Below are 55,093 nucleotides of genomic sequence, written 5' to 3' on the forward strand. Positions count from 1 at the left end.
CATCACCGGCTGGAAAATCGACGGAAGGTGCGCGAGGTGATTCATGGACCTGCCGGAGGCGCGCAACCCTGCCGCCGATGCCCGGCCAGAAGGAGACACGTCAATGAGCCTGCGCACCTTGCCAAGCGTGCGATCGAGCGGCCCCGGCCTGTGTCGGCAACCGGCATCCAAAGCGCTGGAACGGTGGACGCCGCTCGGCCGAGGGCGACGAGACGCCCACGATCTCGATTTATGACGTGATCGGTCAGGACTGGTGGACCGGCGAGGGCGTGACGGCCAAACGGATGCGGGCGCGCTGCGGCAGATCGGCCCGGTCGACGTGACCGTGAATCGGCAGCCCCGGCGGCGACATGTTCGAGGGCGTCAGCATCTACAACCTACTCGCCGAGCATCCGGCGGGGTGACCGTGCGGGTGATGGGGCTCGCGGCCTCGCGGCCTCGATCATCGCCAGCATGGCGGGTGACACGGTGCAGATGGGGCTCGGCTCATTCCTGATGATCCACAACAGCTGGGGTTCAGTTGTCGGCGGTGAAGCAGATTTTGCCAGCGCTGCTGAGGCGTTCGGGAGTTCGATAAGGCGATGGCCGGGATCTACGCCGCCCGCACGGGCCGTGAACAAGTCGAGATTCGCGCAATGATGAAGGAGACGACTTGGCTCTCTGCAGGGAGTGCCATCGAGCTGGCCTTTGCCGACGAGACATTCACCGCGCCGGACCTCAGTCCGACGACGGACACGCAGAAAGCCGCACGCTCGCGGCTCGACATGAAGCTTGCCAAGGCGGGGGTGCCGCGTTCCGAGCGGCGCGCCCTGATGCGGCAGGCCTTCCCCGGCACGCCTGGCGCTGCCGCTGAGACCATGCCCGGCGCTGGTCTGGACGTTGGCGCCGTACAGCGCCTGATTGCCACCCTGAAAAAGTGAGACAGAAAAGATGACTATTCATACCAGCGCCGCCGGACAGCGCGGCATCCTGTTCGCTCGCGCGCAGGGCAATGGCCCTGATGCGGTTCTGGCCCAGCTGGGTCAGGCGTTTGAGGAGTTCAAAAAGACGCACGCCGAGGAATTGGCTGGCATCAAGGCGCAGTATGCCGACGTGGTGACGGCCGAGAAGCTGGAGCGCATCAACGCTCAGGTCGGCGAGCTGCAAGCGGCGCTCGATCAGCAGGCGATCCGAGCGGCTGCCCGGGATCACGGGCCGGGCGCACCGGCGGTGATGACTGAGGCAGACCGGGCCTACGCGCAGACGTTTGATGCGTTTGTGCGAGGGCGCGTCGACGAGAATGCGGTCAAGGCGGCGATGCGCGTGCAGGGGGTTTCGGCGGCCTATTCGGTCGGCTCTGACTCGGACGGTGGCTACACCGCGCCGGTCGAGTGGGATCGGACGATCACTGACAAGCTGGTGCTGATCTCTCCCATGCGCCAGTTCGCTGCTGTGCAGACCGTCACCGGACGCGGCTTCAAACGGCTTTACAACATCGGCGGGACGTCCTCGGGCTGGGTGGGGGAAACGGCTACCCGGCCTGAAACGAACAGCAGCCAGCTGGCAGAGTACGGTTTTGCGTTTGGCGAGATCTACGCTCAGCCGGCCGCGACCAACCAGATCCTCGAGGACAGCGAGATCAACATCGCGGCATGGCTTGCCAGCGAGGTTAACACCGAGTTTGCCCGGCAGGAGGGCGTCGCCTTCATCTCCGGCGACGGCGTCAACAAGCCGACCGGCTTGCTCAACTCCTATGCAGCTGCCGAGTCGGCGCGTCCGGCGGCGCAGCGCCATCCACTCGGGCGGTCGAGGAGATCAAGACCGGTGCGGCTGCGGCACTCACCTCCGATGGTCTGATCGACCTCACGACCAGCCTGTAAGCGGAGCGGCGTGCCGGTGCAGCCCTGTATGCCAACCGGCTGACGTATCGCGCGATCCGCAAGCTGAAGGACGGTGATGGCAACTATCTCTGGCAGCCGTCCTATCAGGCGGGTCAGCCGGCCACGCTCAACGGCGAGCCCGTGCGCGAGCTGTCCGGTCTGCCGAATGTCGCCGCCAATGCGATCCCGATTGTCTACGGCAATATGGCGGAGGCGTACCGGATTTTCGACCGGACCGGGGTCTCGGTGCTGCGCGATGCCTACACGCGTAAGCCATACGTGCTGTTCTACACGACCAGGCGCGTCGGCGGCGGGCTCTGGAATCCGGAGTGGATGCGCTATCACCGCGTGGCGGCCTGACGTTGATCCCGGCGGGCGCGGTGTGCGCCCGCCGCCTTTCCAAGGAGATGAGCGATGCCGATTGTGACGAAGCCGTTCGAGGGCGTCAGGGCCGGGGAAATCTATCCGGTGGTGATCGAGGCTGGCGGCGAATGCCCGCCCGAGCTGCTGGCAGCAGCCATTGCGCTTGGCTGTGTCGATGTAGCGGATGACCCGAATGCTGGTGGTGGGGATGACACGGATCAGAGCGAGCCGGACCAGGTCAGCGCTAACGACGCGCAGAACGACGAGGCTGCCGCGTCATCGCCCAAGCGGGCAGGCAAGACGGGTGTGTGATGCCGGCGGTCCGGATCGAGGCTCCTGCGGGGCCGGTCGTCAGCGTGGCCGAGTTGCGCGAGCATCTGCGGTATGAGCCAGGCGACAATGACGCAACGCTGGCGGCGCTCGAGGCGTCGGTTGTCTCCGAGCTTGAAGGGCCGGGCGGGGCGCTCGGCCGGGTGATCCTGCCGCAGCGCTGGCGGGAGGAGTTTGCCGAGGCTGGCCTGCAGCGTCTGGCGTTGCCTGACGTGACCGAGGTCAGCCTGCGCGTGATCGAAGGGGCAACCGCAACGCTGGTGGCTGGTCCTGCCTGGGGCCGTGACGCGCGCGGCGCCTGGGTCGATCTGCCGAGCCTTGCGGCGTATCAGCCCGGGGCGCTGTGGCGCGTCGACTATCTCTGTGCCCTGCCGGAGGAGCGGCTGCCGGCGGCGCGGTTGCTGGTCAAGTTGCGGGTGGGTGCGCTCGACATGCTGCGCGAGGGCGTTGTAGTGGGCGCGTCGCCGCTGGAAATGCCGGGCGGTGCGTCGGCGCTGATCCGCCAGCTGCGTTGGAGGAGCCTCTGATGCGCGCGGGGCAGATGGATCAGCGCGTGGTGATCAGTCGCCTCGACCGGGTGCCGGATGGGCTCGGCGGTGCGACCGAGGTGCCGGTGCAGATCAGCGCCTGTGCAGCCCATGTGGTTTTCGAGACCACGCGGGAGCGGCGCGAGGCGGGCCGGATCACCGATCCGGTGCGCGGCGAGGTGCGTGTGCGGCGCAGTGCCAGCACGCGGCAGGCGGCAGTCAATGACCGCGTCGTGATCGCGGGAGCGTCCTACCGCGTCATATCGGTGACGGATCGGGGACGGGCGGTTGCCGAAATTTCCCTCGGTGTGGAGCGTGTGACCACATGACCAAGTCGCAGATCAAGGGCGTTGGCCGGGTGCGGGCGGCGGTCAAGGGGATGCCGGGGCGGGTGCGGGTGGCGGTGGCGCGGGAGATCGAGGCCGGGGCGCAGGACGTGCTCGACACGATGCGCGGGCTGGTACCGGTGCGCACGGGTGATCTGGCGGCGGCGCTGAGTGCGCAGGTTGATGGCGACGGCTTACGGGCGCGGATCGGGCTGCTGTCGCGGACAGCCGCGCGTGAGCGGTTCTACTGGCAATTCATCGAGTTCGGGACCAAAGGCTCTGCGGAGCGCAACATCCCGCCGATGCCGGCGAGCCCGTTCATGGGGCCGGCGCTGGATCTCAACGCGCCGGGCATCGCGGCACGGATCGGCCGGGCGACCGGCGGCGTGCTGTCCGCCGGGGCGGCGCTCAAATCGCGGACCAGAAAATGACAACCGAGGTCAATCGCTGGGTCTACCAGCGGCTCACGGCAGCGCTCTCCGCGGTGCCGCCGCTGCCGGCTGTGCCGGTGTACGATGTGGCGCGGCCCGGCCAGGCGCTGCCCTATGTGCAGATCAGCCGGGTGGTCGCGGCCAAACAAGACCGGCTGACGGATCTCAAACGGCGCTGGCTGGTGACGCTGTCGGTCTGGTCGGCCTACAGCGGACAGGCCGAGTGCCTGCGCATCATGGGCCGCATCCGTGGCGGGCTGCACCGGCGGCGCGGCGACCTCACCGACGACAGCGGTAACGTCTCGGGCCGGGTGGTGCTGTGCACGGTACTGACCGAGGCGACGAGCCCGGAGCCGGATGGGCTGACCTTCATGGGGCAGATGAGCCTCGAAATCCTGACCGAGCAACTCTGACATACGCGGCGCCTGCCGCCGATCAATCCTCCAGATGGAGGTTTCTGCCGCCCGCGAGGCGGCTTTTTCGTGTCCACAGGAGACAACGACAATGGCAGTACAGACTGGCGCAGGGGCGCGCATTTCCATCGGCCCGACCACGGCCGCGACCACACCGACCGCGTACGCGGCGCTGACGCCCTGGACCGAGATCGGCGAGGTCGAGGATATCGGCGAGTTCGGCGACAATGTCGGCCTTGCCAATTTCACGGCGCTGAACAATCGGCGCGTCCGCAAGTTCAAGACGAGTTTTGATGCGGGCGATCTGCAGCTGACGCTGGGGCGTGATCCTGCGGATGCTGGCCAGGTGGCGCTGGCTGCAGCGGTTGCGGCTGATGCCGACTACGCGATCCGGATCGAGCTGGACGACAAGCCGACTCCGACCGGGAAAAACACCATTTTCTATTTTCACGCGGCGGTGACGAAACTGACGACGCAGGTCGGCAATGCCGACGCCATCGTCAAGGGCTCGGTCACCATGGCCATCAACACGACGGTTCTGATCGTCCCGGCTGCCGCCTGACGGTCGGCAGCCAACTGGCCGGCGGCGAGTGTGCCGCCGGTCCTTTTCCTTGAGCCACATAACAGGAGCAAATCCAATGACCGACCGTCTCAGTTCGGGCGAGGTGACCATCACGCTCGGTGGGCGCGAGCGCGTGCTGCGCCCGACGCTCGATGCAGCGCGGAAGATCAATTCCAAGTTCGGCGGCTTTACCCAGGTCTACCAGCAGTTCGTGCAACAGGACTTCGCGGCGCTGACCTATGTCCTGGCGGCCGGGCTCAACGCAAAGCGGCTGCAGGAGACGATTGACGAGATCGAGCCGCAGGTGTTCGCCGGTGGTCTGTTCACCGGGTATGGCGAGGCCGCCATCAAGTTCTTGCGCAACCTGACCGCAGGCGGGCGCGATGCGGATGCGGCTGCCGAAACCGACGCGCCGGATGACGGAGACGCAGACCCGGAGTGAGGGCGGCCGCCGTCTCCGAGTATCTGGACCGGTTGTTCGACCTCGGCACCGGGCACCTCGGCTGGACGGCGGCTCAAACGCTCGACACCAATCTCGACCACATCCGCCGGGCTGCTGACGCCCGGCATGAGCTGATCTCGTCGGTGCTGCGCGCGGTGTTCCCGCCAGCGCCGACGCCGCCCGGCGGCGACGGGGTGGCTGGCAAGCTCATGCGGTTTGCCAGCTCGCATAACGGCATGATCGCGGCGCGGGCCGCATCGGAGACGACATGACCGGTGATTCTGATCGTTCGATGGAAGTTGTGCTCGCGGCGGATATTGCCGGGTTTGAGCGCGAGCTGCGCCGGGCGGATGCCGAGATTAGCGCGTTCTCGCGAAAGGCGGAGCGTGGGCTTGCCCAGGTCGACCGGGCAACGGGCGATTTCAATCGCTCGTCGGCCCAGTCGGCCCGGGTCTGGGCTGCGAACATGCGCGCGATGCAGCAGCAGCAGCAGGCGCTGGCGGGGCTGAAGGGAGCGTTTCTCGGCGTCTCTGCGGCGATGGCGGCGCTCGGCTCGACGCAACTGATCAACGGGGTCGTGCAGACCTCGGCGTCGTTTGAAAAACTGCGGGCCTCGCTCAAGACTGTGACCGGATCGGCGGCGGCCGGCGCGGCGGCATTTGAGGAGATCAAGCGATTTGCCGGGACGACGCCGTTCTCGGTTGCGCAGGCGACCGAGGCGTTCATCAAGCTGAAGGCTCTCGGGCTCGATCCGTCGATGGTGGCGATGGAGAGCTACGGCAACACGGCCTCGGCCATGGGCAAGGACCTTATGCAGTGGGTCGAGGCCATTGCGGATGCCACAACTGGTGAGTTCGAGCGGCTCAAGGAATTTGGCGTCAAGGCCAGCAAGTCTGGCGATGATGTTGCGTTTACGTTCCAGGGCGTCACGACGACGGTGCGCAACAGCGCCGACGAGGTCGAGCGCTATCTGCGGCGAATCGGTACGGATACGTTTGCCGGGGCCATGCGCGAGCAGATGCAGGGGCTCAACGGGGCGCTGTCTGCGCTCGATGACCAGATCCAGCTGACGGCGGATGCCATCGGGCGGGGTGGGTTGTCGGACGCGATTTCGCGGCTTGCGAATGATGCGGCGTCGGCGCTCGAGGAGAGCCGGGCGTCGTTTGAGGGGTTTGGCGGAGCGCTGGGATCGGCGCTCGAGGGCGCGGCGGGTGCGATGGTGCCGCTTGCCCGCAATGCGGATATGGCCGCAATCGCGCTGGCTGCGGTGTTCGCCGGGCGGACCATCGGCGCGGTGACGGACTATGTCCAGGGCACGATGCAGGCGGTCGCGGCGTCGCGGGCCAATGCTGCGGCGGCGCTCGAGGATGCGCGGGCGCAGGGCGTCAATGCGGTGGCAACGCTGAGGGCGGCGCAGGCGCGGCGAGACCTTGCGGTCGCAAACGGGGCGGCGGCGGGTACGCTCGCCCGGCTGAACAGGGATGTGGGCACCGCCGAGCGCGCGGTCGACGGGGCGACGGCCAGCATGGCGCGCTGGTCGGACGAGCTGGCGCAGAGCACGGTGCGGGCGCGGGCGGCTAATGCGACGATGTCGGCGCTGCGCGGCACGCTGGCGTTTTTTGGCGGACCGATCGGTCTCGGCATTACCGCCATCACGGCTGGGGTGGCGATCTGGGCGACGCGGACGAGCGAGACCGAAACCGCGACGCAGAGCCTCGAGGCGGCGGTGCGCCGGCTGCGGGAGGCCTATGGCCAGACCGGTGCCGAGGTCGAAAAACTGTCGCAGGCCTCGCGCGACATGGCGGCATTCGAGGTCGGTGAGGCTCTCAAGGAACAGCGCAGCCAGCTGGAGTCGGCACGCGCGGAGCTGAATGCGGCGCTCGATGTCTGGCGCACGGCAATGGGCCGCCGGGCGGACCGGCGGGTGCAGCTCGGGATCGACGATCCGCTCAACGAATTTCTTAAACAGGGCGGCGCGCTGCGTCAGCTCGCCGATGATTTTGACCAGGGCCGGATCGGGATTGACCAGTTCCGCGACGCACTGGCGCGGCTCGGCTCGGAGAACAGCGGCAATGCGGCGCTGGTCGCGCTGGTCGAGCAGGCGCTGCGCACGACGACGCAGGTTGCCGATCTGGAGCGCAGTGTCCGCGATGGCGAGGCGGCGCTCAATTTGGTGCAGGGCGCGGCGGGCGGCGCTGGCGGGGCCATTGCCGGGGCGGGCAATGCGGCGGCGGGTGCGGCGGGGCAGTTCGCCGGGGCGGCTGCGGCGGTTGACGCCTATGCAGCCTCGATGCGGGCGCCGTCGGCGGCGCTGCCCGGGACGCAGGCGGCCATTGGTGCGCAGGAAAAGCTGGCGAAGGCGCGCGAAGAGCTGAACAAGGGGCTTGAGGCGGCGGCGTTCATGCCGGACGCGCTCGGTGCCAGCCAGGCCTTGATGGATCGCTTCGAAGAGCAGAAGCGCGAGATTACCGGCGTGGCCGGGGCCTATCGCGAACTCATGCGGCATCGAGAAAGACACACTGATCGACAAGATGCTGAAGCCAAGGAGCGGGCGGCGGCGCAGATCCGGCGGCAGTTCGAGGAGCGGGCGGAAGGCATCCGGGCGCTGGTTAAATCGGGCGCACAACAGGCCGAGATTGACGATCTGCTGGCGAAGAACAGCCGGGCGCTGGAAAAGGCGCTCGGCAACAGTGCGGCAGCGTTCGAAGACAAGGGCCGCAAGGCGGGCGGAGCGGGGAAAAAGGTCAAGGACGCGGTCAAGTCGGTTGACGACTATCGGCGGCTTGTGGAGCGCACGGCGCAGCAGGAGATGCCCTGGCTGCGCGCGGCGGAAGAGGCGCAGGAGCTGCGCGAGGCGTTGGCAGCGCTGATTGCCACGGGCGAGGATCTGCCGCCCGAATATGTGATCGCCGTGCGGGCGCGGATCGACGAGCTGGAACAGGGCGGTGTGCTCTCAGGGCTTGGCGCTGACATGGGCCGGGATTTCGGCGACGCGTTTTCGTCCGGGTTCGGGGATGTGTTCCGCGACCTGATGGAGGGCGGGTTCGACTCCTTCGACGAGTTGCTCGACAAGGTGACGAGCAAGTTTGCCGATATCGGTTATCAGAACATCGACCGGCTGTTCTCGGGCGAGGCGTTCAAGGATATGGGCTCGGCGCTGAAGGGCTCGCCGGGGGCGGCGCTGACCGATGCCGTCGAGGCCGGGGCGATGCGTGGCACGCGCACGGGCGCGGCGACGGGTATTTTCGGGGCGCTGGCGCAGGGCGGGGCTGGCGGGCTGATGTCGGCTGGTGGCCAGGCGCTTGGCGGGGCGCTTGGCGCGTTCAGCATGGGCTATCAGTCCGGCTCGCCGCTCATGGGCGGGCTGGGCGGTGCGCTGTCCGGGCTGTCTGCAGGTCTTGCCTTCGGGCCGGTGGGCGGGGCGATTGGTGCGCTGGTCGGCGGCGGGCTTGGGCTGTTCGGCGGCATTCTCGGCGGCAATGCGCAGGCCAAGCAAAAACGGCTGCAGGCGCAGCGCGAGCTGGCGACGTCGATGGGCGCCATCAACCAGTTCAAGCAGATGAGCGCTGGCCGGGGTATCGGCGAGTTCCGCGACGGGCATACGGAATACACGGACCAGTCGGTCAAGTACCAGATCATGGCGCGCGATGCGGGCAACAAGGGGCTGCAGCGCGAGCTGGAGCAGCTGCACAGCCAGTATTTCGCGCTGCTGGAAAAGACGTTCCGCAAGGAGCGCGATGTTGCGCTCGGCAATCTCAACCTGGGCTTCGGGTTTGATACCGCGTTCTTCGATGCCGTCGACAACATGGAGCAGGCGCGCGACCAGCTGACCGGCTGGGTCGACGATGCACGCTACATGTTCGACCGGCTGCGGGACTATGGCAACGATCTCGATCCGGATGCGGTCAACACCTACATCTCCGAAATGGAGCATGCGGCGCAGCGCTACGCGATCTCGCTGGTGACCGGCGTCGAGCCGATGAGCGATGTCGCCGAGCGGATCAACGAGATCAAGGGCTCGGCGGTCGGCCTCGAGGAGACACTGATCAGGCTGGCGATGTCGGCGGACGAGGCCGCGGCCTCGGTGGACCATGCGGTCAAAACGGCGATGGACAAGCTCCGCGGCGAGTTCGCTGACGAGATCCGGCGCTCGATCAATGACCTCACCGACCAAGGCTACATCAACCAGCTCAATGATGCGGTCAAGACGCTCGGCGAGCGGCTGGCGGATACAAAGCTTCTCGGCCTCGACAGCGCGCTTGCGCTCGAGGAGTTCGACGCGGCCATCGCCTCGATCACCAAGGGGGCGGCGGACAGCCTGCCGGCGGCGGAGCGGGCCGAGGTCTATCGCAATGCGCTCAAGGCCGTCTCCTCGGCGAGCGGCGAGGCGGCCGGAGTTGTGGACGGGCTGCTCAAACGCGCTCTGGAAAGCCTGACGGAAGCGGCGGCAGAGGCCGCGACGCAACTGGGCGAGGGCGCGCGCGGGCTCTATGCCGGCATCCGGGGCAGCATCTCCGGCGCCATGGGGATCGGCTATTACAGCGAGATCGAGGAGGCGCTGACGCTCTATAACGAGCGGCTGAAAACGGCGGCGGATCTGGGGTTTGAGGCGACCGGGGCGCTGCGGGCGCTGGAGCTGTCGCTCGGCCAGATCTCGGCGACCTCGGGTCTCACGGAAGCGCAGCTCGAGGCGCTGGCCGAGGTGTTCCCGGCGGTTTCCGACACGCTGCGCGGGCTGATAGGGGCGGGTGGGTCGAACCAGGTGGCGGATGCGCGCTCGGCGGCGGATCAGGCGCGGGCGGCGCTGCGGGCGGCGTATGAGGCCGAGCGCTCGGAGCTGGAACAGACGATTGCGACGCTGGGCGGTTTTGCCGAGCAGATCAAGGCGTTCCGGACGCAGTTGCGGCTGGACGCGCAGCTCTCGCCGCTGTCGCCCTTGGAAAAACTGCAGGCGGCGGCAGCGGCCTATCAGGACACGCTGGCCAAGGTCGGGCAGGGCGACAAGGATGCGCTCGGCAGGCTGGAGCAGGTCAGCCGCGATTACCTCAACGAGGCGCGAGCTTACTATGGCTCGACCGAGGCTTACACCACAATCTGGCAATCGGTTGACCAGCAACTGGCAGCGGCGCTGGCGAGTGCGGAAACGCAGGTCTCGGCGGCAGAGCAGCAGCTTGCGACCCTGAAGACGCAGGTTGGCGCGCTGATCGACATCAATGACAGCGTGCTATCGGTCGGCGCGGCGATCACCGGGCTCAATGCGGCGATGGCGGCGCTGGCGAGTGCCGAGGGTGCGCAGGCGGCGGCGATCCGCGAGCTGGCGGCGATGCAGGCCGCGCAGAACACGGCCACGATCCAGGCGCTGTATCAATCCCTGCTCGGGCGGCAGGCGGATGCGGGCGGGCTGGTAGAGCTGGCAGCAGCATCTTGCCGGGGGCGGCTCGATCAAGGACGTGGCGTCGGGCATCGCCAACTCGCGCGAGGCGGCGATCCGCAATCTCTATCTGTCGGTGCTGGGGCGCGAGCCGGACGCTGCGGGCCTTGCGGGCTGGCTCGATTACCTCGGCAAAGGGGGCGATATGGCCGGTGTGCAGGCGGGTATCGTCAACTCGCCGGAAGCGGCGCGGTTGCGGTTGCCGGGCATGGCGGCGGGCGGGCTGGTCAGTGGCGGGGTTGCCGGTGTTGACAGCGTGCCGCGCATGCTGATGCCGGGCGAGTTCGTGATGCCGGTGCTGGCGACGCGCAACTATGCCAGCGAGCTGGCGCAGATGCGGGCCGGGACATTCCAGGCCAATGACAACTCGGGCGCGGTGGCGGCCGAGATCCGTGGGCTGCGGCAGGACGTGGACCGGCTGGCCGGGGTCGTGGCGGCCGGGGCCAAGGCCAATGTTGACGCAACGCTCGAAACCACGCGAGCGGTGCAGGATCAGCGGCGGCTGGTCGGCATGGGCAGGGCGGCTCGATGAGCGAGTATCTGATCACGCTGGACGCCTGGTCTGATGCCGGGTCGGGTGGCTCTGTTGTCACCCGCTATCTGTCGACGCATGGCCGGGCGAGCGGTCCTGCCGAGGTGCCGGCCAACACGCTCTATGAGCCACGGATCTCCGATCCCGGCTTTATCGAGGCGAGCCTGTTCGGGGCGGGGCGGACGTTCGGCGCGGGGTCGGTGACGGCGGGCGAGGTGGTGCTCTCCAATGCGGACGGCGCGTTGGACGGCTGGCTTGATGACGGATTTGACGGGCGCGCGATCCGGATCGACCGGATTGCCGATCCGCGTCTCGGGCTCGCAGCGGCGGAGCGGCTGTTTACCGGCACGATGGAGGCGGTGGACGCGACCAGCGATGCGCTCACCAGCCTGCGGCTGCGGCTCTATGACCGGCGGCTCGATCTCGACCAGCCGATCCAGAGCGCGCGCTACGGCGGCACGACGGCGGCGGCGGGGGCAAGCGCGGACGGGGGGCGGATCTGGCTAAGCAAGGTCAGGCCGCTGGTGTTCGGGCGGGTGTTCAAGGTGCCGGCGGTCTCGGTCAACCCGCATAATCTCATCTATCAGGTGCATGACGGGGCGGTGGGCGCGATCAGCGTTTTTGACGCGGGCGTGCCGCTCACCGATGACGGCGACGTGGCAAGCCTCGCCGCGCTGGCGGCAGCGGTGATCCCTGGCGGGCGCTATCGCACGTGCCGGGCGCTCGGCCTGTTCCGGCTGGGGGCTGCGCCGTATCGCACGGTGACGGCGGATGTGGTGGAGGGCGCGGCGCTGGCGGATCGGTCGGCGGCGCGCGTGGTCGAGCGGATGCTCATCCGCATGGGGCTCGGCGCGTCGGTCGACGCGGTGTCGGTCGCGGCGCTGGCGGCGGCAGCTCCGGGCGAGGCCGGGATTTTCATTGGCGACGAGCGGTCGGGACTGGCGGCGATGCAGGACGTGCTGGCGAGCGTCGGCGGGTGGCTGCTGACCGCGCCGACCGGGGCAATCGAGGTCGGGCGGCTGGCGGCGCCCGGTGTGCCAGTGATGCAGATCGGTGAGGGGCAGATCGAGGCGCGATCGCTGCGACTGTTGCGCGTCAGCGATCCGGGCGAGGGGCTGCCAGCGTGGCGGGTGGTGCTGCGGCACCGGCGGCACTGGCATCAGTACCAGGCGGGCGATGTCGCCGAAATGCTGTCGCAGGAGCTGCGGGCAGATCTCGCGCGCGATGCGCTGGACGTGATTGCCGAGGCGCCTGCGGTGCGCAGCCGGCATCCTCTGGCGCCGGAGCTGACATTTGACACGCTGCTGACGGACGTGGGGGCTGCTGCCGCCGAGGCGGCGCGGCGGCTGGCGCTCTACAGCGTCCGGCGTGATCTGGTCGCGCTGGATGTGCCGGCGGAGATGGCCGGCGCGGCGCGGCTGGGGGTGAGCGTCCGGCTCGTCCTGTCACGGCTCGGCTATCAGGCCGGGCGCGACATGGTTGTGATCGGCCGGCGCGAGCAATGGCGCGACGGGCTCGTGACGCTGACGCTGTGGGGCTGACGACATGCCGGACATCACCATAACGAGCCTGACGGCAGCCGGCGGGGCGCAGCAAATCACGCTGGCGGTGGCGGTCAGTGACGGCAACGTGCTGCCCTATCTGCAACTGGCGGCCGTCGAGATCTGGGCGGCGAGCGTCAATGACCGGGCGAGCGCGGCGAAAGCCGGCGAGGGGCGGCGGGGCAGCTGACGCATACGGGCCTGCCGACCTCGGCAACGCGGTTTTACTGGGCGCGGGCGCGCGACCGCAGCGGCAATCTCGGGCCGTGGTTTCCGGCCTCGGCGACGGCGGGGGTGAGTGCGGCGACAACCTCGACCGCGCTGGCGCCCGGATCTGTCGGCAATACCGAGCTGGCCAATGGCGCGGTGACCGGGGTCAAGATCGCGGCCTACTCGGTGACGGCGGACAAGATGAGTGTGTCGAGCCTGTCGGCGCTGACGGCCAATCTCGGTACGGTCACGGCGGGCTCGCTGACCGGCGTCACGATCACGGGGGCCACGGTGCAGACCGCGACGAGCGGGCGGCGCGTGACCATGTCGGCGAGCGACAATTATCTGCGGGTGATCAGCGCGTCCGGCTCGCAGGTGGCGGCCATCGGCGAGACCTATTCGGGCGATGTGGTCATGTCTGTCGCGCGCGAATCCGGCACGCCAGCGGTGCGGCTCCAGAACAGCTCCTCCGGCGGGGCGTTGCAGCTGACCGGATTTGCGGACATTTCGTCCAGCTACGCATTCCAGCCGGCGCTGATCGTGACCGGGTCCAGCGGCTCGGGCAACAATCACGGCATTCGTGGCCGGGCGAGCGGCGGCGGGTCGGGGTTGATCGGCGTGCCGGCGGCATCGGGCGGGTTTGCGGTTTACGGCGAGGTGGGGTCCATCGCACCGTTTACCGGGTCGCATGACGGTTTCCTCGAGCGCGCGTCGGCGGGCGGACCGGGTGACATCGTCATCGACACGGGTCGCATCCTGATGCGCAGCGGCCTTGACGATGCTGTCGGCGTCAATGCGCTGGCCGATACGGTGGCCGATCCACGTGTTTATGGCGTGATCAGCCGTCGCGTACCGTTTGAGGCGGGGGCCATGATGGCCGCATTCCCGCAGCAGGCGGCGGCGCTGCGCGACTATTGCGCGGAGCGGTTTGACCGGCTGGTGATCAACTCGCTTGGCGAGGGGCTGATCAATGTCTGCGGCCGGGGCGGGGATATCGCGGCGGGTGATCTCCTCTGCGCGTCGAGCCTGCCCGGTGCTAAGCCAGCGGCAGGGCGATGGCGTGATGCGGGCCTTTACCGTCGCCAAGGCGCGCGAGGCGGCGACGTTTTCCAATCCGGACGAGGTGCGGCGGATCGCTTGCACATACCACTGCGGGTGACAAATGATCCTGACCTATGATCCCTGGTCGGACGGCGCGACGCTGTCCGGCGGCTCCTGGGCGGCCGCGTTGCCGCTTGCCAACCTGCAGCGGCTGCCGCTGGCGGCGGTGGCGCGCAGCACGTCGGCGGCCGAGGCGGCAACGCAGATGACCGTCGATCTCGGGCGCCCGCGCAAACTCTCGGCGTGGCTGCTCGGCCCGACCAATCTGACGGCGGCCTATCGATACCGGCTGCGCGGCTATGCCGGGGCGCTCACCGACGAGGTGTTTGACAGCGGCAGGCTGCAGCCGATGGCGGCGGACCGGGCGGGGCTCGGCTGGGATGCGCCGCGTTATTGGTCCGGGCTGACGGATGGCTCGGCGCTGCCGCCGCTGTGGCTGGTGCATGTGTTTGCCGCGCGGGTCAATGCTCGCAGCTGGCGGCTGGAGCTGTCGGACGTGGTCAACCCGGCGGGCTATGTCGAGGCCGGGCGGCTGTTCCTCGGACGGTCCTGGCGTCCGTCGACCGGGGTCGCGGTGCAGGGCAATGGCCATGAGGTCGAGGATGCCACGTGGCGCTCGCCGCTGCTCGGCGGTGGGCAGCATGTGCGGGCGCGGCGCGGCGCGCGGATCTGCCGTTTCGGCTTTGATCATCTGCCCGATGATGAGGCGTTCGGCGACGTGCTCGATGTGATGGCGCGGGCGGGCTATGCCGGCGAGGTGCATGTGATCTCCGATCCGGCTGACGGGCCGGTGCGCATGCAACGTCGGGCGATCCTTGGCCGCATCACGCGCATGGACGCGCTGACGCTGGCGCACTGGCGCCGCGCGGCGACCGGGTTTGAGATAACGGAGATCCTGGCATGACGACACCTGCAGCCGTGGCGGGCGCGCTGACGCGCCTCGCGCAGTACAATTCCGGCGACTATGAGCCGGCGAGCAACCCGCGCGGCTTCGATGACGGCGGGCATGTGATCAATTTCCCGGCTGCGCTCGCCGACATGGTGACCGTCAGCAACTGGATTGCCGGCACGTTTGCGCCGGTGGCCGTGACAGAGGGGCCGGCGGTGACGCTGGACTTATCCTCGGGTCTCAACTTCGCGCTTACACTGACAGGGTCGCGGGCGGTGATGGACCCCACCGGGGCGGCGCTTGGCCAGTCCGGCCTGTTGATCCTGACGCAGGGCGGGGCCGGGGGCATCAGCTGAGCTGGTCCGGCGCGTGGCGGTTTGCGGCGGCGGCGCGCCGATCCTGTCGCCTGCGGCCGGGGCCATCGACACCGTGTCGTTTTTCGTCGTCTCGACCGCGCCGCTGGTCATCCTGGCGGCCACCACATTCGATTTTCGCACCTGAGGAGCTGACCGATGAGTGATCCGTTTGAAAGCTATTCCCTGGCGCCGGACAGCCCGGCGACCAATGCGGCGGCGGTGGTGCCGCATGACGCAAACGCGCTGGCTGTGCCGTCGCGCGCGCTGTGGGTTGGGTCGGCTGGCGACCTGGTGGTGACGATGCTGGGCGGCCAGACGGTGACGCTGGCCGGGGCCAGCGGGTTGCTGCCGATCCGGGTGCGGCAGGTGCGTGCGACCGGCACCACGGCTGCGGCCATCGTGGCACTGTGGTGAGCGGCATGGGTGCGATCAAACTGGGGCTCGGGCCGCTGGCGGTGACGCGGCAGGCGCCTGCCTGGATGGGTCCGTTTCAGCTGGCGCTGGATTTCCGGGCCGGGCGCTATCAGCTCAACCGGCAACAAGTTGGGTTGTCGCGGATTGACAGCCTGTATCACTCGCGTGCGTCTGCGCGTCGTGCTGAGGACAGCGCCGGGGTATCCCGTGAGTTCGCTAACGGCGTGATGGCCGTGACTGATCGCGGTTACGACAGCCGGGAAGGCTGGACGAACCTGATCCCTAACCCACTCGGGACAGGCGCTGTTGTCGGCGTTGTTGGTTCGGGCGGTGCGTTGCCGACCGGCTGGTATGTAAACACGTCGCACGGGATGACGACGCAGATTGTCGGCGTCTCCACCGTCAACGGGCTGCCGGTCATCCGGTTTCGAGTTTCGGGCACGTCGAACGGGGGCTTTTATGAGCTGAATTTACAGCCCGGAGCCGCATCTTCGCCTGCGATCCTGCCAAGCGCGGCGTACAACGTGTCCGGCTACATGGGTGTGGTGGCTGGAGCGTTCCCGGCTTCCGGCGAGTTCGGGTTCACGCAACGCAGGGCCGACCAAGCTCAGGCCGTGTCTGTTACATTGGCCAACACAGTCACGCTCAATGCGACGCCAGTTCTGACTCGGTTCAATGTCAATCTAACCAGCGCAGCCGATGCGGCATTCGGGCGGATGAGAATTACCATGTCGCCCTCAAATGGGGCGGCGGTCGATGTGACATTCGATATCGCCGCGCCGCAGCTAACCCAGACGGCATATCTGATGCCCTTCGGGTCTGGCACAGTCGCGCCGGACAGTATTGTCGTCCCAGCTGCGGATGCGGGGCTGGCTGTTAATCCGCCGCTTACGGTGGTTTGGCGCGGCGTTCCGCTGTCTTCTGCGCCATCGTTCGCAACGCTGCTTGAAATTCGTGCGGCAGCCAACAGGCGTGTCTCAATGTTCTTGAGGGCGAATGGCACATTGGGGATAGGTGTTCTTGAGGGGGGTGGAAACAACACAATTACAAACACGGGGAGTGTCTGGGCAGGCACAGAGACAACCGTTGTTTCGACAATTCGCCCCGACGGCACGACTTGGACGAAAGTGGGTTCTGACGCACATGTGACAAGATCAGGCGTCGTCGTGCCGCTGCCGGGGGCCAGCCAGTTTGCTCTCGGGAGCGACACAGCTAGGACGACACAGTGCAATTCACAAATCCGCATCGCCGCAGTCGGGGCCTTTGCCCTGTCCGACGCTGAAGCGCTCAACCTCTTTATCGCGGTGGCCGCGTCATGATCACGATTGACCACATCCTGCATTACTCCGGCCCGGACGCGGTGGACCTTGCCGCGCTCGGGCTCGTTAACGAGGGTCAGCCGGTCACTCTGGCTGACCTGTCCATCCGTCCGCAGTCTGGAACGTTTGACGGCGCACAGATCACGGCTGTTCGTGTCACGGTCTACGCTCAAGATGCGACGTTTGACGACGAGGGCTACGAGCTGACGCCTCAAATCATTGTCCCCGGCGTCTGGCTGGCGGTGCGTGCGGATCATCTGTTGACCGGCCTGCCGGAACTGGTGGCCGCTGCGGATGCGGATCTTGCCCGGCAGGGGCTGCCTTATGTCGTCTACCTCAATCCGAGCTATCCGCTCGACAGCCTGCGCAAGCGGGTGTTCCCCCAGTGGATGGGGGATGACTACGATTTGCGGACGCTGACCGAGGTGGACATCGTCGCCTGATTATCCCGCACACAATGTGACCTTCTGGCTCGCTTCGGCGGGCCTTTTTTTATGGAGATCGAGATGGACTGGAAAGAGATCCAGCGGGCGCTGGAGGCCAAGGGCTTTCGGCCCGGGGCGATTGACGGCATTCCCGGGCGGCGCACGCGCGCGGCTGTCGTGCGGTTTCAGGCAGCGCATAACCTGACGCCGGACGGGATCGTCGGGCCGGTGACGCGTCGTGCGCTGCTGGGGCCGGTGTCTGGCGATCTGGAGCCGTCCTGGCTGACCGTCGCCCGCTCCAAAATGGGGCTGCATGAGCGGCGCAACCGGGGCGGGCTGATGGCCTGGCTGCGGTCGGACGGCAAAACGCTGGGCGATCCGTCGCGGCTGCCCTGGTGCGGGGATTTTGTCGAGACCTCGCTTGCACTGGCGCTGACAAATGAGGTGCTGCCCACCAATCCGTATCTCGCCCGCAACTGGCTCACGTTCGGCGTGAAGCTGGCGCGGCCGTCTGTCGGCGCGGTGGCAGTGTTCTGGCGCGGCTCGCGGACGGGCTCGTCCGGACACGTCGGGTTCTATGTCGGCGAGGACGCGACGCACTATCACATTCTCGGCGGCAATCAATCGAACATGGTGAGCATTGCCCGCATCGCCCGCGATCGGCTGCTCGGCTTCCGGTGGGTAAGCCTCGGTGCCGCTGCCGCTGACCGGTCCTGTCGCCCTGACCGCTGAGGGTCAGGTGACCACAAACGAGGCGTGACGCCTCGCAATCCCAGGAGACTGACATGCGCATGATGATGACGCTGGCGCTCGGCGCTGGCCTGCTTTTGCTTGCCCTCAACCCGGCTGCGGCCTCGACCGTGGTCGACCTGTCGCCGATGGCGGCGCCCGTGATCGAGATCGGCCTGACGCTGCTGGTCGGCGCTTTGCTCTGGCTGTTGCGCCGGGCGATTGCCGTGTTTGAGGATCGCGCGGACATGCAGCTCGACGAGCAGATGCGGGCTCGGTTGCAGGACGCGCTGTTTTACGCGGTGGATTTCGCCCGGTCCAAGGTTGGCAGGGTGACGGCCGGGCCGCTGACGGTGGATCTCCGCAACGAGATGGTGGCCGAGGCCGCGCGCTATGCGATGGCGGCGGTGCCGCAGGCGCTGACCTATTTCGGGATCGACCGGGGGCGGCTCGTCGAGATGATCGAGGCGCGGCTCGGTGCGGATCTCAACGGCGACGGTGTTGTCGGGCGGTCTCAGGGCTGAGCCGATGGCTACGGTGTGGGCGATTCTAGCCGAGGTGCTGGCCGCGTTTGCCGGCCAGCTCCTCGATCGCTGGCGGTTGATCCGTCTCACCCGGGCCGAGGGCCGGGGGCAGGCCGCGCAGGCTGTGCGCGAGGAGGTGCGGGATGCGAGATGGACGGTTGATCAGATGGTGGCTGGTGGCGGGGGCCTTGACGCTCTGCGCCAGCGGCTGCGCGAGCGGGCCGCCGCTCGTCAGCACGGCAGCCGGCGGCGCTGACCGGGCGCTGGCCTGCGAACAGCTGCGGCCGTTGCTGGCGGCTGTCAGCTGGGAGCCGGAGGATATGGACCACGCGAGCGACCGGCTGGTGCTGTCGCTGGCGCGAATTGACACTTTACAGGAGCGATGCGGTGAAACTGATTGATCTGATCGGGCAATGGCTTGCCCACGCGTCGCTGACCAAATGGCTGATGATACTCGCCTTTGCCGTTCTCGGCGCGTTGATGCAGCGGGACCTGTCCCTGTGGGGGCGGCTGCTGGCGGTGGCGGCAGGGCTCGGCGCGGCGGTGATTTTCGCCGAGCCGATCCGGCAGTTTTTGTCGCTCGACCCGACCTGGTCGGACGCGGTGGCGGCGGGGCTGGCGCTCACGGGGCGCAACTGGGCTGCGTTCGCGCTGCGGGCAAGCAGGGACCCGCTGGCGACAGCGCGCGATGTGTTGGGGCTGTGGCGGGGGCGGAGTTGACACCGCGCAAACTGCGCGCATAGGATGCGGCATCCCCTCACGCGAGGGGATGATCCGTATCTGGTTGTGGGTCGGACTAAGTTCCTCGCACACGCGGGGATGATCCGTATCGCATCACAGCGCGGACTAAGTTCCCCGCACACGCGGGGATGATCCGTATCGAATGGTGGTGCGGACTGCGTTCCTCGCACACGCGGGGTTTTGCGCCTAGCGCCGTCAGGCCTGAGATTTCTCAGCCTGGCGGCCGCAGGCCAGCGCAGCGGGTTTGTTGCCCCCCCCCTGTGAGAGGAGGGCTTTTCGGTTGGTTAGCCGGCATTCCGGGCCATGAGGTCGGCGAGGAAATTGCAAAGTGCCGGAACGAATTGGCGCGGGATCGTGATATCAGCCGTCGCCCGTTCGCTGAACATTTCAAACTCGACAGTCGCGCTGGCTCGGTTCGGTGATCCCGGCCGGCCAGATTTGAGGACCCAGCACGAACTCACGTTATGGCCGGAACCGCGCCGCAGAAATCCGAGAGCAGCGAGGTCGGCATCAATAGCGTTAACAGCGCCGCGCTCTGCCTCGACGTGGGATTTGCGCTCGTTGATCTGCCGCATGCAGTCGTGGCACGCGCCGAGGGCCGCTTCGACGAGGCCTGCCGCCAGTTCTGCCGTCGAGGACTCCGACCAGGACGGCGCAATCGACGCGCCAAACGTGTTCTCGCCCAGCCAGTCAGCCACCGACATGGGGCGGCCGTGATCAGCCGGGGGCGTCAGATAGAGGCCGACGGAGCGTTTGTTGGCGTCATGGACGGCGGTGAACACAATCCCGTCGGGGCTGTTAACCTGCCCGTAGTGCGGGATTTCGGCATCAATCGTCCACCCCCAGCCGTCGCCGAGCGCGGCGCACAGGGTGCTGAGATGATCTGCGAAGCGGAACGCGGTTTCGTTGGTCAATTTCGTCTCCTCTGACATTCGGCCCAGGCGTCATCGCCTTGCCATGGTCAGAATATAGAGCGGAAATCCCGCATTGTAAAGGGGCGATTTGTGGATGCGGGAGTTTTTCGCCCGCGATGCTCAATCCGCCAGCGCGGCATCCCGGAGTGTTTTCCAGATCGGCCAGTCAACGGCGCCGGCCGAGCGGGCGAGCAGGTCCCGGCCCCGCGTGGGCTTGATGCCGATGGCCTCCCAGGCGGATTTATAGCCGTTGCCTCCAAGGCGCTGCGACAGCGTCTCCAGAAGTGTGGCGACCAGGTCGGTCGCCGGGGGCATGTCGCAAACGCCGAGGCTCCTGATCTCCTGCCGTACCGCATCGGCGGTCAGGGCTGCCGGGTGGTCGGCGTGTTCGCCGGCGGCGACCTGCCGGCGCAGGGCGGCGAGGGGGGCGCCGATCAGAGCGCGCTCGGCGTCTTCGCGGGCGATGGCGCGGATGATCAGCGCCTGGGCGAGGTTGGAATGCATGGTCATGTTGCTCGCGTGTTGACGGGGCCTGAGGTGCATCGTATGGTTGAGGGGTCAGCGCATGGGGCTGGCGGTGTCGCGGTGGTCCTGCCTGTCGCGCTGGATCGAAACTTAGTTGTTCTTTAGTATGTGCCTTGGCACATGCCAATGTCGCGGTGGCTAACGCTGTCGTGTTGGATCGAAACCTAGTTTTTCTTTAGGTTGGGCTCATGCCCAAGCGAACAGCCCGCCCGGAAACGAGCGGGCTGTTTTGTTGTCAGTGCCTGGTCACTGCGACCATGTCGCGCGGAATGCCGAGAACAGCCTCAGCCAGCCAGCCGTGGCCATAGAAGCCCATCCGCATGCCGTGGCGCATGAGGCGCTGCACCATGGCCGCGCAGGGCTGCCATTCGCGCCGTTTGGCCCACCCGGTGGGGCAGGACGGGACGGTAAACCACTTGTCGCCTTGCTTGGCAAAAAAGGCACCGTGGGTGTTGCTGTCGCAGTAGATTTCGACCTTGTCTGTCATGGCTTTGGCCTCGCAGTATCGTTTGGACATGGTGCCCGCCGTTTTGGCGGGCACCGGGCCGGTCAGGCCAGCGGGGCCAGGTCGCGGGAGACGCCGCGCTTGGCGTCCCAGACGCGGCCGGATTCGATGGCCTCGCGTGCGGCAATCGCCTTCGCATCGCCTGCGCAGGTCCAGAGCGCGTCGATCATCTCGGCCAGCTGGGCGCTGGTCAGGGACTTGATGACGCTGTCAGGCAGGTACTCGGCCATGGCCGCGAAGCTGCGCGGGGTGCTGCCGATCCTGGAAAGCTTCGCGGCGCGGGTGATCTTGATGCTCATGTTCTGTCTCCTCTGACATCGGCCTAGGCTGTATCGCCTCGCCATGGTTAGAATATAAAGCGGAAATCCCGCGTTGTAAATAGGTAATCAAGATGCCTTGCGCAATTGTTGGTAGGGCCGCGGCTGAGGCGCGGCCCTGTCCGTCTCAGCGCATCGCGTGGATTGCGAGGGCGGCCTTGTAGGTCGCCTGAGCGGTTTCGAGCGGTGTGTCTGCTTTCAGGAGGCCGCCGACCGACGTGTTGCGGTTATGCGTTTCAAGGTCCGAAATAGCTTCCGTTACCACCTTCAAGGCTTCTTCCAGGGAGAACCGGGTCGCTTCGAGGCAGGCTTTGTATGCGTCGTTCGTATTGGTCATCTGTGTGTCTCCTCTGACATTCGGCCTAGGCTCTACCGCCTCGCCATGGTTCAAATATAGTGCGGAAATTCCGCACTGTAAAGAAGATTATCGGGCCACTGGTAAAAATTCCGCCGCGATCACTCGTGAGCGGTCGCGGATCATGATCTCGACGCCCTGGCGGCAGGTCCGTGCGGCCTCGAATGCGCCGCGTGCCACGGTCACATTCGCGCAGCGCGCGATCAACTCGACGATGCGACCCGTTTCATCGCGCGCCTCGACCGTGATCGGGAGGTGTTCCGGGAGCGTGGGGTGCGGCATGTCGGGGGCTCAGAGTTCGCTTTTTGTTCTTTTGCTACATGACTGCCCGAGCAGTCAATGGCAACTCAGATCCCGCTGACGCGGGGGCCGGGATCACCCGGCAATCCGGTACGCTCCTGCAAGATTGTAACCGGACCGATGGCCTAGACATGCATCGCCCCGCGATCAGACCCGTGGGTCTGATTCTGCTGACCGCAGATCGCGCGCATCAGGAAGGCCAATTCCACATGTTGTCAAATCTCTTTGGGGAGCGGGAAACCTCGCCCGTCTCTCCCGTTGCGCCCTGGATCGGGGGTAAGCGCGTGCTCGCCAAGCGGCTTACACGGCTGATCGCTGCCGTCGAGCACAGCCTTTATGCCGAGGCATTCGTGGGCATGGGCGGCGTGTTCCTGCGGCGGCGGGTGTTGCCGAGTGCCGAGGTGATCAATGATTTTTCCGGCGAGGTGACGACCCTGTTCCGGATCTTGCAGCGGCATTATCCGCAGTTTCTCGATTGCCTCCGGTTTCAGATCACAAGCCGGCGCGAGTTCGAGCGGCTCACCCGGGTCGATCCGTCGACGCTGACGGATCTCGAGCGCGCTGCCCGGTTTTTGTACCTGCAACGGACGGCCTTCGGCGGCAAAGTTCGTGGGCGGACCTTCGGCGTCGTCACCGATGGGCGCGGTCGGTTCGACCTGACGACGCTGGCACCCATGCTCGAGGCGGTGCATGAGCGGCTCTCGGGCGTCATCATCGAGAACCTGCCGTTTCAGGAGTTCATCCCGCGCTATGACCGGCCGGGTACGCTGTTCTACTGTGATCCGCCGTATTTCGGCTGTGAGACCGACTACGGCAAGGACATGTTCGCCTGTGACGATTTTACGCGCCTGGCTGAGTTGATGGCCGGGCTGCAGGGGCGGGTGATTCTGTCGATCAACGATACGCCGGAGGTGCGCGAGATATTCGGCCGGTTCACGATGCTGCCGGTGACCGTAACCTATTCGATTTCGGAGGGTGCGCCGGGCGAGTTTGGCGAGCTGATCATTGCCAATTTTGAGCACCCGCTTTTGGCGAGCCCGGCGGCGCCGTGAGGTGCCGCCGGGGCTGGTGTCAGGCTGCGTCGTGGTGCCAGCCGACCAGGGTGGCGTACTCGGCGGACAGGGCAAATCCGGCGAGCGCGTCGCCCATGTCGGCGCGTCCGGTGTAGAGGAGGTCCAGCCATGCGCTGGACTCCTCGACGCTGCCGGCGCGGTTGAGCGCGTTGCTGTAGAGCCGTTGCACGATGACTGATGGCGTGCCGCCGAGCCCTGTGCCGGCGGCAAACTCCGCGCTGGCGGCAAACGCGTCGGCGACGCTGTAGAGGTCCAGCTGGCCGGATGTGATCAGGTCGATGTGATGGGCGAGGCCTGCCGCGTCGGGCGGGCGGTTGAATGCCGCGTCATAGAGCGCGGTGATTTGCTGCTGCAAGGTCAGGGCCATGTGGCTCTCCAGTTCGGAGGGCCTGTGCGACGCGGAATCAGCCAGCCCGGCGCGGGGGTGGACGGAGCCGCACAGGCGGTCTCCGGTCATGCGCCGGGATAGGGGATTGCAGGTCGTGCCCGGGAACGGCGGGCGAACAAAAAAGTCCCACCTTTTCCGGCATGGAAAAAGGTGGGACCAAAAAAGGCGAAAAAGCCTTTGTTTTCAGCGTCAGTAAAGGAAGGCTGGAGGCCTCGCCCGGACTTGCCGATCTGCGGCTGCCGCTGCCGGCTCGTGTTGCAACGGCGCGCGCCAGCCTGCGCAAGGCGCGGCTGTTGCTCAAGGTTTGCCGCGACAGTCTGGGGCCGGCCTATGCGCCCCGCGCGGCGCGCCTGAAATTGAGTGCCGGGGCCCTGAAAGCCCTGGCCGCCGCCTCGGATGGCCAGCCGATCGGGCTGGTGTTCACTGTCACCCTGCCTGTGCCCGAAACCGATCGCCGGGTGCAGGAGGTGGATGCACTGCTGCGGCGCTGCGAGGTGGATGCGGTCAGTCTTGCCCCGGGCCTGATCGATGCTGTCGGTGCGGCGCAGGCGCTGGCCAAGGCGCGCCGCCAAAGCGCGGCACGCGGGCGCAAGGCCTTGAAATCAAAAGATCCAGCAGCATTCCGCAAATGGCTCAAGGCCTTGCGGCGTCAGGTCGACATGGCGCGTCTGCTCGCAGCGGAATGGCGGGAGCCGGCGGCGCCCTCCCTGTTCCATCTGTCGGCCCAGGCCGAGGATCTGGCGCGTTACCTCAAGGTGGATGCGCTCTACCGCCGTCTCTGCGCCCAGAGAGCAAACGGATCCACACCACTTTCCTCGCCGGATGCTGTGCGTCTTGAATGCAAGGCATTGCTGCGCCGGCTGGAAGACCGTCAAGACAAGACCCACGGCATCTGAATTGTCCGGCGGCCTTTGCTTGCGCGAAGCTTGCAACTTGCTGGCCCGGCCTCGCGTCTTTGGGGAATGTTAACCAACAACATGTGAAAGTTGTCGCGCATCCGCGGAAACGGTGAGTCATGCGCACAGCTGCCGAAACACGCTCCAAGCTTGTATCGCCCAGAGCCAGGCTCATGCTCGCCGGTTACTTCGGTGTTGTTTGCGTCCTGATGTGCGCGGCTGTCCTGGCGCCAGTTGCTGGGAGGCCGGTGGCCGTATTTGCAGGGATGGGGCCTGCAAGCGCGGCAGAGGTCATCGCCCGTGCCAACGGGCAGCTTCTGGCAGCTTCACAGGACGGCTTCGTTGCGGTGGCGCAGACGGGCGATGCCGCAGGAATTGAGGCGCTCTACACGGCAGGTGCATGGCTGGTGACGGCGGCCTGGTTTGCCAGTGCCTGCGCGACACTCGGAAATGGTTCATCCCCTGGTCCCCGACCCTAAGGACGCTTGATCATGAACGGCTTGAATGAGATCCGCGATACGTTCGCCAAGGCCCTGATGTTCTTCATCTGGTTCAATGTGCTTCTCGTGATCGGTACGAGCTGGTTCAACCCGGAGGTGGCCAGCGTCATTATCTCCGGCATTGCCCTGCTGTTTGGCACCATGGCTACGGCTGTGTGGATGCAATGCGGCATCGGCACTGAAACACGGATTGCAACATCGATCTCGCTGGCAGGTCTCGTCGCCCTGTTCGTTGCCTCCCTTGCCGGCGGCGATCCGGCAACGTCGTTCCAGACCGACGGGCACATGTATTTCTTCGCGGTGCTCGCAATCCTGGCCGGATGGGTCGACTGGCGCGCCCTGCTGGCTTATGCCGCTGTGGTGGCGGTGCACCATCTGGTGCTGAATTTTGCATTGCCGCTGGCGGTCTTCCCGGGCGGGGCGAATTTTGGCCGGGTCGTGTTCCATGCGGTCATCGTCGTGATTGAGGTCGGCGCCCTGTGGTGGCTGACGGCCCAGGTTGCCAACGCCTTCGCTGCCTCGGCGAAGGCCCTCCAGGTTGCGGAGGACGCCCACAGTGTTGCGATGGCGGCTCAAACAACCGTCGATGAACAGTCGCGGTTGACCGAGGAGCGCCAGAAGGGTGTCGCGGCGCGCATTGCCGGCTTCCGAGGTGACGTTGAAGCCCTTCTCTCTGGCGTGTCGGACCGCAGCCGCCGCCTGCGCGAGGCGTCGCTGCAGCTGGGCAACCTGACATCTGGCACCGCTAGCCAGGCAGCGACGGCGGCCGCGGCATCCGACAAGGCCTCGGACAACGTCCAGACGGTCGCATCGGCTGCCGAGGAACTTGCGTCCTCGATCTCGGAAATCTCCCGCCAGGTTGCCCAGACCACCCAGATTGTCGCCAAGGCAACGGAAGGCGCGCAGACGTCGAATGCCAAGGTGGCCGGTCTTGCCAATGCCGCCAGCCGGATTGGCGAGGTCGTCACCCTCATCCAGGCAATTGCAGAGCAGACCAACCTGCTCGCCCTGAACGCTACCATCGAGGCGGCCCGCGCCGGCGAGGCCGGACGTGGTTTCGCGGTCGTCGCAGCCGAGGTCAAGGAACTCGCCACGCAGACCTCGAAGGCAACGGAAGAGATCGGGGCACAGATCTCCGCCATCCAGGTCGAGACCAAGGGCGCTGTCGAGGCAATCGGCGCAATCGCCCTGACCATGGACGACGTCAACCGCTACACCAGCGCCATTGCCGCCGCGGTCGAGGAGCAGGGGGCCGCCACCGCCGAGATTTCGCGCAATGTCGCCCAGGCTGCCCATGGAACCGAGCTGGTTGCCAGCAACATCAGTGGTCTCAGCGCCTCGGCCGAAAAGACCACCGGATCGGTGGCTCACGTGGCCACGACGGCCGAAGAGCTGGAACAGGAAGCCGCGCGCATGCGGGCGGCCATCGACGGGTTCCTGCGCGACGTCGCCTGACGTTGCCACCACGAGACAAGACAAGGACCGGCGCTCGAACGCGCCGGTCTTTTATTTGGTGGGGACCTCAAGCCCCTTTTCCGGAATTCACCTGCTTGCTCATTTCGCCGCCGGCAGCATGAGGAACGCCGCAATCCGGCTGAGCGCTTCGGCATGGACCACCGCCCGGTCCGATCCCGCCGGATCTGCACAGATCGGATCTTCCCCTTCCGCTTCCAGCAACTCCGCCGCGCCGGGCTTGCAAAGGGCGAGGAAGCTGTAGTGGTGCGCCGGTGCGATGTAGCTGTGGCGGAAGTCGGGGATCAGCTCCGCGAACCTGCCACCGCTTGCCCCCACATCCGCCGCGATCGGGATTTCGCCAGGTGCCCCCAGGCTGATGACGGCGACCGGAACGCGGATCGCTCTCAGGCTGCCCGCCTTGTAGGACTGCGCCATGGCCGGATCGACGGCAACGCTGCGCGCAATGCGCGGATTGGTCAGCGACTGCTCGAACTCGGCCTGCGGCACGCCGGTCAGGTCCGTCCGGCCCTTGGCGTAGAAGCGGCAATCGACCTTGCCCGGTGCCGGCTCTGCGCAATAGTCCACGAAGGCCTGCTGGCTCGTCTCAGCCCCGGCCAGCGCCAAGGCCGTCACCCCGCCCAGCGAGAAGCCGACGACGGAGATCCTGTCCGTGTCGATGAGCGGGCCAAGTTCCGGGGTCTGCAACAGGCTGGTCAGCAGCGCGCTGACATCCTTGGCGCGCTCCCAGTGGCGCAGGCTGCGGCGCGGCGAGCTGTCGCCGCTGGTGCTGCCCGGGTGATTGACCCCGGCGACGATGAAGCCCCGTGCCACCAGCCCGTTGGCCAGCCAGCTCATGGCGTCGATGTTGTTGCCCGATCCATGCGACAGCAGAACCAGCGGATGTTTGCCGGCCGGATAGGGCGCGCCCATGTTGACCGGGTTGCCGACGAAGACCGGGTTGTCACCAACGAGGCCGCGATAGGTCTTGCCGCCTGCCGGATACCAGACCGAGGCCATCAGCGGACCGTCCCGGTGCGCGGCCGTGACCTGCAGCCGCTCGTGCCCGGGATCAAGCCTGTCGGCTGCTCCGGCCGGCCCTGCCAGGGCGAGGATCAGGCAAACGGACTGCACGAGATGGCGGGTGAAGGTGTGGGCGAAGTTGCGAGATGTCACGGGCATGCAGGTGTCTCCTGTGTCAGCGGGATCGCTGAAGCCAGATGACTGGCCCATGCCGTTTGGGGCGACCTCGAACCGGATTCAGGTCGCCACGAACCGGATCAAGGAGGTAGAGACAGGGAAACGGCCGGTCCGGGACCTGCATCTGGGACCCCGGATCCGGTCGCTCCGTCGCCACGCACACCCGGTTGGCCCGATGCCGAGCTTTCCCGTCCCCGTCTTTGCCGCCGCGATCCTCGCCTGCCTGCTCCTGCGTCTTGTCTGGAGCGGGGAGGGCAGTCGCTGGCTGCGCCTGCTGATCGCCGTCTCGGCGGTCCAGTCGCTGATTGCCGCCGCCGTGCAGCACTACGGGATTGTGGAGCTGCGCTTCCTTCAGCCCTTCACGGCATCCCTCATTCCGCCGCTCACCTGGCTCGCCTTCGTGCATGGCGCCTTGCGCCCGCTGGCGCTACGGGATGTGCTGGCGCAGGTTGCCGCGCCGGCCTTTGTGCTCTTCTGCATCGTCTTTGCCCCATTGACGCTCGACGCAGTCCTGCCGGCGCTCTTCACCGGCTACGGCCTGCTGATGCTTCATGCGATGCGGAACGGGGCGGACCGCCTGCCGCTGGCCCGGCTGGAATCCAGCGCGCCGTCCCTGCGCTCCTGGCGGCTGCTCGCGATCCTGCTGATCGGATCGGCAGCCAGCGACGTGCTGATCGTCGCCGATATCCTGTTCTTTGCCGGCGACCTCAAGGGCAGCATCACCAGTGTCACGTCCTCGCTGCTGCTGCTGGGCGTCGGGCTGATGGGACTGGAGCGGGCACAGGATGAACCGGACGCGCCGACCTCGGGCGATGACGCCCCAATCGATGCGGTCGAACAGGCGGACGCGGCGCATCCGAGCGAAGAGGAGCGGCAGCTGGTCAGCCGCGCGTTCGATCTTCTGACGACCTCGCGACTGGCCGCTGATCCGGACCTGACCCTTGCGCGCCTCGCTCGCCGCCTCACGGTTCCGGCCAAGACGTTGTCCGCCGCCATCAACCGGGTGGAACAGATGAATGTCAGCCAGTTCGTCAACCGCTACCGGGTCGAGCTGGCCTGCCGGGCGCTCACGGCCGGGACCAGCGTCACTGAAGCAATGTTCGAGGCCGGCTTCCGCACCAAGTCCAACTTCAACCGCGAGTTCCGGCGTGTCACCGGCCAGAGCCCGACCGGGTGGCAGCAGGCAAACGCGGGCCGCGCTCAGGCCTCTGCGTCGTCCCAGCCGATCACCTGAAGTTCGGGCCAAAGGCCCTTCAGCCTTGCGCTCTTCTCCGCGTGGGTCTTCGCATTGTCGAGCACCCTGTTCGGCACCAGCCGCATGGCAAAGAGAGTGGCAAGACCGAACGGCGCGGCGATCTCGATCTTGTTCCCTGCTGTCATCCGGGCCGCGACGGAGTGCGTCTTCGACGCATAGAGCGTCAGTGCTTCCGTGCTGCAGGTGAGCCTTGGATAGGCACTGCCGAAGCGCTCAGGATACCAGAGATGCACCCGCGCCTGGTTGCGCGTCTCGATCATCCCGGACAGCGCAGGCAGCGCGCCAGCAACGGCCCGGATCACCCGGTCTTCCGCGTCGTAGGACAGGTCGCCGCCATCGAAATAGGTGACGTCATAATCCTTGATGCCATGGCCAACCGGCTTGCCGGTCATCAGGTTCCAGGCGTTCTGGTAAATCCCGCCGGAGACGAGCCACGCATCGGGCAGACCCAGATCCCGGATTGTTTCCAGGATCTGCAGCACCACCGGCATCGCGCCGATCAGCCGGATCAACGCTGCCCGCCGCTCATCCTCGCTGGCCCGCGCCGGATCGCCCAGCCGGAGCCGGTCGGAGCTGACGTCGTCGAGGCAGGACAGGCTGGCGGACATGACAAGGCTCCGGGAATCATCAGGACGCCCGGAGCCTTGCACGGCGGCATCGCCGCCGGAAGACAGGAGAGGTGAGCGCGCCGATCAGACCTGCTTCAGATAGGCCGCGATGATGTCGCGGGCAGCTTCCAGGTCCTTCTTGGCGATCATCTCGGTCACCGTGTGGATGTAGCGGGTGCCGACGACGATGCCGACCGCCCGGGCACCGGCCGCAGCCTGCTGGGCCGCCGCGCCATCCTGGCCGCCGGACCGCAGCATGGTGCGCTGGTAGGGGATCTTCTCGGCAATGGCGAGCGCCTCGATCTCGCTGACCAGCTGACGGTCGGCGATGAACGAGCCGTCCTTCACATGCAGGCCAAACCCGCCGCCGAGCGTCGTCGTGCGGTCCTGTTCGGGCACGCCCGGCGTGTCGCAGGCTAGCGTCACGTCGATGCCAAGGCCGATGTCCGGCTTGATCGCGTAGGATGCGGTGCGGGCACCGCGCAGGCCCACTTCTTCCTGCGCCGTGAAGGCGACATGGATCTCGCACTCATGCTTGGCCTTGCCGAGTGCGCGGATTGCCTCGATGCCGAGCCAGCAGGCGATGCGGTTGTCGAGCGCCTTGGAGACGATGGAATCGCCCATTTCCAGCAGCGGCTCGTCCATGGTCACCATGTCGCCGATCTTGACGATCTCCTTGGCCTTCTCGCCAAGGCCCATGTCGATGACGAACTCGTCCGGCTCCGGCACTTTCTTGCGTTCGTCGGGCGAGGAAATGTGGATCGGCCGGCCGCCAGGGTTCATCACGGCCTTGAAATCCCCCTTGTCCGTCGACACCAGCACGCGGCGCGAGAACAGGTTGCGCGGGTCAAACCCGCCAACCGGATGAACGTGGACGAAGCCCTTGTCCGTCACATGCGAGACCAGGAAGCCGATCTCGTCCATATGGCAGAGCAGCATCACCTTCTTCGGCGACTTCGACTTCTTGCGCGGATCGCGCCGGCACAGGAGCGAGCCCATCGGGTCGACGGTCACCTCGTCGAACAGGCCCTTGATTTCCGTTTCGATGAGCGCCCGCACCCGGTGCTCGTGACCGGGAACGCCCGGGGTCTCGCACAGCCGGCGCAACAGATCGATGTTCATGGAAGGAATGTTCCTGAAAAGTGATTTGGGAACCATCAGATTAGGCCTGTGTCCAGCGCCGGGGAAGTCTCTTTTGCGGTCGACGGTTACCTTTCCGGTTGCAGAGGAGGCAGTAGAAATGTATCTTCAATGTATATCCAGCGGGTTGCGCCAACAGGAGCACTGCCATGATCGCCACAGTCGCCAAATGGGGAAACAGCCTTGCGTTGCGGATCCCGACTGCCTTTGCCCGCGAAATCTCGGCTCGCGAAGGCATGCAGCTGGACATTTCGGTCGTTGACGGCACGCTGGTGCTGAAGCCTGTGGCCGATACCCAGGAGTTTTCGCTCGATCAGCTGCTGGACGGCATCACACCGGAAAGCCTGCATGACGAGATCAGCGGCGGCCCCTCCGTTGGCAACGAGGCCTGACCGTGAGCGCGCGGCCCGATCTGGACGCCTATTGCCCCGAGCGCTTCGACATCATCTGGATCAGCTTTGACCCGCAGCAGGGCAGGGAACAGTCCAAGCGCCGGCCCGCGCTGGTTCTGTCACCGCGTCGCTACAACACGCTGACCCGCCTGTGCGTCCTGTGCCCGATCACGTCGCAGATCAAGGGTTACCCGTTCGAGGTTGCCTTGCCCGCAGGCGCGCTGACCTCGGGAGCCGTCCTGTCCGATCAAATCAAGAGTTTCGACTGGTCGGCCCGCGCGGCCGCCTACATCGAATCCTGCCCGCAGATCGGTCCCGAGATCCAGGGCAAGATCAAGGCTCTGCTGGGCTTGAACGGGTGACCAAGGCGCGATCAACGCAAGGACGGCGCTTGACGGACTGCGGCAAGTCGACAGTCACTTTTGTCACGCCGCGTGTCTTCACAAATGGGTCCAAGGGTGAATGGGCCGCCTCATCTTGCCATTGAACACAGGCTGCGTATACTCCCGCTCGCTTCAAAGGGACGCGCCATGACCACCGGCCTTGCCACGACTGGGAACAGCCTCGCCGCCAGCGGAATGCGGGCGAAGAGCTTCGTCGTGCGCCGTCTGCGCAACCCGGCTGCCCAGGGCCCGGCCTGCGGACGATTTAGCCGCTGAGGACTCTCTGAGCGCCTCTGACATTCCCGTCCGCCTTCGCCTGCCTTCCTGTGGCATGCGCGCGCAATTCTGCTAAAAGACCCAACGACCTGATCGCCTGCTGCCGGATCCGCCTGCCGAGGACCCGCACATGGCCCAACGACCGAAGAGCTCATGTCTGACATCGACAGCCTTTACACCGAGATTTCGGCCGCCATCGCCGCGGCCACCAGCGAGGCAGCCCTCGAGGAGGTGCGCATCAGCGCCCTTGGCAAGAAGGGCAGCATTTCCGAGATGCTGAAGACGCTGGGCTCGATGAGCCCGGAAGAGCGCCAGACCAAGGGCGCCGCCATCAACGGCCTCAAGACCCGCGTTACCGACGAACTGGCCGCCCGCAAGGACGTGCTCAAGGAAGCCGCGCTCGAGGCGCGTCTGGCCAGCGAGCGGGTCGACGTCACCTTGCCGCTGCGCGCCGCGCCCGCCGAAATGGGCCGGATCCATCCGATTGCCCAGGTGATCGACGAGCTGACCGCGATCTTCGCCGACATGGGCTTCTCCATTGCCGAAGGTCCGGATATCGAAAGCGACGAGCTGAACTTCACCGCGCTGAATTTCCCGCTCGGCCATCCGGCGCGCGACATGCACGACACCTTCTTCTTCCATCCGGACGAAGCCGGTGAACGCCTGCTGCTGCGCACCCACACCTCGCCGGTGCAGATCCGCACCATGCGCAGCCAGCAGCCGCCGATCCGCGTCATCATTCCGGGGCGCACCTATCGCTGCGACAGCGACCAGACCCACACGCCGATGTTCCATCAGGTGGAAGGCCTCGTCATCGACAAGGGCAGCCACATGGGTCACCTGAAGTGGATCCTGGAGGAGTTCTGCAAGGCCTTCTTCGAGGTCAAGGACATCAAGATGCGCTTTCGCCCGTCCTTCTTCCCCTTCACGGAGCCGTCCATGGAAGTGGACATCCAGTGCGACCGTTCGGGCGCCGAGGTGAAGTTCGGCGAAGGCAACGACTGGCTCGAGATCCTCGGCTGCGGCATGGTGCATCCCAATGTCATCCGCAACTGCGGCCTCGATCCGGACGAGTACCAGGGCTTTGCGTGGGGCATGGGCATCGATCGCATCGCCATGCTGAAATACGGCATGCCGGACCTGCGCGCCTTCTTCGATGCCGATGTCCGCTGGATCAAGCATTACGGCTTCCGCCCGCTCGACCTGCCGACGCTGTTCGGCGGCCTGTCGTCCTGACCCGATCGATCCCTCCCGGCGTGCCGCGCAGGGGCCGTCAGCCCGGCCCGCGCGATGCCAAAGACACGAGATGACACGATGAAGTTCACGCTTTCCTGGCTCAAGGAGCATCTGGAGACCGACGCAACGCTCGACCAGATCGTCGAGCGCCTGACCATGATCGGTCTGGAAGTCGAAGAGGTCACCGACCGCGCCGCCCGCCTCGCCCCGTTCAAGATCGCGAAGGTCGTTTCGGCCGAACAGCACCCGAACGCTGACCGCCTGCGCGTGCTCAAGGTCGACACCGGTTCGGGCGAGCTGCTGCAGGTCGTCTGCGGCGCACCCAACGCCCGCGCCGGCCTCGTCGGCGTGCTCGGCAAGCCGGGCGACTACGTCCCCGGCCTCGACGTCACCCTGTCCGTCGGCAAGATCCGCGATGTCGAGAGCTTCGGCATGATGTGCTCCGAGCGCGAGCTGGAGCTGTCGGACGAGCACAACGGCATCATTGACCTGCCGGAAGATGCGCCGATCGGCATGCCCTTTGCCGAATACATGGGGCTTGGCGACCCGGTCATCGAGATCGGCCTGACCCCGAACCGGCCGGACTGCACCGCCGTCTACGGCATCGCCCGGGATCTCGCCGCCGCCGGCCTCGGTAAGCTGAAGGAGCGCAAGCACCTGCAGATCCGGGGCAGCTTCCCGTGCCCGACCAAGGTCGTCCTCGACTTCGGCGACACGCCGGCCCTGTGCAAGGCTTTCGGCCTGCGCCTCGTCAAGGGCGTCAAGAACGGCCCGTCGCCGAAGTGGCTGCAGGACCGTCTGGTTGCCATCGGCCTGCGCCCGATCAACACGCTGGTCGACATCACCAACTACATGACCTTCGACCAGGGCCGCCCGCTGCACGTCTTCGACGCGGCCAAGGTGACCGGCAATCTGGTCGTCCGCCGCGGCCGCGCCGGCGAGGAGATCCAGGGCCTCAACGGCAAGACCTACCAGGTCGACGACAGCATCTGCGTCATCGCCGATGACAAGGGGCTGGAGTCGCTCGGCGGCATCCTCGGCGGCGAGCATTCCGGCTGCGACGAGACCACCGTCGACGTGCTGATCGAATCCGCGCTTTGGGACGAGAACGGCATCGCCCGCACCGGCCGCAAGCTCGGCGTCAACACCGATGCCCGCTACCGCTTTGAGCGCGGCGTCGATCCGGACTTCATGCTGCCGGGCCTCGAGATGGCGACCCAGATGGTGCTGGACCTGTGCGGCGGCACGCCGTCGGAGGTTGTCAGCGTCGGCCAGGTGCCCGACACCTCGCGCATCATCGAGTTCCCCTACCGCGAAGTGAAGCGCCTCACCGGCCTCGACCTGCCGGTTCCGGAAATCAACCTGATCCTCAAGTCGCTCGGCTTCTGGATCTCCGGCAGCGGTGAGACGGTCCGCGTCGCCCCGCCGAGCTGGCGTCCGGACATCGAGGGCAAGGCCGATCTTGCCGAGGAAGTCGTGCGCATTGTCGGTCTTGACCGGGTCGCGCCGACGCCGCTGCCGCGTGGTGGCTCTGTTGGAGCCCGGGTGCTGACCGCCAGCCAGATCCGCCGCTCCCGCGCCCGCCGCACGCTGGCCGCGCGCGGCATGGACGAGGCCGTCACCTGGTCCTTCATCGCCAAGGCCCATGCAGAGGCCTTCGGCGGCGGCGCGCCTGAGCTGGAGCTCGCCAACCCGATCTCCGCCGACATGTCGCAGATGCGCCCGAGCCTGCTGCCGGGCCTGATTGCCGCGGCACAGCGCAACGCCGACCGCGGCTATGCCGATGTCGCCCTGTTCGAGGTCGGCCAGGTGTTCCTCACCGCCCGCGAGGATGGCCAGCGCATGGTTGTCGCCGGCGTCCGCCGCGGCACCGCCAAGCTCTCCGGCAATGGCCGTCACTGGTCGGGCTCGGCCGGCAGCGTTGACGTGTTTGATGCCAAGGCCGATGCGGAAGCCGTTCTGGCCGCTGCCGGCGCGCCGGTCGACAAGCTGCAAGTCTTCACCGATGCGCCCGGCTGGTTCCATCCGGGCCGCTCCGGTGCCTTCAAGCTCGGTCCGAAGCAGACGCTCGCCGTCTTCGGCGAGGTGCATCCGCGCACGCTGGGGCTGATGGACGTCGCCGGTCCGCTGGTGGCCTTCGAGATCTATCTCGACGCCATTCCGGAGCCGAAGGCCAAGCCGACCCGCTCCAAGGGCGCGCTCGACATTGCCGACCTGATGCCGGTCCGCCGCGACTTCGCCTTCGTGGTCGACAAGGACCTCAGCGCCGACAAGCTGCTGAAGGCCGCCCGCGGCGCCGAGAAGACGCTGATCGCCGACGTCAACCTCTTCGACATCTACGAAGGGCAGGGCGTGGGCGAAGGCAAGAAATCGCTCGCCATCGACGTGACGCTGCAGCCCAAGGACCGCACGCTGACCGACGAGGAGATCGACGCCGTGGCAAAGAAGATCGTCGCCGCCGTCGAGAAGGCCACCGGCGGCACCCTGCGCGGCTGAGAGGCTGCCTCAAAAAGAGGTGGGTGATTTCAACAGGTTATGGTTCCTTCGGATTTGCGAGATTCGATGGAGTTCAGAATGGCCTGGAGCGAAATCACCCGTCGGTACTATGCCCGGCGGACGGCACGCTATGCAAGCGACATGACAGATCGGGAATGGGCACTGGTTGAGCCTTTTCTGCCCATGCCCCGCCGCCTGGGTCGCCCGCGGACCACGGACTTGCGTGAGGTCGTCAACGCGCTGCTTTACATCGCTACGACCGGTTGCCAGTGGCGCATGCTGCCGAAGGATTTTCCACCGTGCTCGACCGTCCAGCGCTATTTCTATGAATGGCGGGCGTTGGGGCTGTGGTCACGCATCAACCACCATCTGGTTATGGAAGCCCGCGAACTGGAGGGCAGAGAGGCCTCACCGACGGCCGGTGTCATCGACAGCCAGAGCGTCAAAACCACCGAAAGCGGCGGTATCCGGGGCTATGACGCGGGGAAGAAAACCAAAGGCCGCAAGCGCCACATCATCGTCGATACGCTCGGCCTGATGGTTGGCCTCATGGTGCATGGGGCCGATATCCAGGATCGCGATGGCGCTCCCGATCTGCTGAAATCCATCCGCCACAGGTGGCCGTGGTTGCTGCACGTCTTCGCCGATGGCGGCTATGCGGGCGATAAGCTGAAGCGACGGCTGAAGAAGATCGGGCGCTGGACGGTTGAGATCATCAAGCGCTCGGACAAGGCGAAAGGCTTCGAAGTCCTACCGCGCCGCTGGGTCGTCGAAAGGACCTTCGCCTGGCTCGGCAGATGCCGCAGATTGGCAAAGGATGTCGAAAAGTCCATCGCCTCATCAGAGGCTTGGATCATCATCGCCCACATTCGCCTGATCACAAGGCGACTTGCAAGGTACGGTTATCGTTGAAGGCTTTTCGAGTCCGACTCTGAGCAGACCGAATATTGAGACAATACCCGCCGGATTTCCATTCGGCGGGTATTGTTCTTCGCGGTCGCTGCTGCCAGATGATCTCGCCCTCTTCGATGAACGAATGGAAACAGCAGAGCAGGCTCCCGGGAACCGGACTTCCGTGCCGGTACGGATAGCTGTGATGGGATGCAAGGACGCGGCTCTTTCGCCTGTCTTTGGCGGGTATGGTCGCCTTGCCATCAGCTTCCGAAGGTCTCGATCGTCAAGCCTGAGCGTATCATTCCTGTAGGATCAATACTGCTGTTGAGATCATTATAAGACCTATGATCGCGCTCTTCGGAAGTACGTTCCTTTCTCCGATCAGAAGAACAGACAGAAAGAAGCCGACAACCAGGCTCACACGCCGGAATATAGATAGATAGGTCACATTCGAAACCGGATCCGCGATTGCAAAAAAGTAGATCAGTTCCGCACCGACCCAGGAAAGCCCGACAAGCGGGACATATACGGACCATCGCAGCCGCATTATCCGGCGCTGTTTCCACGAAAGGGCGAGGAATACCAGCATTGCCAGCGCACAGCGGTGAAAAGCAGAGTAGGCCTGAATGCTGTAGACCGGCAACCCGAGGGTCTGCACGAGAAACTTATCATAGACCGTCGTCATCGCGGACAGAACTGTTGCCGCCAGCATCATGAGTACGGGCCAATTTCTGAGTATCCGTAATCCTTCCTTCTTGCCGACCAGGGATAACGCGTAATAGGCAAGGATCGATGCAAGAACTGCGGAAAACTGAAGAGGGGAAAGATACTCTCCGAAGATGAGCGCACCACCGGCAAACGTCCAGAGCGGCCCGGAGGCCCGTACCGCTCCCGAGAACGACATAGGTAGTTCCCTGACAGAGTAGTAGGCAAACACCCATGAAAACGTCATCGCCAGCCCCTTGACAAGAATAAGGGCCTGCTGATGGACATTTGTTTGGGTCCAATCGACATAAAATCCGAGGCTGTCGGAGACAGGCAAGAATGCGGGTAACCAAGCAATCGCGCCAAAGAGAGAGGACCAGAAGACAATGGGTATGACGCTGTTCCCATTCATCGCCTTCTTAGTCCAAAAATCGTAAAGCCCAAGCAAAGCCCCAGCCGACAGACCATAAACCATCCACATTAGGCGCTCGCGCTCCGGAAAGCTGCAACGTTCGCCAGCAAATGCGGGATCGATGACGTGCCCGTTAGGATGACTCCAGAGAAGCCCATGCTGACAATGGAGCGGAACAATTCAGTGGAAGATATTTCGGAATCCTCTTGAATAAGAGCTCCCATGGCAAAGGGGCGGTTCACAATGGCGTTCATGCCATGCGCGGTCAGAAGTTCGAAAACAGGTTCCAGTGAACGATTGTTTATATTGAACGGGAATTGAAGGTACTCGTAACGGCCCGATTTGCACGCGACAGTGGCGGTTTCGAGGTCGCTCACAGATGCCCCAAACCTCGTGATCCCCATTGATGCCGCAAGGTCAAACGCCTTGAGAACATCGGGTGATGCGACATTGGCGGCATTTGCTTTATGTAGTTGCAGGAGATCAACGCGCCCCAGCAGCTTCATACTGGTGTCGAGGCTTCTCGCCAGTTCATCGAAGCTATGTCCGGTGCGTGCCACTTTTTCGTCGGCGTCCCAATGCTCTCCCATCTTCGTGGCAATCGTAATTTGGTCCCGCGGCAGTAGAGCGCTGGTCAACGCACGGCCTAGAATCGCCTCACTGCGGGCATAAGCAGGAGCCGTGTCGAAGAAACTAATCCCATTCGAGTTTGCTGCCTCAAGCAGCGCAAGTGCAGCGTCCTCTTTCGGAGGCAGCACATCATTCACGCCCCATTGCCGCCCGATCGACAACAGGCCCAACCCTAGTTCAACTGAACGCATATTACTTCCCTTTGGGATGAAAGAAGGCCTGAGGTTTGATGTCGTTCAGCGAGAAGGAGCCGTTTCCGAGAATGACCTGGCCGGCGGCAACCGTGAGGTCGCGAGCAACGCCAGAACCTTTCAGCAAACCAGCCCGTAGATCTGGGTCTGCATCCTTGTAGGACTGGCCGGCTTCCAGATGGCAACTATCGACCGTGATCGCGCCGAGGATCTGGCTTCCTGTTCCCAAGATTGTTTCCCCGAAAACCGCAGCACCGTTGAGATATCGGCCGTTGTCACCGACAACGATGCTGGCACCGGGTCGGTTCGTCTTTGCCGAAAAGCCACCTTCGCCAAACTGATTGATTGAACCGATGACAATAGGACCGGAAACCGCTTCAATTAGCGAGTTGCTGAAGAATGTATTGTTGTCGCCAATTGAGAGTTCACCCTGATCGCCGCAGAAGAGAGAAACACAAGGGAATATGATGTTCCCTGTACCGATCATTTGCCGTAGCCGAGATCAACACCGAGAAGGGGTCGAAGATGACATTGCCTCGCCGAACGAGGTCTTGAATGTCCCCAATGGTCATAAGGCCACGCAAGCGCCGAATTTCGTCTATGAAAGAGGGAAAGGTCACGTTCAGGCAACCTCTCGGGTCGTTGATGCCTCAAGGATCGGAAATTCATCGCACGGTCTGAGGGCGATATCCGGATTGTCGAGCCTATCGTGGATGTAAGACGCCAAGACGTCTGTGAGGTAAGGAGCTTCGGTCATCTTGCCGGGCAACACCACGACGTGACCGGGAATCGGCTCGCTGATGGCGATGTTGAGCGAACGGGCACCGGCAAGATCGGTCACGTAGTCGACCTTCACGCACGCTACGTTGAGAGAGTCGCGATCATCCCATGACGGGAAAATCCGGCGAATCCCGCGGCGCAGATTCTCCGCCCGCTCCGCGATCACATCATAGGTAGGTTCGGCACACAGCAATGCGTCTTCGTTGAATCCGATGATGCTCACGTCGCCATGGTGCATCATTGCCGCTTCATGCGGGTCCAGGAAGAAGACACCGGCATGCGCCAGTCGCTTGGTAACGACCAGATGGCTCTTCCAATACCGGATCGGCAGATCGATGCCGTGGCGTTTTCGGAAGATCTCCTTGGCGCCTATACCGGAGGAATAGACCACCTTGCTCGCAGTGAACGTCGTCCGTTCGCCAGTTTGGTCCCTGGTCACTACACTCTGGCCGTCGATCACCTCGATTTCTGAACCCAGATAGAATTTGCACCCAGACTTTTGTGCAAGCGCAAAGAGCTTGCGGTAAAGTATTCGGGTGTTGAAGCTGACATCCGCAACTTCAAAAATGCCCGGGACCTTCTTGAACGAAGCGTCCGGAACGATCCTTTCAGCCTCGGCCCGAGATATCGGCCGGTATCGGACGTTAGCCTCATCCCATCGGGAGATGACTTCCGAAAGCCTGTCTTTGTCCCGAACCAGTGCCAGCGGCAGAACATCTGCGTCTTCTACTGCTTCGGGCGAGAAGCGTCGCAACTGTTTGTGACCATAAATGCATCTCCGCGCGACCTGAATCGCGGCGGTACGATCACGGATGGATGAAGCATGATAGGTGCCCCTGTGGAGCCAACCTTCGTTTCTGGTTGACGGCCCAGAGGCAAGGGTTGTCTGCTTTTCGATAAGAGCAACCCGCAACCCCAAGTCACTTAGCTTCTGTGCGGCCATAAGGCCGGTGATTCCCCCGCCAATCAGCAGGACGTCGTAACTCAAATCCATAAATCCACCTGATGCAATTTTTTAGCCGACTTTCTTTTTGTGCAGCTGTGGATTGATAAGGCGTATTTTTACATGTGTCTATAGGTTGAGGAATTTTATGTGCGCACCCTACCGGGCGCCTGAGTTGATGGCGACAATGCCTTTCGGGAACCTTGCACCAAACTCTGGATTGATGGGACGCGACCGAGCGGACAGAAACAGCCGTATCAATTGTGGGCGGCGGTTCTGCGTCTGGCCTCGCCTGGACGCCACACGGCATTTCGGCGGCCGGATGGTTGCCGGCACGGCTCCAGCTGTCAGATGATCTCGTCCTCGTCGAAGAGGGTGTCGCGCTCGTGCGCCTCGCCCTCTTCGGCGACTGCCGGGCCAGCGGATGTCAGCTTTGCGACGTGGAACAGTGCATCGCCCTGGTTGACCACGGGCAGATGCGAATGACCGATGATCAGCCCGTCATGCGGGCTGTGCAGCTCGAATTCCGTATCGCCAAAGGGATCTGCGACGACGCCCAGCAGTTCACCCGCCGATGCCCGATGGCCAGACAGCTTCAGCGCCCGGAAGATCCCGCCTTCCGGCGCCCGGATCCAGAAGGACTTGCGTGAGTAGAGCGGCGTCTGACCGGCCTTCAACACCGGTTTCGGCGCCTGTCCGGGCAGCATGCCAAGCCGGTGCATGACCGCAACGATGCCCCGTTCCCCGACGCGGATCGCCTCTTCGTCAAAGCGCAGCGCCTCGCCGGCTTCGTACAGCAGCACATCCACGCCCATGGCCAGCGCCGTCTCGCGTAGCGAGCCATGGCGCAGGTTGGCCTCCATCACCAGCGGTGCACCGAAGGCATCGGCAAGCTCACGCATCCGTCCGCTGTAGCGTGCCACACGCACCTGCGGCAGGTTGGTCCGGTGCAGCGCGGCGGTGTGCAGGTCGATGCCGACATCGGAGCGGGCGACGATTTCCTTGCGGAACAGGTCTGCGAGCTGGGCGGCCAGCGACCCGCGTTCGGAGCCGGGGAACGAGCGGTTGAGATCACGCCGGTCCGGCAGATAGCGTGAATGCGAGATCAGGCCGTAGGCATTGACCACCGGAATGGCCAGCAGCGTTCCGGCGAGTCGGCTCAGCTGCGGCTTCTTGAGGATGCGGCGAATGATCTCGACGCCAAGAACCTCATCGCCATGCACGACGCCGGAGATGAACAGCACCGGCCCGGGCTTCTTGCCATGCACCACCTGCACCGGCAGCGTCATGGGTGTGTGGTTCGACAGCAGGCTGAAGGGCAGGTCCACCGTGCGCCGCTCGCCGGCGGCAATCTCGAAGGGCCCGATCTTGAAGGGATCGCGCCGCACGGTGTCTGTCATGTATCAGCCCTTGCCTTTGGTCTTGGTCTGGCCCGCCTTAGCGTCCTTCTCGATAAACTCGATGATTTTCCCGGCGACGTCCACCCCTGTCGCCTTTTCAATGCCTTCGAGGCCAGGAGAGGAGTTCACTTCCATCACCACGGGGCCGTGGTTGGAGCGCAGCATGTCGACGCCGGCCACGTTGAGCCCGAGCGCCTTGGCGGCCCGGATCGCGGTCGAGCGTTCCTCCGGAGTGATCTTGATGGCCTCGGCCGAGCCGCCGCGGTGCAGGTTCGATCGGAACTCTCCGATGCCGCCCGTGCGGCGCATCGAGGCGATCACCTTGCCGCCGATGACCAGCGCGCGGATGTCAGAGGAGCCGGCTTCCTTGATGTATTCCTGCACGAGGATGTTCACATTGGCGCCGCGGAAGGCCTCGACCACCGACTTCGCCGAGGACATGGTCTCGCCAAGCACCACGCCGATGCCCTGCGTTCCCTCCACCAGCTTGATGATCGCCGGCGCGCCGCCCACGAGCTTGATCACTTCCTCCGCCTGCTTCGGATCGTAGGCAAAGGCCGTCACCGGCAGGCCGATGCCCTCGCGGGCCAGGATCTGCAGCGCGCGCAGCTTGTCGCGGGAACGGCCTATGGCAACCGACTCATTGAGCGGATAGACGCCCATCATCTCGAACTGCCGCAGCACGGCGAGGCCGTAATAGGTCACCGACGCGCCGATGCGCGGGATCACGGCATCATATCCGGTAACCCGCTCGCCATTGTAGATCACCGAGGGCCGGTGGGACGTGATGTCCATGTAGCAGCGCAGGGTGTTGTAGATGTCGAGCGTATGGCCTCTCGCCTCAGCCGCCTCGACCAGGCGCTTGTGCGAATAGAGGCCCGGATTCCGGGCAAGCATGGCAAGGCGCATGGCAAGTCACTCTCCAGCGAGGAAGCAGCGCCAATATCCCAATTCCATGCGCGTCCGCTAGCGGGATTTTTGTGAAGGTTTTCTGACTCTTCGTCCGGCAAGAAAGCTTCTCGACGGATCAATGATGAGCCGGCTGTGCATTGCCGAGCGGCCCACAAGCATTGGCAGCTTCATGTCTGACCTGTCCGTCAGTGTCAGCTCGATCAGCCATTGTAATCCGGCAAAGGACAAAGTCGTGTGGATAGTCAGCCGCTGCTCTGCATGACCGGAGGAGGACTTCACCGTTCGAAGGTCAACGAGCGGGGCGGTGTGCTTCAGCACGCCGCTGGCATCGAGCGTGTCTTCATCTAGGTCGAAGTTGACATGCGGCCGGCCATCGATCTCGATCACCCGCGCCCGGGGCACATGCAGGGCCGAGGAGCGCGCGCCGGTATCGAACTTCGCCAGGAGGCGCGGCACGCCCAGATCCGGCAGGCTGACCCATTCCTTCCAGCCGACCACACGCTTGCCGTCAACTTCTGCCGGCGCGATGCCGTTGCGCGGAAGGATCGGATCGGTCGGCGTGGTCACGCAAAGGGCTCCAGTCTCGTTCGGACAGCCACGCCGATAGGCGCAATTGCCGCTTCGGTCAAACGGAATTGACGAGCCGCACCCGGACCAGGCCGCGCACGGAATTGCCGACATAGACCGGATCGCCCGTGGTCAGATCCGCCCGCGTCAGGTCGGCTTCTGCCGCAATCCGCCTCTCCAGCAGCGCCGCGCGCAGCGTGCCCGGCAGCACCCCGTGGCGCAGCGCCGGCGTCAGCAGCCGCCCGTTCCGTGCCACGAACAGCGTCGTGAAACTTCCTTCGGTGAGAAACCCGTCGCTGTTCTCGAAGATCACTTCCCGAAGACCCGGCTGCGCCGCCACCATGCGGCTGCGGGTGCCGTCGTAGTTCTCCCGGTTGGTGGTCTTGTGATAGTAGAAGCGGTCGCCGGCGTCGGTCCGCACATCCGCCAGGCACACATCCCAGACCTCGCCGGGGGCAATGGCCTCCATCGGCGCGTGGGTGATCTGGTGGCTGCCGTCGCTGGCCAGTTCCAGCCGCACCCGCGTCAGCCCGGCAAAGCCCGCTGCCACGCCCTGCAGCGCCGCGTCCACGGCGCCAAGATCACAGGTGAAGCCGAAATAGGCGGCCGACCCGGCCAGCCGGTCGAGATGCCGCTCCAGGAGCAGATAGCCCTCGTCCGGGCTCCAGCCGAGCGTCTCGATCAGCCCAAAGGCCGGCGGCTCGGCGGCTGTCAGGAACTTCAGCTTGAGCAGGCATTCGTCATACTCTGGCGCGGCACCGGAATCGAACACCACTCCGGACCCGACGCCTGCCTCGCCCAGTCCGGTGTCGCGCAGCACCAGCGTGCGGATCGCCACGTTGAAGCGGAAGTCGCCCGCCGGCGTCACATGGCCGATGGAGCCCGTATAAACCCCGCGCGGCCCGGTTTCCTCGGCCTTGATGATCTGCATCGCCGAGAGTTTCGGCGCTCCGGTGATCGAGCCGCAAGGGAACAAGTTGGCGATGATCTCGCCGAGGCCAACGCCGTCCTCCAGCTCGCCCTCGACGCCCGTCACCATCTGGTGCAGGCTCCTGTAGCGCTCGACCGCGAACACGTCATGCACGCTCACCGATCCGGGCTTGCAGACGCGCGACAGGTCGTTGCGCATCAGGTCGGCGATCATCACGTTCTCGGCCCGCTGCTTCGGGTCACCGGCAAGTGCTGCGGCAATCGCCGCATCCTCGCTGCCGTCGCGCCCGCGCGGGGCGGTGCCCTTCATGGGCCGCGTGCGCAGCCGCTGGCCTTCCCGCTCCAGGAACAGTTCCGGCGACAGCGACAGGATCGCCCGGTCCGCCAGCTGCAGGAATGCGCCATGCGCCACAGGCTGGCGCCGGATCAGCCGGGCAAACTGCGCCGCCGCCGGGCCTTCGTGGCGGAAGCGGGCCCGCATGGTCAGGTTGGCCTGATAGATGTCCCCCACCGCCAGATGGTGCTGCACAGCCGCGAAAGCCCGGGCATAGCGGGCCCTGTCCATGTCGTAGCTGAAGCTGTCGATCGTGCCCTCCAGCGGACCACTCGCCTGCCGCAGCACATCATCCAGCGCGTCCAGCGACAGGATCTCCGGAGCCTCATAGGCACCGAACCAGGCCAGCGGTTCGCCATCGGCCTGCCAGCTGGCTGCCAGCTTCGGCTCGAAGGCAAAGCCGAATTCATAGGCAAGGAACCCGGCCAGATGCGCGCCCGCAGCCCGCTCAGCCTCCAGCCTGGCCAGAAAGGCCTGCGCCTCGTCGAGCGCATGGCAGGTCAGCACCCGCTTCGGCTGCCGGAACACCAGCGCGCGCTTCGCCGTCAGCGCATCGACAAGGATGACCGTGCCCGGGCCAAGAAGGGAGGCCGGTGCTGCGGCGGGATCGGTCATGGAAAGCGTATCGGCCAAGGCAATCGCGTCATCTGATGTGGGTCGGGTCGACATGGGGCGCAACCGCCGCTCGCCAAGGGTTCCCCCGCTGTTTACACCGCTCCCCGCCCGCGTCAACGCCTCTTCCCGCCAACCAATGGCCGGTTTGCGGCTGTGCCTCCCGTGTCGCCCCGGGCGGAGCGAAGCGCAGACCCGGGGACTACTCGTTCGCAGAGCTTGAGTCGGGATCCCGGCGGATCGGAATTCCCCCTCTTTCGACCGCTCTGCGAGTGAGTAGGCCCCGGCCCTCGCGTTGCTCGGCCGGGGTGACACGGACCAAGGTGCGGACACGTCAGGAAGCGTTCAACGTAAAGCAACAAGCCGCCGCAGTTGCCCGCGGCGGCTTGTTCTTTTGGTCTGCGATGGGGCGCAGGTGCAACAAGCCCCGGTCCAACGGGCCGGGGCCTGACTTGTCCGGACCTCTCCGGGTCCGGGACAAACGGGGGGACGCTTACTCGCCGGAATGGGCGAGCAGCGAGGCGTTGCCGCCGGAGGCTGCGGTGTTGATCGACACCACCTGCTCCAGCGCGAAGCGCTGCAGATAGGCCGGGCCGCCTGCCTTCGGGCCGGTGCCGGAGAGCCCGGAGCCGCCGAAGGGCTGGGTGCCGACGACCGCGCCGATGGTGTTGCGGTTGACGTAGACGTTGCCGACCGACAGGCGGTCGACGACGCGCTTCACCGTCGCGTCGATGCGGCTATGCACGCCGAGCGTCAGGCCGTAGCCGGTGGCCGCAATGCTGTCGAGCATGGCGTCAAAGTCCTTGGCCTTGTAGCGCACCACATGCAGCACCGGGCCGAAGACCTCGCGGGTGAGATCTTCCGGACGGTCCAGCACCACGATATGCGGGGCGACATAGGTGCCGCCGGACAGCGCGCCGCCGGGCACCTTGCCGGCAAACTTGATGCGGCCGAGCTTGTCCATCTGGGAGAGGTGCGACAGGATGTTGTCGCGCGCCTCGGCGTCGATCACCGGACCGACATCCGTCGTCGTCAGGCGCGGATCGCCCAGTTCCAGCTCCTTGGCCGCACCCTCGATCATCTCGATCAGATGATCGGCAACGTCTTCCTGCAGATAGACGAGGCGCAGGGCCGAGCAGCGCTGGCCAGCCGAGCGGAAGGCCGAGGTGACAACGTCGTCGCAGACCTGTTCCGGCAGGGCCGTTGCGTCCACCAGCATGGCGTTGATGCCACCGGTCTCGGCGATCAGCGGCACGATGGGTCCGCGCTTGGTGGCAAGCGCGCCATTGATCGCCCAGGCGGTCTCGGTCGAACCGGTGAAGGCGACACCACCCACATGCGGGTGGCCGGTGAGCGCGGCGCCGACGCGGCCGTCGCCGGGCACGAACACTAGCGCGTCTTCCGGCACACCAGCCTCATGCAGCATCTTCACCGCCTCGAAGGCGACGAGCGGCGTCTGCTCTGCCGGCTTGGCGACCACGGCGTTGCCGGCCACGAGCGCTGCGGCCACCTGACCAAGGAAGATGGCCAGCGGGAAGTTCCAGGGCGAGATGCAGACGAACACGCCGCGGCCGCGCAGGCGGTAGCGGTTTTCCTCACCGGTCGGCCCCGGCATCAGCCGGCCTTCGCCGAACAGGCCACGGGCCTCGGCCGCGTAATAGCGGCAGAAGTCCACCGCCTCGCGGATCTCGGCAATGCCGTCGGACAGCGTCTTGCCGGCTTCCACAGCCAGCAGCGTCATCAGGCGGTCGCGCTTGGCTTCCATGAGGTCAGCCATCTTTTCCAGCGCGGCGGCACGGGTCTCGACCGGGGTGCGCGACCAGGCTTCAAAGCCCTTGGCGGCAACAACCATCGCGGAGGAGGCGAGAGACACATCGGCCTCGATCACTTCCCCGACGACCAGGCTGCCGTCGATGGGCGAGCGCAGCGGACGCGCAGCGCCAGTGGCCTCGTGGCCGGGAACCAGCGGGCGTGCCGTGCCAGCGGCAGGCCGACAGCCGCCATGCCGGCGAGGAGCTGCTGGCGCTCGGCTGCGTGGCCAAGTTCAAGGCCGGCAGAGTTGGCGCGCGAGCTGCCATAGAGGCCTTCGGGGCGCGGGATGGAACCGTTGCGGGCGCGGTCGCCCCCTTCGAGGATATCACCAGGACGTTGCAGCATCTGACCCACCGGGATGGAAGCGTCTCCGACGATGGAGACGAAGGAAGAATTGGCGCCGTTCTCGAGCAGGCGCCGGACGAGATAGGCGAGGAGATCCTTGTGGCCGCCGACCGGCGCATAGACGCGGCAGGGGAAGCCGTCGCGCTCGACCACGGACTTGTAGAGGCTCTCGCCCATGCCATGCAGGCGCTGGAACTCGTAGCCGCCCTGGTTGCCCGCCATTTCCTGGATCTGGGCAACGGTAAGGGCGTTGTGCGTGGCAAACTGCGGGTAGAGCACATCGCGCGCGGCCAGCATGCGGCGGGCGCAGGCGAGATAGGACAGGTCCGTCGCCGCCTTGCGGGAGAAGACCGGATAGTCGGCAAGGCCGCGCTCCTGTGCGCGCTTCACTTCCGTGTCCCAGTAGGCGCCCTTGACGAGGCGTACCATCAGGCGGCGGTTGTGCAGGCGGGCCAGATCAATCAGCCAGTCGATGACCTCGCGGCCACGCTTCTGGTAGGCCTGCACCGCGAGGCCGAAGCCGTCCCAGCCATCCAGCACCGGATGCGCGACGATGGCGGCGATAAGGTCGAGCGAGATCTCGAGACGGTCGGCCTCTTCCGCGTCGATGGTGAAGTTGAGATTGTAGCCGCGGGCCATCTTCACGAGGTCCAAGACCTTCGGCAGCAGCTCGGTCTCGACGCGCTTGCCCTTGGTCGCCTCATAGCGCGGATGCAGGGCCGACAGCTTGACGGAGATGCCCGGGCGGTCCGGCAGCGGCTTGTCGCCGGCGGCCTTGCCGATGGATTCGATGGCCGCCGCATAGGAGCGGAAATAGCGGTCGGCGTCGTCCTGGGTGCGGGCGCCTTCGCCCAGCATGTCATAGGAGAAGCGATAGCCCTTCGGCTCCTGGCCGCTGGCGCGCGACAGGGCCTTGGAAATCGTCTCGCCCAGAACGAACTGGTGGCCCAGCAGGCGCATCGCCTGCTTGGTTGCGGTGCGCACCGCCGGCATGCCGAGGCGCTTGACCAGCGAGGCCAGGATGGTGTCCGGCGTATCGCCCGGGTGCAGCAGGCGCGAGGTGACGCCCAGAGCCCAGGACGAGGCAGACACCAGCCAGGTATCGGACTTCATGCCGTCGCCTTCGCCAAATTTGGCAGCGGCCAGCTTGTCCTCGATCAGCTTGTCGGCGGTCGCCGCATCCGGCACGCGCAGCAGCGCCTCGGCCAGCACCATCATGGCAAGGCCTTCGCGGGTGGTCAGGCCAAACTCGCGCATGAAGTCCTCGACACCGCCAAGGCCCGAGCGCGTGGCGCGCATGGTCTGGATGTAGTCGGTGGCCTTGGCGTCGATGCGGGATTCGGCATCCGGCGACAGCCGCGTTTCGGCCAGCATGCGCTTGACGAGGTCGGCATCCTCCGGCGCGAAGTCAGCACGGAACGGGGGGGTGGAATCGAGAGCGCTTGCCGTTGTCACGAGACGTTACTCCGCTTCCGCCGCAGGACGCGGCGGGGACCTGATTTTCCGCGAAGATATCAGCGCATGTGCCTTCTTTTCCGGGTATTTTTGGCATAAAATCCGGGAAATTTAATTTTTGAGGCTGCCATGACTGAAAATTCCACGGATCTGGATCGGATCGACCGCAAGATCCTCGGCGTGCTGCAGACCGACGGCCGCATCACCACCACCGATCTGGCCGACAAGGTTGGCCTGTCCTCGACAGCGACCGCCGATCGGATGAAACGGCTGATCCGCGACGGCTACATCCTGCGCTTCACGGCGGAGCTGAACCCGCAGAAGCTCAATCTGTCGCTGCTGGTTTTCGTCGAGGTGAAGCTGGACAAGACGACGGCGGACGTCTTCGACGCCTTCGCCGCCGCCGTCTCGCGCTCTCCGGAGGTGCTGGAATGCCATATGGTGGCCGGTGGCTTCGATTATCTGGTGAAGAGCCGCGTGCGGGACATGACGCATTACCGGCAGTTTCTCGCCGAGGTGATCCTCAACCTGCCCGGCGTGCGCGAAACCCACACCTACGCGGTGATGGAGGACGTTAAGGACACGCACGTCCTTCCCATCTGACCCGGCCCATGCCAGCGTCACGGAGCTGTGTGTTGACCGTCATCGCGGCGCCAAGGCACGAAGACCTTTAGCAAATTTGAGAAATGTTCTGGGAGTTGTTTCGATGCAGGTGATCCGCCGCCGGTTTTTGCAGGGCCTCGCCACCGTCCCGCTAGCCCGTCTTATGCATGAGCTGTGAACCGTCCCGGGTTTTCCGGAGGCAGTTTCATTTGAGTCATGCAACCATATCGAGGGTCTTTTGGGCTGCATGGTAGTTGGCTTCGGCGTCTGCGGGCGGGATGTGCCTGAAGGGGCCGAACAGGCGGTTGTTGTGGAACCAATCGACCCAGCGCAGGGTCGCCATTTCGACGGCCGGCGCGCTCGGCCATGACCGCTGGCGCCAGATGACCTCGGCCTTGTAGAGGCCATTGATCGTCTCGGCCAAGGCGTTGTCGTAACTATCACCGACGCTTCCGACGGATGGCACGAGGTTCGCCTCAGCCAGGCGCTGGGTGTAGTTCATGGCAAGATATTGGGTTCCCCTGTCGCTATGATGGATCAGTCCATCCTCGGGGCCGGGCCTGCGGGCATGGATTGCCTGCTCCAGGGCATCGAGCACGAAGCCTGCCGTGGCGCTGATGCTGACTTTCCAGCCCACGATGCGCCGGGCATAGGCGTCGATCACGAAGGCGACGTAGACGAACCCGGTCCAGCTATGGACATAAGTGAAGTCGACCACCCACAGCGCATTGGGTCGACTGACGCGGAACTCCCGGTTGACCTGATCCAGTGGGCACTGTGCCTTCGGGGCGCTGATCGTGGTGACCGTAGTCTTGCCCCGGCGCACGCCAGCCAGGCCCATGGCGCGCATCAGCCGCTCCACGGTGCACTTGGCGACGGCGATCCCCTCCCGCCGCAGCTGGTGCCAGACTTTGCGCGTCCCGTAGAGGCCGAAGCTGTCCTCGTGAACACGCTTGATCTCTTGCCTGAGTTCATCGTCGGGCCGGACACGCGCCGGACACGCGCCGGACACGCGCCGGACACGCGCCGGACACGCGCCGGACACGGGCCGGACACGGGCCGGACGTCTGCCGGGGTCGGCAAGCTGGGCCGCATGCTCATGATAAGAGGAGGGGGCGATCGCCAGTTCACGGCAGATCGGCTCGATACCCAGTTCCTCACGGTGCGTGTCGATGAAGGACATCACCATTTGCCGTGGCGGTCGAGCTCCGCCTGCGCAAAATAAGCCGAAGCCTTGCGCAGGATCTCGTTGGCACGGCGAAGTTCCTTCACTTCGCGCTCCAATGCCCTGACCCGGTCCCGGTCGTTGACGGCCTGCGCCTTTGGCCCCGCTCGTCGGCCAGCCTCCTCCCGGCACCAGCGGCGCAGCGTCTTGGTCGTGCAGCCGATCTTGCCAGCAATCGAGGTCAGCGCCGCCCACTCCGACGGGTAATCCCCACGATGCTCCGCCACCATCCGCACGGCACGGTCGCGAAACTCACCCGAAAACTTGTTCCTTGTGGCGCTCATCTCAGCTCCTTCTCACAAATAGGAGCCTCCTGGAAAGCCGGGACGGTTCAATTGAGTCTGGAGCCTAAAATTTTGCCGCAGGGCCGCATGATCGGGACGATCAATTATGTTTACTTGAATCAAAAAATCAAGTATTAAAGATTGAATCGAAAACTCAAGGTTGTATTTTTGTGACAAAAATGCTGATGCTAGCTTTGGCGGCCAATGCATTCCATCAAGCGGCCTTGATCGCCCTTGTGCCGGTGTTGCAGCATCTTTTCGGCGTCAGCCTTGTGGCACTTGGTGCTTTGGTGGGGTTGGGCCTGCTCGCAGCAGCTCTTGCCATTCCGGTCTGGGGCCGTGTGGCGGCGAGCGGGGGGCTTGACCGGGCGCTGCGGCTGACGCTGACGGGTGCTGGGGCCGGTGTCATGATGATGGGCACAGGCATTGCCACAGCAGCATATGGCTGGCTCGCCGCCCCGCACGCCTTCGGGCTTCTGGCTGCGGGACGCATGATCTACAGCCTCAGCGCCCCGGCCATTCTGCCGCTGGCGCAAAGTGCAGGCACAGTCAGGACACCGAAGAACACTGGAACAGAGGGTGCAGCCCTTGCCGGGCACATCGGCCGGCTCAATGCCATGAACGGAATCGGACGCCTCGCAGGCAATGCCCTGATCGCGCCATTGCTGCTGCTGGGTGCCTGGGCGCCCGTGCTCCTGCCCCTGCCGATCTATGTGGCTACGCTGATGCTTTTCCTGAGAAAGGGCGCGGAAGCAAGTCCAGCCTCGCGGATTTCGCAGAAGGCTGAAACCGGCGCCCACAGGATGGGCTGGCGCCCCCTTGCCGGTCCGCTTGCCCTTGGCTTCACGCTTCAACTTGCCACCGGTGCCGCCTATATGCTGCTTGGCCCTGTCATCGCTCAGCGCCTGTCCCTTTCCCCGGCGGCCGCAGCCAGTGCGGCTGGGCTTTGCCTTGCCGTCTCGGTCGCCACGGGCATCGCCGTTCAGCTCGGCCTTGAGACGATCATCGGCCCCCGCCTTCAGGCAGGCCGCGTGGCAGGGGCATTCCTCTGTGCTGCCGGGCTCGGCCTTCTGACCCTTGCGGACAGCCTGCCGCTGCTGGCGCTTGCAGCAGCACTCACCGCCGCTGGTTTCTCGGTAACCCTCGGGGCCAACACGGCCCTGACACTTGCTGCCGAAGGCATATCTGCCGCAAACCGCGCCCTTGTTTCCACGCGCCTCAGCAGCCTGCAATTTGCCGGTCTTGCTGCGGGCTCCCTTGCAGGCGGTGTTCTGGGCTCCATCAGCCTCGACATGGCCCTTGCCGTTCTGGCGTGCGCAACCGCACTGACCGCCGTCACCATCCCCATTGTCACCCGCTTCAGCCGCAGCAGCGGCCCGGCACCTCAGCTTCCCCTCCCGGATCTGACCGCCGCCGCCCCTGCCCACACCCCTCATAAAGGAGCATCCAAATGAACCCCGTGTTCGAAATGCGTCCCGATGCCGCCCCCCTCCCCGCACTGCCGCTGGATGTTGCCGGTATCGGCATCGGCCCCTTCAATCTCAGCGTCGCCGCGCTGCTTGCCAGTGTGCCGAGACTGAACGCCCGCTTTTTCGAGAAGAAGAAGCAATTCACCTGGCATCAGGGGCTGATGTTTCCCGGCTCGATCCTGCAGACATCGTTCCTCAAGGATCTGGTGACGCCCGTCCTGCCGACGAGCCCGCATTCCTTCACCGCCTTTCTGGTGGAGAAGAAGCGCTTCTACGATTTCCTCTCCGGCCGCTTCACCGGCGTCACCCGGATGGAGTTCAACGAATATCTTCAGTGGGTAAGCGGACGGCTCGACACGCTCGCCTTCGGCGAGGAAGCCACGGCGGTGCATCTGGACGGCAACCGCCTACGGCTGGAATTTGCCAACAGCCGCACGGAACTGGCCCACAACCTCATCGCGGGTACAGGCATGCAGCCCTTCGTACCGCCCTGCACGGCCGCACATCTGGGGGCAGACTGCTTCCATGCGGGAAGTTACCTGACGCAGCCGCGCAACTTTAGCGGCAAGCGTGTTGCCGTCATCGGCGGGGGACAGACCGGGGCCGAGATCGTGCTGGATCTGCTGACCCGCCCCAGCGGCGCACCGCTCCACATCAGCTGGATCAGCAATCTGCCGCGTTTCTCGCCGCTGGAAGAGGGCGGTTTTGTCGATCAGGTGTTCACGCCGGGCTATGTCGCAGCCTATCAGACGCTGCCATCCGAGGCCCAGCGCAGCGAGATTTCCGCGCAGAAGCTTGCCAGCGACGGACTGACCCCGGCAACGGTGGACACGCTCTTTGCCGAGATCTACCGCCGCCGCCATCTCAGGGGCGAAAACTGTATTTCGCTGCTGCCAGGCCGCAATCTGGAGGCGATGGACCGGCAGAACGGCGGGTTCCTGCTGCTCACCCACGCCATCACCAGCGGCGAGAGCGAGTTGTTCGGTGCCGATGCGGTGATCCTGGCCACGGGTGCGCGCCCTGGCCTGCCCGCCTGCCTCGAGCCGCTGCGCCACCGGCTGGATTTCGATGTCAATGGCCTGCCGGTTCTCGATGCCAGCTACCGCCTGCAATGGGATGGCCCGTCCAGCGTCAGTCTTTTCGGCCTCAATCTCGGCCTGTCATCGCACGGGATTGTCGATCCGCAGATGAGCCTGATGGCCTGGCGCAGCGCTGTCATCATCAACGCCCTGACCGGAGAAGATCTCTTCGATGTCAGCGCCGGACCGGAACTGGTGGACTGGCCGAAGCGCCTCCCGGATGAAGCCCCGCTCACCCGGGCCGTTGGCTAATCCGGCCGCCACCATAGCCGCCGCCTGCCAGCCCCGCCCCGGTCCTGGCGGCGGCGGCTGATCTGATCCCGAGTGACGAGGACCCGACATGAACCAGCTTCTGCCTTCAAACCGGATGACGCCCGCTGCCGCGCCCATGGATGCCGTAGCCCTGGCCGATCATTCCGCTGCCAGCGCCTTTCTCAACGCGCTCCTGCGCGAATGGGACGGATGGTCTGCGCTTGGCCCGGACGAAACAGCGCGCCTTGAGGCGGCCTTCCCGGACGGCTTTGTCGGTTCAGGCGGGGAAATCCTGAAACTGCCGCTGGCGGACAGCGATGCGCTGCTGATCCACGCCCCAGCCCGCACCCCCTTCCGCACCGCCGTTCGCCTGCCCTTCTGCCTGATGGGCGCTGATGGCAGCCTGCGCAAAGTGCCGCTGGCTACGGCTCTGACCCTGCTCGTTACTGATCCTGTGGCAAGCGCGGGCGATGAAGCCCTGCAGATGAAGCTGCTGCAGCGGGTGATGGACAGTCGGCTTGCAGCCGAAGCAGCCTTCCGCGCCCGCCCACCGCTGGGCCTCGCCTCAGGCTGGACTTTCCAGCAGAGCGAGCAGGCCCTGACCGGCGGCCACGCCACCCATCCCAATCCGCGCAGCCGCGACGGGCTGGATCTGGAGGAGGCACGCCGTTTTGCTCCGGATCTGGGCGGACGCTTCCCGCTGTTCTGGTGCCTCGCCCACCGCTCCATCCTCGTCCTTACCAGCGGCACGGTGACCCCGGCAGAACAGATGTTGCGGGCGTTGGCACAGAACGATCCGTCCTTGCCACAAGAGCTGCACCAGCCGGAAGAGGGATTCTTGCCGCTGCCCTGGCATCCCTTTCAGGCGCCGAAGCTTCTTGCCCGTGCGGATGTCATCGCCCTGCTGCGCGAAGGCCTGCTGCGCCCGCTGGGTGAGCTGGGCCAGCCCTTTGTCGCCACCGGCTCGTTCCGGGGTGTCCATGCCTGGCATGCACCGTCCATGCTGAAATTTTCGCTCTCCCTGCGGCTCACCAATTCCCGCCGCACACTGGCCCGCAAGGAAGTGGAGCGGGGACTGCAGCTGGCCGAGCTGCTGGACGGCCCCATTGGCGAAAGCCTTGCCGCCGAATTCCCGCAAGCCTCCATCCTGTGCGAGCCTGCCTATGTGGCGCTGAAGGATGCCGATGGCGGGGCGCTGGAGGAAAGTTTCGTTGTCCTGCGAGATAACCCGTTCCGTGATGAAACCGCCGCCGGTCCGGTGATGATGGCGGGCCTGTGCGAGCAGCGCCCGGATGGCGCTTCTCCGCTGGGCGAACTGATCCTTGCCCGTGCGGCGCGCGATGGCGCAGCGGCAGAGGAGCTGGCGGAGAGCTGGCTGCGGGGCTTCCTGGATGTGGCGATCCATCCGCTCCTGGAAATCCGCGCCCGCTACGGCCTGCTTTTTGGGGCGCACCAGCAGAACATGACGCTGGCGCTGGATAAGCACGGCTGGCCTGCACATCTGTGGCTGCGCGACTGTCAGGGCACCGGCCATCTGACCACCCATCACAAGATGCTGGCAAAGCACCTGCCCGATATCGGCC

At 65.4% G+C, this 55,093-nt stretch carries 60 protein-coding genes, 3 pseudogenes and 1 other annotated feature (1 of these 64 cut by a window edge); of the genes and pseudogenes, 42 read left to right on the forward strand and 21 right to left on the reverse strand.

The annotated features are described in order from the left end of the window. Positions 1 to 244 precede the first annotated feature (244 nt). A complete protein-coding gene (locus OVA12_RS17055; RefSeq protein ID WP_268139459.1) occupies positions 245 to 370 on the reverse strand; it encodes a hypothetical protein in 126 nt (41 codons plus the stop codon). A 211-nt stretch (positions 371 to 581) separates the two neighbouring features. On the opposite strand from OVA12_RS17055, the gene OVA12_RS17060 reads away from it, so the two are divergent. The 27 genes and pseudogenes from OVA12_RS17060 to OVA12_RS17185 all read left to right on the forward strand — a co-directional run bounded on the left by OVA12_RS17060 (position 582) and on the right by OVA12_RS17185 (position 19,444). Further along, positions 582 to 920, forward strand: a complete 339-nt coding sequence (locus OVA12_RS17060; RefSeq protein ID WP_268139461.1) for a hypothetical protein — start codon at positions 582 to 584, stop codon at positions 918 to 920. A gap of 10 nt (positions 921 to 930) precedes the next feature. Beyond that, positions 931 to 1,836 carry a phage major capsid protein gene (locus tag OVA12_RS17065; RefSeq protein WP_268139463.1) on the forward strand — a complete coding sequence of 302 codons (906 nt, stop codon included), beginning with the start codon at positions 931 to 933 and terminating at the stop codon, positions 1,834 to 1,836. Positions 1,837 to 1,922: 86 nt separating this feature from the next. Beyond that, positions 1,923 to 2,219 carry a phage major capsid protein gene (locus OVA12_RS17070; protein WP_268141393.1) on the forward strand — a complete coding sequence of 99 codons (297 nt, stop codon included), beginning with the start codon at positions 1,923 to 1,925 and terminating at the stop codon, positions 2,217 to 2,219. A gap of 54 nt (positions 2,220 to 2,273) precedes the next feature. After that, the gene (locus tag OVA12_RS17075) at positions 2,274 to 2,534 is read left to right on the forward strand and encodes a hypothetical protein (protein WP_268133680.1); all 261 of its coding nucleotides are present in this window, start codon (positions 2,274 to 2,276) and stop codon (positions 2,532 to 2,534) included. Then, a complete protein-coding gene (locus OVA12_RS17080) occupies positions 2,534 to 3,079 on the forward strand; it encodes a hypothetical protein (RefSeq protein ID WP_268133679.1) in 546 nt (181 codons plus the stop codon). Before OVA12_RS17075 ends, OVA12_RS17080 begins: the two co-directional genes overlap by 1 nt. Beyond that, positions 3,079 to 3,408: a phage head completion protein gene (locus tag OVA12_RS17085; RefSeq protein WP_268133678.1), complete on the forward strand. Its 330-nt coding sequence runs from the start codon at positions 3,079 to 3,081 to the stop codon at positions 3,406 to 3,408. The genes OVA12_RS17080 and OVA12_RS17085 overlap by 1 nt, the downstream gene beginning before the upstream one ends. After that, entirely contained in the window at positions 3,405 to 3,836 is a 432-nt protein-coding gene (locus OVA12_RS17090) for an HK97 gp10 family phage protein (protein ID WP_268133677.1), read from the forward strand. The genes OVA12_RS17085 and OVA12_RS17090 overlap by 4 nt, the downstream gene beginning before the upstream one ends. Further along, positions 3,833 to 4,249: a DUF3168 domain-containing protein gene (locus tag OVA12_RS17095; RefSeq protein WP_268133676.1), complete on the forward strand. Its 417-nt coding sequence runs from the start codon at positions 3,833 to 3,835 to the stop codon at positions 4,247 to 4,249. Before OVA12_RS17090 ends, OVA12_RS17095 begins: the two co-directional genes overlap by 4 nt. A 91-nt stretch (positions 4,250 to 4,340) precedes the next feature. Continuing rightward, positions 4,341 to 4,811: a phage tail tube protein gene (locus OVA12_RS17100; protein WP_268133675.1), complete on the forward strand. Its 471-nt coding sequence runs from the start codon at positions 4,341 to 4,343 to the stop codon at positions 4,809 to 4,811. A gap of 76 nt (positions 4,812 to 4,887) precedes the next feature. Beyond that, entirely contained in the window at positions 4,888 to 5,253 is a 366-nt protein-coding gene (locus tag OVA12_RS17105; protein ID WP_268133674.1) for a GTA-gp10 family protein, read from the forward strand. After that, positions 5,250 to 5,525, forward strand: coding sequence for a hypothetical protein (locus OVA12_RS17110; protein ID WP_268133673.1), 276 nt, complete (start codon positions 5,250 to 5,252; stop codon positions 5,523 to 5,525). Before OVA12_RS17105 ends, OVA12_RS17110 begins: the two co-directional genes overlap by 4 nt. Before the next feature lie 266 nt (positions 5,526 to 5,791). Further along, positions 5,792 to 6,319, forward strand: a pseudogene (locus tag OVA12_RS24005) (tape measure protein); the annotation flags it as partial. Between the two features lie 4,441 nt (positions 6,320 to 10,760). Next, a pseudogene (locus tag OVA12_RS24010) lies at positions 10,761 to 10,817 on the forward strand (hypothetical protein); the annotation flags it as partial. A gap of 75 nt (positions 10,818 to 10,892) precedes the next feature. Then, entirely contained in the window at positions 10,893 to 11,216 is a 324-nt protein-coding gene (locus tag OVA12_RS17120; RefSeq protein WP_268139467.1) for a hypothetical protein, read from the forward strand. After that, positions 11,213 to 12,757, forward strand: coding sequence for a hypothetical protein (locus OVA12_RS17125; RefSeq protein WP_268139469.1), 1,545 nt, complete (start codon positions 11,213 to 11,215; stop codon positions 12,755 to 12,757). The genes OVA12_RS17120 and OVA12_RS17125 overlap by 4 nt, the downstream gene beginning before the upstream one ends. 4 nt (positions 12,758 to 12,761) lie before the next feature. Then, positions 12,762 to 12,947 (forward strand): hypothetical protein, encoded by a 186-nt coding sequence (locus OVA12_RS17130; protein ID WP_268139471.1) that lies wholly within the window; start codon positions 12,762 to 12,764, stop codon positions 12,945 to 12,947. A 104-nt stretch (positions 12,948 to 13,051) separates the two neighbouring features. Then, positions 13,052 to 14,146 (forward strand): hypothetical protein, encoded by a 1,095-nt coding sequence (locus tag OVA12_RS17135; protein ID WP_268139473.1) that lies wholly within the window; start codon positions 13,052 to 13,054, stop codon positions 14,144 to 14,146. Continuing rightward, positions 14,130 to 14,972, forward strand: coding sequence for a hypothetical protein (locus OVA12_RS17140; protein ID WP_268139475.1), 843 nt, complete (start codon positions 14,130 to 14,132; stop codon positions 14,970 to 14,972). The genes OVA12_RS17135 and OVA12_RS17140 overlap by 17 nt, the downstream gene beginning before the upstream one ends. Further along, positions 14,969 to 15,313, forward strand: coding sequence for a hypothetical protein (locus OVA12_RS17145; RefSeq protein WP_268139477.1), 345 nt, complete (start codon positions 14,969 to 14,971; stop codon positions 15,311 to 15,313). Before OVA12_RS17140 ends, OVA12_RS17145 begins: the two co-directional genes overlap by 4 nt. Before the next feature lie 13 nt (positions 15,314 to 15,326). Beyond that, a complete protein-coding gene (locus OVA12_RS17150) occupies positions 15,327 to 15,458 on the forward strand; it encodes a hypothetical protein (protein WP_268139479.1) in 132 nt (43 codons plus the stop codon). An 11-nt stretch (positions 15,459 to 15,469) separates the two neighbouring features. Continuing rightward, positions 15,470 to 15,727: a spike base protein, RCAP_Rcc01079 family gene (locus tag OVA12_RS17155; RefSeq protein WP_268133664.1), complete on the forward strand. Its 258-nt coding sequence runs from the start codon at positions 15,470 to 15,472 to the stop codon at positions 15,725 to 15,727. Positions 15,728 to 15,732: 5 nt separating this feature from the next. Next, positions 15,733 to 17,046, forward strand: coding sequence for a hypothetical protein (locus OVA12_RS17160; protein ID WP_268133663.1), 1,314 nt, complete (start codon positions 15,733 to 15,735; stop codon positions 17,044 to 17,046). Beyond that, a complete protein-coding gene (locus OVA12_RS17165; protein ID WP_268133662.1) occupies positions 17,043 to 17,489 on the forward strand; it encodes a hypothetical protein in 447 nt (148 codons plus the stop codon). The genes OVA12_RS17160 and OVA12_RS17165 overlap by 4 nt, the downstream gene beginning before the upstream one ends. A 63-nt stretch (positions 17,490 to 17,552) precedes the next feature. Then, positions 17,553 to 18,203 carry an NlpC/P60 family protein gene (locus tag OVA12_RS17170; RefSeq protein WP_268139481.1) on the forward strand — a complete coding sequence of 217 codons (651 nt, stop codon included), beginning with the start codon at positions 17,553 to 17,555 and terminating at the stop codon, positions 18,201 to 18,203. 53 nt (positions 18,204 to 18,256) lie between these two features. Beyond that, a complete protein-coding gene (locus tag OVA12_RS17175; RefSeq protein WP_268139483.1) occupies positions 18,257 to 18,724 on the forward strand; it encodes an inadl protein in 468 nt (155 codons plus the stop codon). A 4-nt stretch (positions 18,725 to 18,728) separates the two neighbouring features. Then, a complete protein-coding gene (locus OVA12_RS17180; RefSeq protein WP_268139404.1) occupies positions 18,729 to 18,980 on the forward strand; it encodes a hypothetical protein in 252 nt (83 codons plus the stop codon). 131 nt (positions 18,981 to 19,111) lie between these two features. Next, positions 19,112 to 19,444, forward strand: coding sequence for a hypothetical protein (locus tag OVA12_RS17185; RefSeq protein WP_268139485.1), 333 nt, complete (start codon positions 19,112 to 19,114; stop codon positions 19,442 to 19,444). Between the two features lie 305 nt (positions 19,445 to 19,749). Here the strand turns inward: OVA12_RS17185 and OVA12_RS17190 are convergent, their stop codons facing one another. From OVA12_RS17190 to OVA12_RS17215, 6 genes are all read right to left on the reverse strand, one after another. After that, a complete protein-coding gene (locus OVA12_RS17190) occupies positions 19,750 to 20,379 on the reverse strand; it encodes a hypothetical protein (protein WP_268139402.1) in 630 nt (209 codons plus the stop codon). A 120-nt stretch (positions 20,380 to 20,499) separates the two neighbouring features. After that, positions 20,500 to 20,889: a hypothetical protein gene (locus OVA12_RS17195; protein ID WP_268139487.1), complete on the reverse strand. Its 390-nt coding sequence runs from the start codon at positions 20,887 to 20,889 to the stop codon at positions 20,500 to 20,502. A gap of 250 nt (positions 20,890 to 21,139) precedes the next feature. Next, a complete protein-coding gene (locus OVA12_RS17200) occupies positions 21,140 to 21,391 on the reverse strand; it encodes a hypothetical protein (protein ID WP_268139398.1) in 252 nt (83 codons plus the stop codon). A 62-nt stretch (positions 21,392 to 21,453) separates the two neighbouring features. Continuing rightward, on the reverse strand, positions 21,454 to 21,708 hold the full coding sequence (locus OVA12_RS17205) for a hypothetical protein (protein WP_268139396.1): 255 nt from the start codon (positions 21,706 to 21,708) through the stop codon (positions 21,454 to 21,456). Positions 21,709 to 21,853: 145 nt separating this feature from the next. Continuing rightward, on the reverse strand, positions 21,854 to 22,063 hold the full coding sequence (locus OVA12_RS17210) for a hypothetical protein (protein WP_268139394.1): 210 nt from the start codon (positions 22,061 to 22,063) through the stop codon (positions 21,854 to 21,856). 87 nt (positions 22,064 to 22,150) lie between these two features. Continuing rightward, positions 22,151 to 22,363, reverse strand: coding sequence for a hypothetical protein (locus OVA12_RS17215; RefSeq protein WP_268139392.1), 213 nt, complete (start codon positions 22,361 to 22,363; stop codon positions 22,151 to 22,153). A gap of 227 nt (positions 22,364 to 22,590) precedes the next feature. On the opposite strand from OVA12_RS17215, the gene OVA12_RS17220 reads away from it, so the two are divergent. After that, positions 22,591 to 23,433 (forward strand): DNA adenine methylase, encoded by an 843-nt coding sequence (locus tag OVA12_RS17220; RefSeq protein ID WP_268139454.1) that lies wholly within the window; start codon positions 22,591 to 22,593, stop codon positions 23,431 to 23,433. Positions 23,434 to 23,452: 19 nt separating this feature from the next. On the opposite strand, the gene OVA12_RS17225 is transcribed toward OVA12_RS17220, so the two are convergent. After that, positions 23,453 to 23,821, reverse strand: a complete 369-nt coding sequence (locus tag OVA12_RS17225) for a DUF4214 domain-containing protein (protein WP_268139390.1) — start codon at positions 23,819 to 23,821, stop codon at positions 23,453 to 23,455. 161 nt (positions 23,822 to 23,982) lie between these two features. On the opposite strand from OVA12_RS17225, the gene OVA12_RS17230 reads away from it, so the two are divergent. The 3 genes from OVA12_RS17230 to OVA12_RS17240 all read left to right on the forward strand — a co-directional run bounded on the left by OVA12_RS17230 (position 23,983) and on the right by OVA12_RS17240 (position 26,693). Beyond that, on the forward strand, positions 23,983 to 24,738 hold the full coding sequence (locus tag OVA12_RS17230; protein ID WP_268139489.1) for a hypothetical protein: 756 nt from the start codon (positions 23,983 to 23,985) through the stop codon (positions 24,736 to 24,738). Between the two features lie 248 nt (positions 24,739 to 24,986). Next, positions 24,987 to 25,217: a hypothetical protein gene (locus OVA12_RS17235; RefSeq protein ID WP_268139491.1), complete on the forward strand. Its 231-nt coding sequence runs from the start codon at positions 24,987 to 24,989 to the stop codon at positions 25,215 to 25,217. A gap of 12 nt (positions 25,218 to 25,229) precedes the next feature. Continuing rightward, a complete protein-coding gene (locus OVA12_RS17240; protein WP_268139493.1) occupies positions 25,230 to 26,693 on the forward strand; it encodes a methyl-accepting chemotaxis protein in 1,464 nt (487 codons plus the stop codon). Positions 26,694 to 26,792: 99 nt separating this feature from the next. Here the strand turns inward: OVA12_RS17240 and OVA12_RS17245 are convergent, their stop codons facing one another. Beyond that, entirely contained in the window at positions 26,793 to 27,872 is a 1,080-nt protein-coding gene (locus OVA12_RS17245; protein WP_268139495.1) for an alpha/beta hydrolase family protein, read from the reverse strand. A 193-nt stretch (positions 27,873 to 28,065) separates the two neighbouring features. Here OVA12_RS17245 and OVA12_RS17250 point away from each other — a divergent pair, with 193 nt between their 5' ends. After that, on the forward strand, positions 28,066 to 29,124 hold the full coding sequence (locus tag OVA12_RS17250; protein ID WP_268139497.1) for a helix-turn-helix domain-containing protein: 1,059 nt from the start codon (positions 28,066 to 28,068) through the stop codon (positions 29,122 to 29,124). Here the strand turns inward: OVA12_RS17250 and OVA12_RS17255 are convergent. Further along, the gene (locus tag OVA12_RS17255) at positions 29,091 to 29,753 is read right to left on the reverse strand and encodes a nucleotidyltransferase family protein (RefSeq protein ID WP_268139499.1); all 663 of its coding nucleotides are present in this window, start codon (positions 29,751 to 29,753) and stop codon (positions 29,091 to 29,093) included. The two genes, OVA12_RS17250 and OVA12_RS17255, sit on opposite strands and share 34 nt — an antisense overlap. 84 nt (positions 29,754 to 29,837) lie before the next feature. Beyond that, positions 29,838 to 30,875 carry a M42 family metallopeptidase gene (locus OVA12_RS17260; protein WP_268139501.1) on the reverse strand — a complete coding sequence of 346 codons (1,038 nt, stop codon included), beginning with the start codon at positions 30,873 to 30,875 and terminating at the stop codon, positions 29,838 to 29,840. A 167-nt stretch (positions 30,876 to 31,042) separates the two neighbouring features. On the opposite strand from OVA12_RS17260, the gene OVA12_RS17265 reads away from it, so the two are divergent. From OVA12_RS17265 to OVA12_RS17290, 6 genes are all read left to right on the forward strand, one after another. Then, positions 31,043 to 31,285, forward strand: coding sequence for an AbrB/MazE/SpoVT family DNA-binding domain-containing protein (locus OVA12_RS17265; RefSeq protein ID WP_106753865.1), 243 nt, complete (start codon positions 31,043 to 31,045; stop codon positions 31,283 to 31,285). Positions 31,286 to 31,287: 2 nt separating this feature from the next. Beyond that, complete coding sequence (locus OVA12_RS17270) at positions 31,288 to 31,647, forward strand: type II toxin-antitoxin system PemK/MazF family toxin (protein WP_198647046.1); 360 nt, start codon at positions 31,288 to 31,290, stop codon at positions 31,645 to 31,647. 168 nt (positions 31,648 to 31,815) lie between these two features. Continuing rightward, positions 31,816 to 31,944 carry a hypothetical protein gene (locus tag OVA12_RS17275; RefSeq protein ID WP_268139503.1) on the forward strand — a complete coding sequence of 43 codons (129 nt, stop codon included), beginning with the start codon at positions 31,816 to 31,818 and terminating at the stop codon, positions 31,942 to 31,944. Positions 31,945 to 32,097: 153 nt separating this feature from the next. Further along, the gene (gene pheS / locus OVA12_RS17280) at positions 32,098 to 33,180 is read left to right on the forward strand and encodes a phenylalanine--tRNA ligase subunit alpha (protein ID WP_268139505.1); all 1,083 of its coding nucleotides are present in this window, start codon (positions 32,098 to 32,100) and stop codon (positions 33,178 to 33,180) included. A 78-nt stretch (positions 33,181 to 33,258) separates the two neighbouring features. Next, positions 33,259 to 35,676 carry a phenylalanine--tRNA ligase subunit beta gene (gene pheT / locus OVA12_RS17285; RefSeq protein ID WP_268139507.1) on the forward strand — a complete coding sequence of 806 codons (2,418 nt, stop codon included), beginning with the start codon at positions 33,259 to 33,261 and terminating at the stop codon, positions 35,674 to 35,676. 78 nt (positions 35,677 to 35,754) lie between these two features. Further along, positions 35,755 to 36,588, forward strand: a complete 834-nt coding sequence (locus OVA12_RS17290; protein WP_268138618.1) for an IS5 family transposase — start codon at positions 35,755 to 35,757, stop codon at positions 36,586 to 36,588. A gap of 280 nt (positions 36,589 to 36,868) precedes the next feature. On the opposite strand, the gene OVA12_RS17295 is transcribed toward OVA12_RS17290, so the two are convergent. From OVA12_RS17295 to putA, 9 genes and pseudogenes are all read right to left on the reverse strand, one after another. After that, positions 36,869 to 37,750, reverse strand: coding sequence for a DMT family transporter (locus tag OVA12_RS17295; RefSeq protein WP_268139509.1), 882 nt, complete (start codon positions 37,748 to 37,750; stop codon positions 36,869 to 36,871). 5 nt (positions 37,751 to 37,755) lie between these two features. After that, entirely contained in the window at positions 37,756 to 38,508 is a 753-nt protein-coding gene (locus OVA12_RS17300; protein WP_268139510.1) for an aldo/keto reductase, read from the reverse strand. A gap of 1 nt (position 38,509) precedes the next feature. Further along, complete coding sequence (locus OVA12_RS17305) at positions 38,510 to 38,995, reverse strand: AraC family transcriptional regulator (RefSeq protein ID WP_268139511.1); 486 nt, start codon at positions 38,993 to 38,995, stop codon at positions 38,510 to 38,512. A gap of 135 nt (positions 38,996 to 39,130) precedes the next feature. Beyond that, positions 39,131 to 40,282, reverse strand: coding sequence for an NAD(P)/FAD-dependent oxidoreductase (locus tag OVA12_RS17310; RefSeq protein ID WP_268139512.1), 1,152 nt, complete (start codon positions 40,280 to 40,282; stop codon positions 39,131 to 39,133). A gap of 296 nt (positions 40,283 to 40,578) precedes the next feature. After that, a complete protein-coding gene (locus OVA12_RS17315; RefSeq protein WP_268139513.1) occupies positions 40,579 to 41,631 on the reverse strand; it encodes a succinylglutamate desuccinylase/aspartoacylase family protein in 1,053 nt (350 codons plus the stop codon). Positions 41,632 to 41,634: 3 nt separating this feature from the next. Then, positions 41,635 to 42,540, reverse strand: a complete 906-nt coding sequence (gene rimK / locus OVA12_RS17320) for a 30S ribosomal protein S6--L-glutamate ligase (protein ID WP_268139514.1) — start codon at positions 42,538 to 42,540, stop codon at positions 41,635 to 41,637. A gap of 57 nt (positions 42,541 to 42,597) precedes the next feature. Further along, a complete protein-coding gene (locus OVA12_RS17325) occupies positions 42,598 to 43,110 on the reverse strand; it encodes an ATP-dependent zinc protease family protein (RefSeq protein WP_268139515.1) in 513 nt (170 codons plus the stop codon). 58 nt (positions 43,111 to 43,168) lie between these two features. Further along, entirely contained in the window at positions 43,169 to 45,043 is a 1,875-nt protein-coding gene (pabB, locus tag OVA12_RS17330; protein ID WP_268139516.1) for an aminodeoxychorismate synthase component I, read from the reverse strand. A 436-nt stretch (positions 45,044 to 45,479) separates the two neighbouring features. Next, positions 45,480 to 48,598 (reverse strand): annotated as a pseudogene (putA, locus tag OVA12_RS17335) (bifunctional proline dehydrogenase/L-glutamate gamma-semialdehyde dehydrogenase PutA). A gap of 129 nt (positions 48,599 to 48,727) precedes the next feature. Between putA and OVA12_RS17340 the strand changes: the two are divergent. Further along, positions 48,728 to 49,201, forward strand: a complete 474-nt coding sequence (locus OVA12_RS17340; RefSeq protein ID WP_106753875.1) for an Lrp/AsnC ligand binding domain-containing protein — start codon at positions 48,728 to 48,730, stop codon at positions 49,199 to 49,201. Between the two features lie 214 nt (positions 49,202 to 49,415). On the opposite strand, the gene OVA12_RS17345 is transcribed toward OVA12_RS17340, so the two are convergent. After that, positions 49,416 to 50,710 (reverse strand): IS3 family transposase gene (locus OVA12_RS17345; protein ID WP_442793891.1). Its coding sequence is split into 2 segments (ribosomal slippage): positions 49,416 to 50,422 and positions 50,422 to 50,710, totalling 1,296 coding nucleotides; the frame shifts between segments, so codons are not numbered across the junction. Further along, positions 50,315 to 50,429 (reverse strand) — a sequence feature (AL1L pseudoknot). It overlaps the preceding gene by 115 nt. A 179-nt stretch (positions 50,711 to 50,889) precedes the next feature. On the opposite strand from OVA12_RS17345, the gene OVA12_RS17350 reads away from it, so the two are divergent. The 3 genes from OVA12_RS17350 to OVA12_RS17360 all read left to right on the forward strand — a co-directional run. Next, positions 50,890 to 52,164 carry an MFS transporter gene (locus OVA12_RS17350; RefSeq protein WP_268139518.1) on the forward strand — a complete coding sequence of 425 codons (1,275 nt, stop codon included), beginning with the start codon at positions 50,890 to 50,892 and terminating at the stop codon, positions 52,162 to 52,164. Continuing rightward, positions 52,161 to 53,510 (forward strand): lysine N(6)-hydroxylase/L-ornithine N(5)-oxygenase family protein, encoded by a 1,350-nt coding sequence (locus tag OVA12_RS17355; protein ID WP_268139519.1) that lies wholly within the window; start codon positions 52,161 to 52,163, stop codon positions 53,508 to 53,510. Before OVA12_RS17350 ends, OVA12_RS17355 begins: the two co-directional genes overlap by 4 nt. 88 nt (positions 53,511 to 53,598) lie before the next feature. Beyond that, positions 53,599 to 55,093: the 5' portion of an IucA/IucC family protein gene (locus tag OVA12_RS17360; RefSeq protein ID WP_268139520.1), read on the forward strand. Its footprint extends 353 nt past the window's final position; 1,495 of the gene's 1,848 nt are visible here — the first part of the coding sequence; its start codon is at positions 53,599 to 53,601; its stop codon lies beyond the right edge, outside the window.

It is taken from the genome of Pannonibacter sp. SL95 (assembly GCF_026672425.1).
Taxonomy (GTDB): domain Bacteria; phylum Pseudomonadota; class Alphaproteobacteria; order Rhizobiales; family Stappiaceae; genus Pannonibacter.

Coding starts and splice junctions, on each gene's coding strand:
- OVA12_RS17055 (WP_268139459.1), bottom strand. CDS start 370: ATGCTGACGCCCTCGAACATGTCGCCGCCGGGGCTGCCGATTCACGGT.
- OVA12_RS17060 (WP_268139461.1), top strand. CDS start 582: ATGGCCGGGATCTACGCCGCCCGCACGGGCCGTGAACAAGTCGAGATT.
- OVA12_RS17065 (WP_268139463.1), top strand. CDS start 931: ATGACTATTCATACCAGCGCCGCCGGACAGCGCGGCATCCTGTTCGCT.
- OVA12_RS17075 (WP_268133680.1), top strand. CDS start 2,274: ATGCCGATTGTGACGAAGCCGTTCGAGGGCGTCAGGGCCGGGGAAATC.
- OVA12_RS17080 (WP_268133679.1), top strand. CDS start 2,534: ATGCCGGCGGTCCGGATCGAGGCTCCTGCGGGGCCGGTCGTCAGCGTG.
- OVA12_RS17085 (WP_268133678.1), top strand. CDS start 3,079: ATGCGCGCGGGGCAGATGGATCAGCGCGTGGTGATCAGTCGCCTCGAC.
- OVA12_RS17090 (WP_268133677.1), top strand. CDS start 3,405: ATGACCAAGTCGCAGATCAAGGGCGTTGGCCGGGTGCGGGCGGCGGTC.
- OVA12_RS17095 (WP_268133676.1), top strand. CDS start 3,833: ATGACAACCGAGGTCAATCGCTGGGTCTACCAGCGGCTCACGGCAGCG.
- OVA12_RS17100 (WP_268133675.1), top strand. CDS start 4,341: ATGGCAGTACAGACTGGCGCAGGGGCGCGCATTTCCATCGGCCCGACC.
- OVA12_RS17105 (WP_268133674.1), top strand. CDS start 4,888: ATGACCGACCGTCTCAGTTCGGGCGAGGTGACCATCACGCTCGGTGGG.
- OVA12_RS17120 (WP_268139467.1), top strand. CDS start 10,893: ATGGCGGCGGGCGGGCTGGTCAGTGGCGGGGTTGCCGGTGTTGACAGC.
- OVA12_RS17125 (WP_268139469.1), top strand. CDS start 11,213: ATGAGCGAGTATCTGATCACGCTGGACGCCTGGTCTGATGCCGGGTCG.
- OVA12_RS17130 (WP_268139471.1), top strand. CDS start 12,762: ATGCCGGACATCACCATAACGAGCCTGACGGCAGCCGGCGGGGCGCAG.
- OVA12_RS17140 (WP_268139475.1), top strand. CDS start 14,130: ATGATCCTGACCTATGATCCCTGGTCGGACGGCGCGACGCTGTCCGGC.
- OVA12_RS17145 (WP_268139477.1), top strand. CDS start 14,969: ATGACGACACCTGCAGCCGTGGCGGGCGCGCTGACGCGCCTCGCGCAG.
- OVA12_RS17155 (WP_268133664.1), top strand. CDS start 15,470: ATGAGTGATCCGTTTGAAAGCTATTCCCTGGCGCCGGACAGCCCGGCG.
- OVA12_RS17160 (WP_268133663.1), top strand. CDS start 15,733: ATGGGTGCGATCAAACTGGGGCTCGGGCCGCTGGCGGTGACGCGGCAG.
- OVA12_RS17165 (WP_268133662.1), top strand. CDS start 17,043: ATGATCACGATTGACCACATCCTGCATTACTCCGGCCCGGACGCGGTG.
- OVA12_RS17170 (WP_268139481.1), top strand. CDS start 17,553: ATGGACTGGAAAGAGATCCAGCGGGCGCTGGAGGCCAAGGGCTTTCGG.
- OVA12_RS17175 (WP_268139483.1), top strand. CDS start 18,257: ATGCGCATGATGATGACGCTGGCGCTCGGCGCTGGCCTGCTTTTGCTT.
- OVA12_RS17180 (WP_268139404.1), top strand. CDS start 18,729: ATGGCTACGGTGTGGGCGATTCTAGCCGAGGTGCTGGCCGCGTTTGCC.
- OVA12_RS17195 (WP_268139487.1), bottom strand. CDS start 20,889: ATGACCATGCATTCCAACCTCGCCCAGGCGCTGATCATCCGCGCCATC.
- OVA12_RS17200 (WP_268139398.1), bottom strand. CDS start 21,391: ATGACAGACAAGGTCGAAATCTACTGCGACAGCAACACCCACGGTGCC.
- OVA12_RS17205 (WP_268139396.1), bottom strand. CDS start 21,708: ATGAGCATCAAGATCACCCGCGCCGCGAAGCTTTCCAGGATCGGCAGC.
- OVA12_RS17210 (WP_268139394.1), bottom strand. CDS start 22,063: ATGACCAATACGAACGACGCATACAAAGCCTGCCTCGAAGCGACCCGG.
- OVA12_RS17215 (WP_268139392.1), bottom strand. CDS start 22,363: ATGCCGCACCCCACGCTCCCGGAACACCTCCCGATCACGGTCGAGGCG.
- OVA12_RS17220 (WP_268139454.1), top strand. CDS start 22,591: ATGTTGTCAAATCTCTTTGGGGAGCGGGAAACCTCGCCCGTCTCTCCC.
- OVA12_RS17225 (WP_268139390.1), bottom strand. CDS start 23,821: ATGGCCCTGACCTTGCAGCAGCAAATCACCGCGCTCTATGACGCGGCA.
- OVA12_RS17230 (WP_268139489.1), top strand. CDS start 23,983: ATGGAAAAAGGTGGGACCAAAAAAGGCGAAAAAGCCTTTGTTTTCAGC.
- OVA12_RS17240 (WP_268139493.1), top strand. CDS start 25,230: ATGAACGGCTTGAATGAGATCCGCGATACGTTCGCCAAGGCCCTGATG.
- OVA12_RS17245 (WP_268139495.1), bottom strand. CDS start 27,872: ATGCCCGTGACATCTCGCAACTTCGCCCACACCTTCACCCGCCATCTC.
- OVA12_RS17250 (WP_268139497.1), top strand. CDS start 28,066: ATGCCGAGCTTTCCCGTCCCCGTCTTTGCCGCCGCGATCCTCGCCTGC.
- OVA12_RS17255 (WP_268139499.1), bottom strand. CDS start 29,753: ATGTCCGCCAGCCTGTCCTGCCTCGACGACGTCAGCTCCGACCGGCTC.
- OVA12_RS17260 (WP_268139501.1), bottom strand. CDS start 30,875: ATGAACATCGATCTGTTGCGCCGGCTGTGCGAGACCCCGGGCGTTCCC.
- OVA12_RS17265 (WP_106753865.1), top strand. CDS start 31,043: ATGATCGCCACAGTCGCCAAATGGGGAAACAGCCTTGCGTTGCGGATC.
- OVA12_RS17275 (WP_268139503.1), top strand. CDS start 31,816: ATGACCACCGGCCTTGCCACGACTGGGAACAGCCTCGCCGCCAGCGGA.
- pheS (WP_268139505.1), top strand. CDS start 32,098: ATGTCTGACATCGACAGCCTTTACACCGAGATTTCGGCCGCCATCGCC.
- pheT (WP_268139507.1), top strand. CDS start 33,259: ATGAAGTTCACGCTTTCCTGGCTCAAGGAGCATCTGGAGACCGACGCA.
- OVA12_RS17290 (WP_268138618.1), top strand. CDS start 35,755: ATGGCCTGGAGCGAAATCACCCGTCGGTACTATGCCCGGCGGACGGCA.
- OVA12_RS17295 (WP_268139509.1), bottom strand. CDS start 37,750: ATGGTTTATGGTCTGTCGGCTGGGGCTTTGCTTGGGCTTTACGATTTT.
- OVA12_RS17300 (WP_268139510.1), bottom strand. CDS start 38,508: ATGCGTTCAGTTGAACTAGGGTTGGGCCTGTTGTCGATCGGGCGGCAA.
- OVA12_RS17305 (WP_268139511.1), bottom strand. CDS start 38,995: ATGATCGGTACAGGGAACATCATATTCCCTTGTGTTTCTCTCTTCTGC.
- OVA12_RS17310 (WP_268139512.1), bottom strand. CDS start 40,282: ATGGATTTGAGTTACGACGTCCTGCTGATTGGCGGGGGAATCACCGGC.
- OVA12_RS17315 (WP_268139513.1), bottom strand. CDS start 41,631: ATGACAGACACCGTGCGGCGCGATCCCTTCAAGATCGGGCCCTTCGAG.
- rimK (WP_268139514.1), bottom strand. CDS start 42,540: ATGCGCCTTGCCATGCTTGCCCGGAATCCGGGCCTCTATTCGCACAAG.
- pabB (WP_268139516.1), bottom strand. CDS start 45,043: ATGTCGACCCGACCCACATCAGATGACGCGATTGCCTTGGCCGATACG.
- OVA12_RS17340 (WP_106753875.1), top strand. CDS start 48,728: ATGACTGAAAATTCCACGGATCTGGATCGGATCGACCGCAAGATCCTC.
- OVA12_RS17350 (WP_268139518.1), top strand. CDS start 50,890: ATGCTGATGCTAGCTTTGGCGGCCAATGCATTCCATCAAGCGGCCTTG.
- OVA12_RS17355 (WP_268139519.1), top strand. CDS start 52,161: ATGAACCCCGTGTTCGAAATGCGTCCCGATGCCGCCCCCCTCCCCGCA.